The sequence below is a fragment of the Litoribacter ruber genome (genome assembly GCF_018500185.1).
Taxonomy (GTDB): domain Bacteria; phylum Bacteroidota; class Bacteroidia; order Cytophagales; family Cyclobacteriaceae; genus Litoribacter; species Litoribacter ruber.
Genome location: NZ_JAHBGI010000008.1, coordinates 1 through 57671 on the forward strand (window position 1 = coordinate 1; position 57671 = coordinate 57671).

36 protein-coding genes and 5 tRNA genes (1 of these 41 running past the window's edge) are annotated in these 57671 nt (G+C 45.7%); 13 read left to right on the plus strand and 28 right to left on the minus strand.

Going from position 1 to position 57671, the window contains the following annotated elements:
• Positions 1-50: 50 nt before the first annotated feature.
• Complete coding sequence (rfbC, locus tag KIH41_RS11930; protein ID WP_213944494.1) at positions 51-608, minus strand: dTDP-4-dehydrorhamnose 3,5-epimerase; 558 nt, start codon at positions 606-608, stop codon at positions 51-53.
• A gap of 868 nt (positions 609-1476) precedes the next feature.
• On the opposite strand from rfbC, the gene KIH41_RS11935 reads away from it, so the two are divergent.
• Positions 1477-2526, plus strand: coding sequence for a linear amide C-N hydrolase (locus KIH41_RS11935; protein ID WP_214162527.1), 1050 nt, complete (start codon positions 1477-1479; stop codon positions 2524-2526).
• A gap of 22 nt (positions 2527-2548) precedes the next feature.
• Here KIH41_RS11935 and KIH41_RS18320 read toward each other — a convergent pair whose 3' ends face one another.
• The 5 genes from KIH41_RS18320 to KIH41_RS11960 form a co-directional block, all read right to left on the minus strand.
• Positions 2549-2860, minus strand: a complete 312-nt coding sequence (locus KIH41_RS18320) for a type II toxin-antitoxin system RelE/ParE family toxin (RefSeq protein WP_214162528.1) — start codon at positions 2858-2860, stop codon at positions 2549-2551.
• A complete protein-coding gene (locus KIH41_RS11945) occupies positions 2857-3072 on the minus strand; it encodes an addiction module protein (protein WP_213944491.1) in 216 nt (71 codons plus the stop codon). The genes KIH41_RS18320 and KIH41_RS11945 overlap by 4 nt, the downstream gene beginning before the upstream one ends.
• A gap of 385 nt (positions 3073-3457) precedes the next feature.
• The gene (locus KIH41_RS11950) at positions 3458-4183 is read right to left on the minus strand and encodes a hypothetical protein (RefSeq protein WP_214162529.1); all 726 of its coding nucleotides are present in this window, start codon (positions 4181-4183) and stop codon (positions 3458-3460) included.
• 189 nt (positions 4184-4372) lie between these two features.
• The gene (locus KIH41_RS11955; RefSeq protein ID WP_214162530.1) at positions 4373-7636 is read right to left on the minus strand and encodes a TonB-dependent receptor; all 3264 of its coding nucleotides are present in this window, start codon (positions 7634-7636) and stop codon (positions 4373-4375) included.
• 663 nt (positions 7637-8299) lie between these two features.
• Entirely contained in the window at positions 8300-11551 is a 3252-nt protein-coding gene (locus KIH41_RS11960; protein ID WP_214162531.1) for a TonB-dependent receptor, read from the minus strand.
• Positions 11552-11903: 352 nt separating this feature from the next.
• Between KIH41_RS11960 and KIH41_RS11965 the strand changes: the two genes are divergently transcribed.
• A complete protein-coding gene (locus tag KIH41_RS11965; RefSeq protein ID WP_317194949.1) occupies positions 11904-12560 on the plus strand; it encodes a lysoplasmalogenase in 657 nt (218 codons plus the stop codon).
• A 343-nt stretch (positions 12561-12903) separates the two neighbouring features.
• Here the strand turns inward: KIH41_RS11965 and KIH41_RS11970 are convergent, their stop codons facing one another.
• Entirely contained in the window at positions 12904-13101 is a 198-nt protein-coding gene (locus KIH41_RS11970) for a hypothetical protein (RefSeq protein ID WP_214162533.1), read from the minus strand.
• A gap of 170 nt (positions 13102-13271) precedes the next feature.
• Complete coding sequence (gene aspS, locus KIH41_RS11975) at positions 13272-15029, minus strand: aspartate--tRNA ligase (RefSeq protein WP_214162534.1); 1758 nt, start codon at positions 15027-15029, stop codon at positions 13272-13274.
• 510 nt (positions 15030-15539) lie between these two features.
• On the opposite strand from aspS, the gene KIH41_RS11980 reads away from it, so the two are divergent.
• Complete coding sequence (locus KIH41_RS11980) at positions 15540-16823, plus strand: peptidoglycan DD-metalloendopeptidase family protein (protein WP_214162535.1); 1284 nt, start codon at positions 15540-15542, stop codon at positions 16821-16823.
• A 167-nt stretch (positions 16824-16990) separates the two neighbouring features.
• Here KIH41_RS11980 and KIH41_RS11985 read toward each other — a convergent pair whose 3' ends face one another.
• From KIH41_RS11985 to KIH41_RS11995, 3 genes are read right to left on the minus strand one after another with little or no spacing between them, the layout of a single operon-like run.
• Positions 16991-19378 (minus strand): OmpA family protein, encoded by a 2388-nt coding sequence (locus KIH41_RS11985; protein WP_214162536.1) that lies wholly within the window; start codon positions 19376-19378, stop codon positions 16991-16993.
• A gap of 2 nt (positions 19379-19380) precedes the next feature.
• Positions 19381-20358 (minus strand): PorP/SprF family type IX secretion system membrane protein, encoded by a 978-nt coding sequence (locus tag KIH41_RS11990; protein ID WP_214162537.1) that lies wholly within the window; start codon positions 20356-20358, stop codon positions 19381-19383.
• Complete coding sequence (locus tag KIH41_RS11995) at positions 20342-24178, minus strand: DUF7507 domain-containing protein (RefSeq protein WP_214162538.1); 3837 nt, start codon at positions 24176-24178, stop codon at positions 20342-20344. The genes KIH41_RS11990 and KIH41_RS11995 overlap by 17 nt, the downstream gene beginning before the upstream one ends.
• Before the next feature lie 683 nt (positions 24179-24861).
• Between KIH41_RS11995 and KIH41_RS12000 the strand changes: the two genes are divergently transcribed.
• Entirely contained in the window at positions 24862-26298 is a 1437-nt protein-coding gene (locus KIH41_RS12000; RefSeq protein WP_214162539.1) for an aldehyde dehydrogenase family protein, read from the plus strand.
• Positions 26299-27420, plus strand: coding sequence for a DmpA family aminopeptidase (locus tag KIH41_RS12005; RefSeq protein ID WP_214162540.1), 1122 nt, complete (start codon positions 26299-26301; stop codon positions 27418-27420).
• Between the two features lie 371 nt (positions 27421-27791).
• Here the strand turns inward: KIH41_RS12005 and KIH41_RS12010 are convergent, their stop codons facing one another.
• Positions 27792-28736, minus strand: coding sequence for a pyridoxal-phosphate dependent enzyme (locus KIH41_RS12010; RefSeq protein ID WP_214162541.1), 945 nt, complete (start codon positions 28734-28736; stop codon positions 27792-27794).
• Positions 28737-28815: 79 nt separating this feature from the next.
• On the opposite strand from KIH41_RS12010, the gene KIH41_RS12015 reads away from it, so the two are divergent.
• From KIH41_RS12015 to alr, 3 genes are read left to right on the plus strand one after another with little or no spacing between them, the layout of a single operon-like run.
• On the plus strand, positions 28816-29529 hold the full coding sequence (locus tag KIH41_RS12015; RefSeq protein WP_214162542.1) for a peptidoglycan DD-metalloendopeptidase family protein: 714 nt from the start codon (positions 28816-28818) through the stop codon (positions 29527-29529).
• 14 nt (positions 29530-29543) lie between these two features.
• Entirely contained in the window at positions 29544-30677 is a 1134-nt protein-coding gene (locus KIH41_RS12020) for an amidohydrolase (protein ID WP_214162543.1), read from the plus strand.
• Positions 30678-30681: 4 nt separating this feature from the next.
• Complete coding sequence (gene alr, locus KIH41_RS12025; protein ID WP_214162544.1) at positions 30682-31839, plus strand: alanine racemase; 1158 nt, start codon at positions 30682-30684, stop codon at positions 31837-31839.
• On the opposite strand, the gene KIH41_RS12030 is transcribed toward alr, so the two are convergent.
• From KIH41_RS12030 to rbfA, 3 genes are all read right to left on the minus strand, one after another.
• A complete protein-coding gene (locus KIH41_RS12030; protein ID WP_214162545.1) occupies positions 31836-34772 on the minus strand; it encodes a DEAD/DEAH box helicase in 2937 nt (978 codons plus the stop codon). The two genes, alr and KIH41_RS12030, sit on opposite strands and share 4 nt — an antisense overlap.
• A 125-nt stretch (positions 34773-34897) precedes the next feature.
• Positions 34898-36121 (minus strand): FtsX-like permease family protein, encoded by a 1224-nt coding sequence (locus tag KIH41_RS12035; RefSeq protein ID WP_214162546.1) that lies wholly within the window; start codon positions 36119-36121, stop codon positions 34898-34900.
• Positions 36122-36139: 18 nt separating this feature from the next.
• A complete protein-coding gene (gene rbfA, locus KIH41_RS12040; protein WP_213944459.1) occupies positions 36140-36523 on the minus strand; it encodes a 30S ribosome-binding factor RbfA in 384 nt (127 codons plus the stop codon).
• Between the two features lie 92 nt (positions 36524-36615).
• Between rbfA and KIH41_RS12045 the strand changes: the two genes are divergently transcribed.
• A complete protein-coding gene (locus tag KIH41_RS12045) occupies positions 36616-38025 on the plus strand; it encodes a hypothetical protein (protein WP_214162547.1) in 1410 nt (469 codons plus the stop codon).
• A gap of 50 nt (positions 38026-38075) precedes the next feature.
• Positions 38076-38561, plus strand: a complete 486-nt coding sequence (locus KIH41_RS12050) for a hypothetical protein (protein ID WP_214162548.1) — start codon at positions 38076-38078, stop codon at positions 38559-38561.
• A gap of 14 nt (positions 38562-38575) precedes the next feature.
• Here KIH41_RS12050 and KIH41_RS12055 read toward each other — a convergent pair whose 3' ends face one another.
• The 4 genes from KIH41_RS12055 to dapF all read right to left on the minus strand — a co-directional run bounded on the left by KIH41_RS12055 (position 38576) and on the right by dapF (position 44543).
• On the minus strand, positions 38576-39766 hold the full coding sequence (locus KIH41_RS12055) for a M20 metallopeptidase family protein (protein WP_214162549.1): 1191 nt from the start codon (positions 39764-39766) through the stop codon (positions 38576-38578).
• On the minus strand, positions 39753-40295 hold the full coding sequence (locus KIH41_RS12060) for a hypothetical protein (protein WP_213944455.1): 543 nt from the start codon (positions 40293-40295) through the stop codon (positions 39753-39755). The genes KIH41_RS12055 and KIH41_RS12060 overlap by 14 nt, the downstream gene beginning before the upstream one ends.
• A 9-nt stretch (positions 40296-40304) precedes the next feature.
• Positions 40305-43673, minus strand: a complete 3369-nt coding sequence (secA, locus tag KIH41_RS12065; protein WP_214162550.1) for a preprotein translocase subunit SecA — start codon at positions 43671-43673, stop codon at positions 40305-40307.
• 93 nt (positions 43674-43766) lie between these two features.
• The gene (dapF, locus tag KIH41_RS12070; RefSeq protein WP_213944453.1) at positions 43767-44543 is read right to left on the minus strand and encodes a diaminopimelate epimerase; all 777 of its coding nucleotides are present in this window, start codon (positions 44541-44543) and stop codon (positions 43767-43769) included.
• A 210-nt stretch (positions 44544-44753) separates the two neighbouring features.
• Here dapF and KIH41_RS12075 point away from each other — a divergent pair, with 210 nt between their 5' ends.
• Both KIH41_RS12075 and KIH41_RS12080 read left to right on the plus strand, forming a co-directional pair.
• A complete protein-coding gene (locus KIH41_RS12075; RefSeq protein ID WP_246539107.1) occupies positions 44754-45512 on the plus strand; it encodes a superoxide dismutase in 759 nt (252 codons plus the stop codon).
• Positions 45513-45748: 236 nt separating this feature from the next.
• Positions 45749-46513: a hypothetical protein gene (locus tag KIH41_RS12080; protein WP_214162551.1), complete on the plus strand. Its 765-nt coding sequence runs from the start codon at positions 45749-45751 to the stop codon at positions 46511-46513.
• A gap of 200 nt (positions 46514-46713) precedes the next feature.
• Here the strand turns inward: KIH41_RS12080 and KIH41_RS12085 are convergent.
• The 7 genes from KIH41_RS12085 to mutS all read right to left on the minus strand — a co-directional run bounded on the left by KIH41_RS12085 (position 46714) and on the right by mutS (position 51204).
• Positions 46714-46785: transfer RNA gene (locus tag KIH41_RS12085), tRNA-Gly, on the minus strand.
• A gap of 99 nt (positions 46786-46884) precedes the next feature.
• A tRNA-Gly gene (locus KIH41_RS12090) sits at positions 46885-46956 on the minus strand.
• A 101-nt stretch (positions 46957-47057) separates the two neighbouring features.
• A tRNA-Gly gene (locus tag KIH41_RS12095) sits at positions 47058-47133 on the minus strand.
• A 254-nt stretch (positions 47134-47387) separates the two neighbouring features.
• Positions 47388-47471 (minus strand) — tRNA-Leu (locus tag KIH41_RS12100).
• A 56-nt stretch (positions 47472-47527) separates the two neighbouring features.
• A tRNA-Gly gene (locus KIH41_RS12105) sits at positions 47528-47600 on the minus strand.
• A gap of 150 nt (positions 47601-47750) precedes the next feature.
• Positions 47751-48545 carry a helix-turn-helix domain-containing protein gene (locus KIH41_RS12110; RefSeq protein WP_213944451.1) on the minus strand — a complete coding sequence of 265 codons (795 nt, stop codon included), beginning with the start codon at positions 48543-48545 and terminating at the stop codon, positions 47751-47753.
• Between the two features lie 58 nt (positions 48546-48603).
• The gene (mutS, locus tag KIH41_RS12115) at positions 48604-51204 is read right to left on the minus strand and encodes a DNA mismatch repair protein MutS (protein WP_213944450.1); all 2601 of its coding nucleotides are present in this window, start codon (positions 51202-51204) and stop codon (positions 48604-48606) included.
• 81 nt (positions 51205-51285) lie between these two features.
• On the opposite strand from mutS, the gene KIH41_RS12120 reads away from it, so the two are divergent.
• Positions 51286-51825 carry an RNA methyltransferase gene (locus tag KIH41_RS12120; RefSeq protein WP_214162552.1) on the plus strand — a complete coding sequence of 180 codons (540 nt, stop codon included), beginning with the start codon at positions 51286-51288 and terminating at the stop codon, positions 51823-51825.
• A 96-nt stretch (positions 51826-51921) separates the two neighbouring features.
• Here the strand turns inward: KIH41_RS12120 and KIH41_RS12125 are convergent, their stop codons facing one another.
• Together KIH41_RS12125 and KIH41_RS12130 are read right to left on the minus strand one after the other, a co-directional pair.
• A complete protein-coding gene (locus KIH41_RS12125) occupies positions 51922-52947 on the minus strand; it encodes a PorP/SprF family type IX secretion system membrane protein (protein ID WP_213944448.1) in 1026 nt (341 codons plus the stop codon).
• 553 nt (positions 52948-53500) lie between these two features.
• Positions 53501-57671, minus strand: partial view of a T9SS type B sorting domain-containing protein gene (locus tag KIH41_RS12130; protein WP_214162553.1) — the 3' portion only. 3461 nt of this gene lie beyond the right edge of the window; only the last 4171 of its 7632 coding nucleotides appear in the window; its start codon lies off the right edge, out of view; its stop codon occupies positions 53501-53503.

Here is a 57671-nt window from a genome sequence, read left to right on the forward strand (position 1 = left end):
GACACTAAGTTTTTTCTTTTGCGTCTCCGCGCCTTAGTGGCCATCTTTTTTTAATACTCAAAGGGCGACTCAAAATCCCCGAGCATGGGCAGGTTCCTATCCTTCTCCGAAAGCAGAATCTCCGATTCATCCATTTGCCAGTCAATCTTCAGACTCGGGTCATTATAATAGATCCCCCCATCTGAAGGTTGATTATAGTAGTTATCACATTTGTAGAAAAACTCGGCAGACTCAGAAAGCACCAAAAAACCATGGGCAAACCCTCTTGGCAGGTAAAACTGCTTCTTGTTTTCCGCACTGAGAACTACCGCGTGGTGCTGACCAAAAGTGGGGGAGCCCTTACGGATATCCACAGCCACATCCAACACCTCACCACTTATTACCCTTACAAGTTTGGCCTGGGCGAACGGAGGAGCCTGAAAATGCAACCCACGGAAAACCCCTTTCTTGGATTTGGATTGGTTGTCCTGCACAAACTCCGGCTTGATACCGGTTACTTTTTCAAAGGTTTTGACATTGAATGACTCATAAAAATAGCCCCTCTCATCCCCGATCACATCCGGATCAATCTCAAAACAGCCCTCTAAGTTGGTTTTAATGATTTTCATCCTGCAAAATTAAGGAAGTTTCTGTACTTAAGGTATTCGCAAGTGCGAAATTAGAAGGACGAAGGACGAAGTGCTTCTTCGCGGAAAGAAAAGGGTCACAGAGTTCCGCAGAGTTTAAATGGAGTTTCACTGAGTTCCTTCATCGCGGCAGAATTATTTGATCAAAATCGTCACTTAGTATTAGGACTGACAACGAAGGCCTTTTCGAGATTGCTTCGGTTCACTAATACCCAATCCGAAGAGCGCAGCTCGAAGGGAGGGCCACGAGAGTAAAAACACAGGATTGCTTCACAAGAGTAAAATGGCCACCAGCCAACATCTGCTGCTCGAATACTTGGTACCTGGTACGTGGTACTTGGTACCCACTCGTAAGCACGAAATTAGAAGTACGAAGTGAAGACACGGAATGTCGCACACCGCTCCCATCTTAGTACCTAGCACCAAGGGCGAAGTGGGATAAAAGGGACACGGACCTGCCTGCGCAGGCAGGGTTTCGCAGAGGATTAATGGAGTTTCACAGAGCTTCTTCGCGGAGGATTGTGTAAAAAGTTCAAGAAAAATTAGCTGATACCCCATCCGAAGAGCGCAGCTCGAAGGGAGGGCCACTAGAATAAAGACGCAGGATTGCTTCATCAGGGCAAAATGGCCAACAGCCAGCCTCTGATGCTCGAATACTTGGTACGTGGTACTTGGTACCCACTCGTATGCACGAAATTAGAAGTACGAAATGAAGACACGGAATATCGCACCACCGCTCCCATCCTAGTACATAGTACTTAGTACCTAGTACAATATTTAACCTCCTGACTCAAAACATTTTACCCCTTTTTCACTTTACACTTTTAGCTAATTCCCAATTGCTAAAATTATGAAAAAGGTTTCCACTTTATTGCTCCTCATCGGGATTTTCTGGACCGCACTTCAGGAAAGTATGGCCTGCACCCGAGTGGTCTATCAGGGACCAAATGGCAACATCATTACCGCCAGAAGTATGGACTGGAAGACGGAAATTCCGGCAAACTTGTGGATTTTCCCGCGGGGAATGCAGCGCAATGGGCAGGTTGGCGATAACTCCATTTCTTGGAGCTCCAAACATGGAAGCATTATCACCAGCTCTTGGGATATTGCCTCTTCCGACGGCATGAACGAAAAAGGGCTGGCCGGAAACCTACTGTGGCTGGTAGAATCCCAGTACCCGGAGTTCGAAAAAGACAGCAATCAACCAGGGCTTTCTATTTCAATGTGGCTGCAATATGTACTGGACAACTTCGAAACAGTGAAAGAAGCAGTTGGCGAACTCTCCAAGGAGGAGTTTGTGGTGGTCAGCTCCCATATTCCAGGCACGGAAACCTTTGCCACCGTACACCTTTCCTTATCCGACAAACATGGCGACAACGCTATATTTGAATACATAGATGGAAAGCTTGTCATTCACCATGATAAATCTCATGTGGTGATGACCAACTCACCTATTTTTGAGGAGCAGTTGGCCATCAACGCCTACTGGAAAAGCATCCCCGGCACGATCATGCTGCCAGGCACAAATAGAGCCGCCGACAGGTATGTCAGGGCCAGTTATTACATAGACGCAATTCCTAAATCAGAGGACAGGAGGGTTGCAGTCGCCAGCGTGTTCAGCGTGATCCGTAACTGTTCAGTTCCTCTTGGGATCTCCACCCCTGATCAGCCCAACATATCCTCCACCCGGTGGAGAACTGTGGCCGACCACAAGAACCTGGTCTACTATTTCGAGAATGTGTTAAACCCTAATGCGATATGGGTAGCCTTCGAAAACATAGATTTCAGCGAAAATGCCGAAGTCAAAAAAATATCCCTAAGCGACAATGAAAACTATTCTGGCGAATCCTCCGCGGAATTCGAGGCGGCGAGTCCGTTTGATTTTGCGGGGTTGGAGTGAAAAGAAAACATGATTGGAATATCTAATCTCGCATTCTCTTTACCCTCTTAACCCATGCTTCAGGAGCTCTGCTAGTATGAAACACACCGATTATTAATATGAGGCTATCTCTTAAAATATAAACTATATGAAAAGGAAATCTTTTCACCAGCTTTCTTCTCACATCTTTAAATTGTGGAGAACAGTGCATTGGATCTCGTAAGATTTGATTAATCGCTGATTCAATGCATAGCACGAAATCATTTCCCAAACCAGCCTTTCTCAGATTGTACCAATTGAAAAAATCTTGAATATCTAGCCTTGCCTCCCCGGTAAATTCAAGCCGAAAATTCATTTATGTTCTTTTAAGCTATCCTTAACCTCGGACCATGAATAAGTTGTTGATTCTCCTCTGTCGTATTTATCTATACGCCTCTTGATCTCATCTTTTTGCTCTGTAGTAAACTCAGGTTCGGACTCCTCAGGTAGTGAATCCCAAATAGCTTCTGCTATTAATATTCTTTCAGCCTCACTGAGTTGCAATATATCTTTCAGAATCTTTTCCATATATGAATATAACGATAAATCTTCATTTTTGGCTAAATGTTTGACCTACAGTTCTCGCATTAAAGCCTCCTCAAACCATTATTAAAACATACCAGCGTGGAACCAGATCCTCCTCAGGAGGATCTGTGGTAAAACCTCAGTTCTCAGGAATTAATAGCTGCTTCTGGCTATTTATATTCCTCCACTGTTTCAAATTCCTACGATTTTGAGTCTAATGAGGGGGAATTCAATGTTGCTACAGGCAAAAGATCCACCATCTCATCTATTACCTATATAAGATGGTGGACTAAAAATATTATCCTTATGACGGTCTCCACAAGATTGCGGAAATCTCATTATTGAGTTAACAATGCGCGATTCAAGGCAATTCAGCCAAAAAGCTAAATTACTGCCCCAAAAACGGGAACACCTGCTTGATGACCTTGTTGTTGGCGTCTTTGGTGGTGACTTCTTCGATTCTTTTTCCATCCAACACGACCAATTCGTAGTTTTCAATCACTTTATCAGGTACGATTATACGGGCAAGGATGATTTGATGGTCTGTGATTCTTACAACTCTGTAGGGCCGCTTTAAACCGGTTAAGTTAACGTCAATGAATACAAATCCATTTTCCTCATAAGGCTCATCTAGGGTCATCGGCTGCTGGGCATGCAGCATGGAATCCGTAGTGGGACCAAATTTGTTGCGGTTGTAGCGCGTCTTCGTTCGGGGCTGGAAAGTATTCCCTTGGGCCATTTCTTTGGCTTTATTGACGGTAACGGGCTCCTTCACGTATGGTGTAGCCGTGTAGGCCACTTGCACAGGAGAGTAAAATTGAACCCCTTTTTGATAATTGTTTGAAATGTAAACTAAATCAGCGCCAAGCATGGCAGCCTCCAACTTGAGTTTCCGCATGGCACGCTGGTTCACATTGTTGATGGCAGCAAAAATCGTCACCCCGCGGGCCTTGCTGTAAATCTGCGGCATTGCCTGCAACCCATCCAGCTGGGATTCAAAATCGGCAACGCCAATCTCTGTCCACCTCTTATAGGCATTTTGATTGAGACCCTGGGAAAAGGCAGAAAAACTCACCGCCATAAAAGCCAAAATGGCAAAAACTACTTTATACATATATTTAGAAATTGGTTTTCTTTTAATCAAATTGGGTTGGCTTGCTTCGGTCTTCCGTCTTCCGTCTTCAGTCTTCCGTCTTCTCTCTCCCTCCCATACGTCAAAACTAAAACAATTGTTCATAAAAAAAGCGCTTCCAAGTGGAAGCGCTTTAATATTTTCAGTTATCGTCTGATAATGATACTGTTATTAGTTGAACAGATATCTTACACCAACCTGCATTCTCCAAACGTTAGCTAGAGAGTTTGACAATCTGAAGGTTTCAGTTGGGAAGTCAGTAGTAGAAGGATTAGGGTTCATTCTGTAAACTGGCTGTCCTGCATCGTTAACACCTCTGTAGTTCAAGAGGTTGTTCTGCCACTGGAATTGAGGGATACCCCACTCAGAGTTGAACATGTTACCTATGTTAGTGAAGTCCATAGAAAGCTGAAGTCTATGCTGACCATCTTTCGCTACGTGGATATCCTGAAGGATTCTCAAGTCAAATCTGTGAACGAAAGGAGAAACAGCTCCATTTCTTTCAGCCAACTGGCCTCTTCTACCGCTCAAATATTCAGACTGATCGATGTAAGCATCAAGCACTTGTCTTTGCTCCGCTACAGTCACCGCTCTACCATCAAGTGTGAATTCTTCAAAATTTAATTCATTAGCTGAGTTAGGAACGTACATCAATCTGTTAGAACCGTCACCAAAGTTGCCAGAATAAGTGTAGCTATATCTACCTGCGTTTCCACCTTCGTAGAATACCCCGATTGTGGTATTGTTAGTCTGATAAGAGAAGCTTGCAATCAATCTATGAGGCTGATCGAAGGCTGCATATCCAAGCTCAGGAGCATTTCTGTCTACCTGTACCGTGTTTGGCCATAGAGAGATCGCCTGGCTTCCACCTGATGCATCCAAATCTCTAGATCTAGATCTTGTATAAGCAATGCTAGTGAAGAATCCACCGTCAAATTGCTTAGACAACTGAGCAGTCAAAGAGTAATAATCTGCTTTCTGAGAAGCGTTAGTCAAATAGAATACGTTTCTGAAATCAGGGTCATTTGAATAGTTAGTACCATTCCAGAAAGGTCTGTTATCAGGACCAGCTAATGTACCATCAGGAGATCTAAGAATTGCGTTATAGGCAATTGGAGTAGTTACATCCTGAGAGTAGATGAAGTCAAACGTACCGATGATTCCGAAAGGAAGCACTTGGTCAACACCAAGGTTGGTTCTCCAAACCTGTGGAAGTCTGAAGTTTCTATCTGTCAAGTTAAGCTCGTTAGATAGAGTAGCTGCAGGATTTTCTGGAGTATAAGCTGTTACGTCTGGGTTGAAAATGATACCAGCATCGATTACATCCTGTCCTTCAAGACCGTAACCACCTCTGATCACACCTGAACCGTTCACTTGGTTAGACATCCATACGAAAGGTATACGTCCGGAGAATACACCTGTACCACCTCTTACTTGAGTAGTTCTGTCACCTGTTACATCCCAGTTGAAACCAACTCTCGGAGAGAACAATGGGTTAACTTTAGGGAACTGGCTAACATCAGGAACGAATGTGTTGCCGTCAGGACCAGTGAAAGTTTTGTTCAAATCATCCAACAATTGGTTATTAGGAATATTTACTGGGTAGAAAGGAAGATCAACTCTCAAACCACCTGTTACTTTCAATTGAGGAGTAACTTGGAATTCATCCTGAACATAGATACCAAGCTGTGCAAATCTTGTCTCATCAGTTGGAGGAGTTGTAGATCCGTCCAAAGCAAATCCTTTAGAGAATGCAATTGGATGAACGTTCGGGTTTCTGTTGATAACACCTTCCACGAAATCGTCATAAGAACCATATCTGTAGAATCCGTTGAACACAGGGTTAAACGCGTTGTCAAACGTCATGTATTCGAAGTTACCACCGATAGTGTAAGTATGTCTTCCTTTGTAAATTGAGAAGTTGTTGGTGATGTTCAATACATTGTTTTCAAGCAGGTTACCTACTGTAAACAATTCGTTACCCATTGACATGTAGTAAAGTGGGTTTCCAGAAGCATCTGGCTGCATTACTTCGATGAATGGGAAATCCTGTCCACCTGGAACACCTCTTTTAGGGTCAGTGATTGAAGTATAACCAATGTTCAACTGGTTAGACATGTTGTTGCTGATTCTAGAAGTCAATTCAGCTACCATGGACTGTACTCTTCTGTCGTTGGTATAGTTGGCATTTCTGAAGTTGATACCTTCTACACCAATTCTACTAGTGTTGAAATATCTAGTCTGGTTGTAACGTATAGAGTTTACGTTAGTAGGTATATCCGTGAAGGCAGTATAGTTATTGTATCTCAACGTCAACTTGTTGTTGTTGTTGATGTTGTAATCCAATCTCAAGTTGAATCTTTCTTGCTCAGATGCAAATGGATAGGAGTCAGGAGCACCAGTATCATATCCGTAAATGTTCATCATCTGCTCTCTAACGAAGTTAGCTTGAGACAACGGAACTCTAGAAATAAACTGACCATCTGGAGTTTCTCCTTCTCTAGCAGCTCTTCTCAAAATTGCTGGAGTTGATTCAGTTTCCTTTTCGTAGTTGACGAAGAAGAACAATTTATCTTTAATGATTGGACCCCCAAGTCTGAAACCCATTGTTTCATTCTTAGAATCACCAGGATTCAAGAAAGTTTCTCCAATTTTTGTACCGATCATTTGATCGTTTCTTAAGAAATAATAAGCAGAACCCGTGAATTGGTTAGTACCTGATCTAGTTACGGCGTTTACACCTGCACCAGTAAAACCACCCTGACGAACGTCATATGGAGCAAGGTTTACCTGAACTTCTTCAATCGCATCAAGTGATACTGGGTTGCCACCGGCAAACTGGCCAGAACCAAGACCGAAGTTGTTGTTGTAGATGTTACCATCAATGGTAAAGTTGTTGAATCTAGAGCTTGTACCAGCGAAAGAGTTACCGTTAGACTGAGGAGTCAATCTGGTAAAGTCGTTGATACTTCTAGAAATAGTAGGAAGAGAGTTGATAGTCTCGTTAGAAAGGTTCAAAGCAGCACCAGTTCTGTCAGAGTTCATCACCTTATCCTTTGAAGCACTTACTTCAATCACATCAAGGTCCATACCGTCGCTCATTCTGGCGTTGATGGTATAATTTTGACCTAGGGCAAGCTGAATGCCTTCGTAGATTCTGTCTTCGAAGCCAATGTAAGTGATAGCGACACGGTAAGGACCGCCCACTCTTACGTTAGCCAATACAAATCTACCTTCGATGTTTGTCACCGCGCCATAGCGGGTTCCAGAAGGCTCGTGAATGGCAACTACGTTAGCGCCAGGAAGCGACTCTCCTGTCTCGTCGGTCACTATACCCTGCATACTTGCAGTAGTAACCCCTTGTGCAAACAATGTCCCTGAAGCAGAGATAAACATTGCAAGCGCAATCACACATTTAAGTAAGGAATTCCTCATAATATTTTGTTTTGTCGGAAAATGGATTTTAGTTAGGTTATATAATTTTCTTTTCCGGCAGCAAAGATAGATTTGATTTGCTAAGTGATTGACATGCCAATGTTTACAAAACATTAAGAATTAAGGTTTTTTAACAGGCTTTCTTAACATTGGCTTAACATTGCAAAACTTAAAAACCTCTTATTTCACTATTCTAATTTTTAGTGATTTTATTCCAACACCCAGCCCCAATAATGATAAAATTCCAGTTTATTTAGCCAAGGTAACACCAAGGTTGGGGGAATGTTAAAATCGGTTGTACAAAGAACTATGTACTAGATACTAAGTAAAAAGCCTGCCTGGTTCTCGCGACCAGGCAGGCTTTATGTATGACTGTTAAAATTTAACCGCTAAGAACTCAAAGAAACGCTTAGTTAGCAGATAGTAGATGTCCCCCTTACTTCCAACTCCTCCTTTGCGCCACTCAGCGCCCTTTGCGGTGAGTTATTAACCTCTGATCCTCCGCGCCTCCGCGGTTGTCACGTCCTAAATTTACTTGACACTTTTTTCTCAAACTTTTAAATTTTTCTCCGCGAAGTGGCCTTTGTGAAACTTCGTGAAAACTTTGTGGCCTTTGTGGCCATTTTTTTCCAACATCCGACATCCGACATCGGACATCCAACTTTAAAATGTATACCTCACACCCAATTGCGCTCGCCATCTTGAGAAAAAGTCATTGGGGAGCCAGGCCTCATCGCCACGGACATCAGCTTTAAAGGCCGGGATATTCGGATCCACAGCCACAGGCACCCCATTGATCGTTTGTGGCTCAGCCCCGGCCACCGGATTGGTACCAAATTGTGCTACAGTCATAAACTGGGCGTTTTGGATCGCATAGGACCTTCCCCATTCGTTGTTGAGCAAGTTGCCCGCATTCAGCACATCAAAGGTCACTTCCAGCCTGCCGGCATTTCTCACAATGATCTCCTGGGCCACCCTCACATCAAATCGATGCTCAAACGGCGTCCTGCCTCCGTTTCGCTCGGCATAATCTCCCCTTCTACCATTCAAATAGGAATTGTTGCTGATGAAGTTGTTGATGGCATTATATTGCTGATCGGCAGTTTCCACCAACACCCATTGATCATTCTCCACCACATATCGATCATAGAGCACGATTTCGTTTCTACTGGCAGGAATGTAAATTAGGTCATTTCCAAATACACCATCACGGTTCATATCCCCCTGATAAGTGAATGAAATCGGCACACCGGATTGACCGTTGTAAAATATCCCCACTGAGGTAGCCAGAAATCCGGCATATTCCTTTCTATAATTAATGGCTGCCACGATTCTATGGGGCACCATAAACTGGGAGAAAGAAAGCTCTGGGTTATTGGGATTTCCCACTGTCGGCACGTTTCTCCAGTTGGAGATAGCCTGGGAAGAGTTGCCCGGGTTGATATCCTTGGCCACACCATAAGTATACCCAATGTTGGCCATCAGCCCGTTTTCAAATTGTTTACTCAATTGCCCTGTCAAATTATAAGTATACCCTTCATTGGTGTTGGTCAGGTAGACAATATCGGTGAAGTTTGGATTGATGAATGCTCCATCAAATCGCCTTCTGTTATCTGCACCTTCAAAGAAGGTAAACTGATTATCTTCCAAACCAGCAATATTCAGGTTTTGATAAAGGATGTTGTTGAAATTCTGCGTATAAATACCGTCAAAGGTAAATACATATCCATCGCCAATCATATAATCAGCACCCAGGTTCAGCCTCAACACCTGTGGATATCTAAACCTTCTGTCGGTCACGTTAATCTCTGATGTGAAAGTAGGCAGCCCCAAGTCCGCAGCATTGGGCTGGTTGTTGGGGTCAGGGTTGAAAGTGAACCCTTCCGGAAAGTCACCCCGCTGCCGCTGGGCCTGGAGTCTGGCGATTTCTACACCTGTGTTGGAAAACTGGTTGGAAAGCCAAACAAAGGGAAGCCTTCCCGAGAAAATTCCCACCCCACCGCGAAGCTGGAAGGTGGCGTCACCGTTGACGTCCCAGTTAAACCCAAACCTTGGGGACCAAAGCAGATTCGATCCAGGCATCCTGTTAGTAGCCACATCAAACCTGTTGGCAATAGGAGAATTGTTAAATTCTGGATTAGCTGATGGGTCATCCGGGAAAATTGGCACATCCACCCTCACTCCAAAGGTCAGCTTCAGATCATCGGTAGCCTGGTATTCATCCTGCGCATAGAATCCTAACTGCACAGCACGGAATTCCGCCCCCCAGTTGGGTTCATTGGGCACATTCGAAAAGGATAGGTCATATGTCAAAGGAAAAACCTCCCCTGGAGTACCCACCGTCAACCAATCATCCAAGCTGGCATAACGATAGGACCCGAATGCCTGCCTGATGAACAGGTTATAAATATTATAAAACTCATTGTGCGTACCCAAAGTGAAAGTATGCTTTCCTTTGAAGACGCTGAAGTTATTGGTCAGCGTAAACACATCCTGGTTTAGGGTGTTGGCGGTACCAAATTGCTCGGAACCCAGCTGAATATTTCTACCCCCACCCAGGTCGACCTGCACATAAGGGAATGGGGTACCCACAAAGCCCCGGTCATCTCTTACCGTAGTATACCCAATTCTCAATTCGTTGGACGCACTGTTTCCAAAACGGGAATTCAGTTCTGCCACAGTAGTATTGGTAGTACTTGGAAAAAACTGCGCCCCTCCGGACAATACAAATGTATTCGCATTTCTAAACACACTCAGCGCTTCCGCATTCACGTAATTGTGGCGGATGGAAAAAGTATTATTGTTGTTGATATTCCAATCCAAACGCACAAAGATCTTTTCGGTATCGGTAGTCTGGTTAAACGGCCCTGCATCACCAATATCGGCATTTGGAGAAATCCGGTTAATGACGCTGGTTACCTGATTGATTTCATCCTGCGTGATGTTGGAGCCCTCACCGATCCCAAACAGCTGCGGCTGGGTTCTTTCGGTCAACTCCCCATTGAGGAAGAAAAACAGTTTGTCCTTGATTATGGGACCGCCGACTCTAAACCCATATTGCCTTTCAGTATAGTCTGGAACCCTTTCTCCTTCAGTAGCCGGAAGCACCCCGGTACCGGTTAGGTTTTGGTTGTTGACAAAATAATAGGCAGACCCTCTAAAGGTATTGGTTCCGCTACGGGTCACGGCATTGATACCGCCTCCTGTAAACCCGCCCATCCTGACATCAAAAGGCGCAAGCTCCACATTGATTTCCTCAATGGCATCCAAGGAAATAGGCTGGGTGCCCGTTTGTCCACCATTGGTACCATCGGCAGCCAGACCAAACACATCATTGTTTACTGTTCCGTCAATGGCAAACTGGTTATACCGGTTATTTGTCCCAGCGAAGGAAATCCCGTTTCCTCGGGTGTTGGCCTGAGGGGTAAGTCTGGCAAAGTCCTGGATTCCCCGCTCAATTGATGGCAAACTGTTGATTCTTTCTGAGCCTATGTTGGTAGAGGCCCCGGTTCGGTTACCGTCAAAGACCTGGTCCCGCCTGGCGGAAATAACTACTTCATCAAGTTCAGAGGCGTCATCCAGTAGGGTGATATTGAGGTTTTGGGTTTGGCCCAGGGAGAGGTTGACATTTTCGTAGATGGATGATTCAAAGCCAATGTAGGAAATGGTGACGGTATAGGGCCCGCCCACGCGCATATTTGGTATAGAAAACCGCCCTTCCATATTGGTGGTGGTACCGTATCTTGTTCCGGATGGCTCATGCACTGCCACCACGTTTGCCCCTGGTAAGGTTTCCCCAGAAGATTCAGCTACCCGACCCGAGAGCCCCGAAGTGGTGACCCCCTGTCCCATTACCTGCCCACTGCCCACCAGGACAAGCGCAAGTATTACTACACACTGTAGGAAATGCTTCATAATTGTAGAATTTTGCTTCAAATGACATTCGTTAAATAGTTCGTAGGTGATAGTTAGCGGCCCACGGTCCACGGTCGACTGTTGACCGTGGACTGCCGGCCACGCTATACAAAATTAATGTAGTTATTATTCAAAAACGTAATCCCAAGATTAATTTTTTAACACTTTTTCACGTTTTCAAAACATTTTACTAACATTGGATCGGGCTAAAAGTTTTTGATTTCTAGGGTTTTACAATTAAATCACGTGAGAAGGGCAATTATTAGGCTCTAAATAAGATTTTCCTATCTTTATTGGCTCAAATAAAAAATGGATGGCTCGCAAAGGAATAGTTTGGTTATATGTATATTTAATGGCAGGAATCGCAGATTTGGCATTCGTCGCCAACAGTGCTGATACTTATAGATATGTGAGCAAACCCCTGCTTTTACTCTCTCTATACCTCTATTTCATCACGCAGACTTCCCTGATCAAGGGCAGCCTGCTGCGCAAAAGCATGGGTGCGGCCCTGCTGTTTTCTTTGGCTGGCGACATCTTCCTGCTTTTTCCAAATCTGTTTCTATATGGCTTGGGGGCTTTTCTGATGGCCCATCTATGTTACATTGTAGCTTTCAAGCTGACCCAGCATTTTCAGTTTAGCTTCTACACAGTTAATTTTGTAAAGCTGTTTTTCTACAACCTCCCCATCTACATCCCCGGGGCAATCATATATTTCCTGATTCAACCCAACCTCAATGATCTAAAAATCCCCGTTGTAGTTTACCTGATCGTGATACTGATGATGGCTTCCCTGGCTCGGGAAAGATTTGGCCGGACCAATGCGTCCAGCTTTTGGCAGGTTTTCATCGGGGCCATGCTCTTCATGGTTTCCGATGGCATCTTGGCCCTCAACATGTTTGGCTACCCCATGGTGGATGGCGACACCCTGGTGATGGGGACCTATATTTTAGCTCAGCTGCTGATCGTAATGGGGATCCGCAGTCATATTGTGTCGCATCCTACGGAGTAGGTTTATAAGTTTATGTTTCGCGGCCGCGAAAGGATTAAAGGTTTAAGAGTTTCTTTTAACCCACTTGTCCGGATTCTTTGATGTATCAATACCGCTCGAACAATCACCTTTCGATAATTTTCATCAATTGTAAAATGGATCATGTAGGGAAATTGACTTAATGGAACACAGTGAACATTATCATACCGAAACCTGATAATATGGATTAATTTCTAATGCTGAAAAATGGTGATCTAAATTACTTAAAAATCGATTCCCCAAATCTATTTGAACCTCTTCAAAGTAATCATATGCCTCTTGGATATCTCCGAGAGCAAGCGGCTCAACAAATACGGTAAACTCCTTATTTCAGTTTAAGCTGTTTTCTCCCCTCCTTCCAAGTCAACAGCTTGTCCTCTTCAGAGTTTTTAATCCTCTCTCTAACCAGGGAATTATGGGCTTCAGGAATCTCTGTTTCCTCTTGATCGAACCCCAAGCTCTCAATTAGCTCTAAAAAAAAGAGATATTTATCATCCGGAACATTAATAGTAACTTTTTTCATAGCGGTTCTTTAATTCCATTAATATGGCTATAAGTTCTATTTTAACCAAAAATATCCCGCAAGAGTTGAAACCCCTTTCTAACAATAAAACCCACGAAGCCATTAGCCTCGCGGGTTTGTATTAGGTGCATCAAGATTCAAAACTTTGCGCTCCTTTAAATTCTCTGCGGTTAAATCCCCTTGCTTTCCAGCTTGATATGTAACTCCTTCAACTGATCCTCAGCAATACTGCTCGGCGAATCAATCATCACGTCGCGGCCTGAGTTGTTTTTAGGGAAGGCAATGTAATCCCTGATGGAATCGGATCCACCGAAGATGGCACACAATCTGTCAAATCCAAAAGCAATCCCACCATGTGGCGGGGCACCGTACTCAAAAGCCTCCATAAGGAATCCAAACTGCTTTTGTGCTTCCTCGTCGGTAAAACCAAGGTGCTTAAACATTAGCTGCTGGGTAGCGCGGTCGTGGATTCTGATCGAACCTCCACCTATCTCTACACCGTTGATCACCAAATCATAGGCATTGGCACGTACAGCTCCCGGGTCCGTTTCGAGAAGCGGGATATCTTCGGCTTTTGGTGATGTGAAAGGGTGGTGCATGGCGTGGAACCTTGCCGTCTCCTCATCCCACTCCAGCAATGGAAAATCCATCACCCACAGTGGCCTGAATACTTCACGATCACGTAGCCCCAAATCTTCACCCATCTTGAGCCTAAGCTCTGACATCTGCTTCCTTGCTGTGTTTTTGTCTCCAGACAATACCAAAATCAAATCTCCCGCCTCGGCACCGCACTTATCGGCCCAAGCCTTCAAGTCATCCTGGTTGAAAAACTTATCCACAGAGGATTTGAAGCTTCCATCCGCATTGCACTTCACATATATCAAACCTTTGGCGCCGATTTGTGGTCGCTTCACCCAATTGGTCAACTCATCCAGCTGCTTTCTGGTATACTCACCGGCTCCTTTGGCGCAGATTCCCAATACCAGTTCAGCAGAATCAAACACGGCAAAGCCTTTGTTTTGGGCCACGTCATTCAATTCCACAAACTTCATATCAAACCTCAAATCAGGTTTGTCGTTGCCATAATATTTCATGGCATCGGCGAAAGTCATCCGCTCCACTTCACCAAGTTCCACCCCTTTCACATGGGTGAAAAGGTGGCGTACCAATTCCTCAAAAGTATTGAGCACATCCTCTTGCTCCACAAATGACATCTCGCAGTCAATCTGGGTGAATTCAGGCTGCCTATCTGCCCTCAAGTCCTCATCCCTGAAGCATTTCACAATCTGAAAATAGCGGTCAAATCCACTTACCATCAAAAGTTGCTTGAAGGTCTGAGGGGACTGCGGCAAAGCGTAAAACTCCCCCGGATTCACCCTGCTAGGTACCACAAAGTCCCTTGCACCCTCTGGTGTGGACTTTATCAACACGGGCGTTTCTACCTCGATAAAGTCCTGCCCGTCCATAAATTTACGGGTTTCCTGCATCATGCGGTGGCGGAGCTGAAGCTTGTTGCGCACCACATTGCGGCGAAGGTCCAGGTATCGGTATTTCATCCTCAATTCCTCGCCACCGTCCGTTTCATCTTCGATGATAAAGGGAGGAACCTTGGCCTTGTTCAGCACCTCTAGGGAAGTCGCTTTGATTTCGATATCCCCGGTTGGAATTTTATCGTTTTTGGAGGTCCTTTCGATCACGGTTCCCTGCACTTGGATCACAAACTCGCGTCCAAGGGAGGCCGCCTTTTTAAGCAGGGCCTCATCGGTGCTGCCTTCCTCAAGTATCAATTGCGTCACGCCATATCGGTCGCGAAGATCCACCCAAATGAGTCCGCCTTTGTTTCTGACACGCTGCACCCATCCGGCCAACGTCACTTCTGTATTTATATCTTCCGCGCGGAGTTCTCCACAGGTATGTGTTCTTAGCATAACTATCAATAGTTTCGGTCACAAAGGTGCAAAGATAAAGGTTCTGCCAGCAGATTGCAGTTTTTTGGGAGATGATTATTTGTTTACTGGAATATTTTTTCTTCGGTCTTCCGTCTTCCGTCTTCGGTGTCACGTCCCAAATTAACTTGACACTTTTTTCTCAAGCTTTTAAAATTTTCTCCGCGAAGTGGCCTTTGTGATACTTCGTGAAAACTTTGTGGCCTTTGTGGCCATTTTCTACTTCGGTCTTCCACCCCGCCAATCAAAGAAGATTTGGCATCCGACCTCAAGACTGAAACCCATAAAAGTTTTTTAACCAAGTCCTTTTTAGTATATTTAAAATAACCTTTTTGACTTTTCAATGAAAAAATACCTGTTTCCGGCTCTCAGCGTTATCTTTTTTAGTTGAGATTTATTGAGAAAAATATAAAAAAATAAAGACGAACGCTTAGTTTTTCAGCATTTTATGAACTTATTTTGTACTAAACGATACGCTCTAATTAAGTAGCCATGAAGAAAATTTGGATGACTGTAGGATTCGTCCTACTGGTAGCGGCGGGGTATAGCTATTTGAAATATAATAAGCAAGACAAAGAGCTCCTTGCCCATCAAGACCTTGAAAATGAGGTTGATTTAGAAGATGAAATCATTGAAGAAATAGAGGAAATCCTCTATGGGATCACTATCAACGACCTGGATATCACCGAGGGCCTTGTAGGGAAGAACCAAACCCTTTCCACCATCCTTTCCCCTTTCAATGTCCCTTATCAAATCATCGATGAGCTGGCCAAGAAATCCAAGGATATTTTTGACGTCAGAAAGATCGCTTTCAATAAAAAATACACCGTACTCACTCCAAAAGATTCCGCACAGGCGCAGTTTTTCATTTATGAGCCTAATCCCGCAGAATTTGTAGTATTCAGACTCGATTCCGTAGATATCTACAAAGAGGCCAAGCCTATGGAGCTTCGCAAAAGAGAAGTGGCCGGCACCATTACCAAATCCCTTTATGTCAACATGGTGGAGCAGGGCGTAACGCCTGACCTGATTGACCAGTTTGCCGATCTTTATGGCTGGACGGTAGATTTCCAGAGGGTTCACAAAGGAGACAAGTTCAAAGTAATTTACAACGAAAAAGTGGTAGATGACCACGTTGTTGGGGTTGAGGATATCGAAGTGGCGTATTTTGAGCATTTGGGCACTCCCTATCATGCCATTCCATTTGAGCAAAATGGGGAAATCGCCTATTTTGACCAAGAGGGCAACAGCTTGAAAAAAGCATTTTTGAGAGACCCTTTAAAATATACACGAATCAGTTCGAGGTATAACCTGAAGAGATTTCACCCTGTACAGAAAAGATACAAGCCGCACTTAGGCACGGATTATGCCGCTCCAACTGGCACAGAAATCCGCTCTGTAGGCGACGGAACAGTAGTGGAATCCAAGTTTACTAGTGCCAATGGCAACTATGTCAAAATCAAACATAACGGCACCTACACCACACAATACCTTCATATGTCCAAAAGAGCTGTCGCTGCAGGTACTCGCGTGAAGCAAGGCCAGGTAATCGGCTATGTGGGCAGCACAGGCTTGGCTACCGGACCGCATCTTTGCTTCCGATTCTGGAAAAACGGCAAGCAGGAAGACTGGTTGAAAGAAAAAATCCCACCTTCCGCTCCAATTGCCAAGGACAACCGCATGGCTTACGAAAGGCTTCTTATGGAAAAACTGGACCAACTGGCCAATATCCCATATGCAGGTGAAGAGCAACCTTTGCTGACAAGTGCGGAATAAAGGAAATAGCCACAAAGAAACGAAGGCGCAAAGTTTTATGGACTTTGCGCCTTCATTTTTTTAAAATTCTCTGTGGAAGAGAAAACCTGCTTTTGCCGGTAAGCAGACTCGGTGAAACTCTTTTGTTTAGAACTCTGTGGAACTCTGTGTCCCTTTTGCTTGGCGGTTTACTTATTAGCTTCAGTAAAAGCAGTTGCTTTCTCCTTGGGGAGTTCCTCTTGAGCCAAGTCAGAAGATGAAAATCTCACCTCAGTTCTTCTATTTGCCTGGTGCTGCTCTTCGGTGCACTGGCTGCATTCCACGACTGGACGGGTTTTGCCAAACCACTGGAAGGCCATCCTGTTTTCATCCACTCCACGCCCCTTAAGGTAATCAAACACCACTTGCGCCCTTCTCTCCGAAAGCCTCTTATTGTAATCTTCCGATCCACGGATATCCGTATGTCCCTGCAGATCCAACTGGAAATCCCTACGTTGCTGCATCCATAAGGCAAGTTTTTCCAGTTCCATCTTATGAGGAAGCCTCAAGGTATATTTATCAAAGTCAAAGTAAACCCGGGGAAGGGCCAGCAACCCATTTTCCTGCAGCCTATCCTGAATGGCTGCCAATAGGGTATTTTCATCGCAGTCGGCAGCGGCTAGATCAATGGGAAAATCGTAATCTTTGCCACTTTCAGGGAAAGCCCTCAGCACGAGCTCACTCCTCCTATTTAGCTGATGATCAGTTTCCGAACAAGGCTGACCCTCACCGCAATCCCTAACAGGCTTTTTCTTCCCATGCCACTCTGGTGTGATCCGGCTTTTCGAAACGCCTTTCTCTACCAGGTAATCCACCACCGACTCGGCTCTTTTTTGGCTAAGCTTCTCGTTGTATGCCTCTGATGCCCTCACGTCGGTGTGGGAATTCACCTGCAAATCCAAAAAATCATTTTCATTCATCATTTCAGCCAACTTGTCCAAGGCAGGCTTGGCCTCGGTTCTGATCTCAGATTTATCCAAATCATAATAGATCAGGTCCACAAAAACCGGCATCCTGTATGGTATGCGTATCATGGTGTAAAACCTTTCCAATATTTCATCCTCAATATCCTTGGTGAATATCGTGCTGTCAATTTTAGAAAAATAACCCTCACGGTGGATTTTAACCAGGTAATCTGAATCATGGTTGAGCTCGGCGGTGAATTTTGCTATCCGGTCACGGTCAGTATGTATATCCGACTTCAGCTTTCTATCCTGCAGGACGAAGAAAAACTCTTCCACCACCTCATTCCCATCGCAATCCAATAAATTCGCCAGAAAGCGCTTATACATTTCCTCCACTGTGTAAATATCGTCCAGCCCCTTACCGCCCAAGCGGTCAGATGAAAAATAGGCTTTGCCTTTCTCCTTATGGAAATATGCATAATCATCTTGGGGAGAATTATAGGGCAGGCCAAGGTTTTCGACCTCAGCAAAGCCATCATCCAGCATGGCAGCCTTTAAAATATCCAGCCCCCCAAGCCCCTCATGGCCTTCAGAGCTGAAATACAAATGCCCATCCTTTACAAAGGGGTTTCGCTCATTCTCAGCAGTATTGATAGCAGGGCCCAAGTTGACAGGTTCTCCAAATTTGAGGTCATCATCATATTCCACATAATATAAATCCAGGCCTCCATGCCCACCCTTCATGTTGGAGGCAAAATAAAGCATCTTGCTTTCCTCATCCACAAATGGAGTGATGATGGCATGCTCCAAAAATGAATTGTACGGAAAGGCCTCATAGCCCACCATTTCACCTTTGCTGTCGATTCGGCTGTAATAAAGCTCTGGATTGATGTCGTATTCCCTTTTCTTTACTCCTTTCACTTCCCTAGTGACCGTGTAAAACACAATCGGCTGTTCTTTTAAGAAAAATGGATCAGAAAAGTGGTAGGTATCGGGCACCGGGGACTGCACCTCAGAGACCTGAAAATTCTGATCAACTTTATACACCGTTAAAAAGTCCCTTCCAGTCCATCCATAGGCATCCCGACTAAACCTATTTCGCCCATCTATCCTGATTGGCCTCTTGCCCTTCCCGATTTCACCCCTGTCAGAGGTGATATAGATATTACCCCGGTAATCCTCTGCCCATCCAAAATCCGCAAATCCGGTATTCAGCGTATCCAAAGGCTTGGCCTCAACCAGGCGGTTGGGATTTTGGTTTTCCCAGGAGACCAGCGTTACATTTTTTTCCTCAAGCTCTTTTTTGAGTTCAAAATACCTGTCCATTTCCCCGGCCCGCTGGGCAGCCATGGCATAGGCTTTCCAATCCTCTGTACTGGCCTCTGGATGTCCGGCTGCGATTTGCCTCCACTTATAGGCAAGCCCATAATCCCGCATCTGCTCAAATGACTGGGCAGCACGCTGGGCGGTGCTGTATCTGGCCTTCTTTCGGTAGGCTTCACTGTAAACCTTGGCAGCTTCCCGGTAATTCAACTCTTCAAACTGCCTGTCGGCATATCTAAGCATGGAGTTTTGGGCAAACACCTGTACCCCCATGGCAAAAAAGACGATAATCAACAATAACTTCTTCATAATCAAAACCATCTAGGATTCTTCATTCTGACATTGCGCGGAGTGACATAATAGCCCACAGACAACTCGTGGGAGTTGTTCCGGTAGTTGTTCAGCACGTTGGTATTGTGGTCGTAAGCGTAACCTAACCTAAGGTTGCTCAGGGCAAAAACCTCCACGATAAAGGCTACCGCATTTCTACGGTTGAGATTGGCCTGCAACTGTTCGGAATCCAGGTCCACGTTGGACCTATAGCTGGCACCCAGCCACAGCCTCTCCATGAAAAGAAACATCCCATTCAAATCGTAGCTGGTAGGGGCCCCGCCGGTTTCTTCTTTTATCAAAAAGGAAGGCTTAAACTGCACTTGTTCAGATACCGGAAAAAGTGCCCCGGCCGTGAAGTAAAAATGGAAGTTGTGATAGGCAAGTGCCAAATCCTCCCTTTCCAAAGCCTGTCTGCCCACCAAATTAAAGGCGCTCAAGCCCGCATAGAATTTTGAATTGTGCCAAAACACCCCAGCATTCATATTGGGAGCAAACATGTTGTTTCTGCCCTCCGGAACATGGATATCCCCATGGTCATTGGGGTTAAATATAGATCCGTCAATCACGTACTCGGTCACCCCGGCGCTTACACCAAAACCCAAAAAGGAATCATACCCGGTTTGTAGCCGGTAGGCATAGGTGAGCAAGGCCCCAGAGGTCTGGGAAGGCCCAAGCCTGTCAGAAAGAATTGACGCCCCAAAACCCATCCTGCCCTCATTGGCACTGAGATCTGCTGTCACGGTAAACGTACGTGGCGCCCCCGGAAAATCCATCCATTGGCTCCTGTAGGTACTCTGTACATAGGGCTCACCCTTATAGCCGGCGTATCCCGGATTGATGTGGAGCCCATTGAAAATATACTGGCTAAACTGGGGCAACTGTTGCCCCTGGGTCTGCTGGGAAAAAATCAGCCCCAGCAAACCAAATACTGCTATTATTCTAAAAATCTTTTCCATTTCCGTCTTTGATTACTTGTATCCAACCCTTAAAAATTGTCTGCTGACCATTACTATCGGTGGATTTCATCACATAGTAATAGGTACCCGAATTCAGTCCCGGAGCCCCCCAGTTGTTTTGGTAATTGGTGGCTTCATAGATATGATCCCCATAGCGGTTGAAAATGGTCAGGTCATTTTGGACAAATTTGTCCAACCCTTTGATGACAAAGAAATCATTTTTCCCATCCCCTCCAGGAGTGATTACATTGGGGAAAAACACCTCTTTAATTTCATTTTCATCCCTAGCCTTGTTATTGGACAGGTCTACATCTTCCTCCCTGGAGCTTACCTCCACCTCGTTGATAATAGTCCCTTTATTGTGGGCCTTCACCTCCATGGTCAGGGTCAAAGTACCGCCGGCGGGGAAACGCTCCACCTGCCATTGAACCTGTTGACCACTGACCTGAACGCTGATCTCGGCATCAAAATCAGCCGTAAAGCTATAGCCCAGATAGGTTACTTTTGAAGGTAGCCGGTCTGTGATTATTACCGCATGAGCTGTTTCCGATCCGATGTTTTTCACCTCAATCTCATACTCAAAGGCATCCCCTTCCACTATATCCTGATTGAAGGAAGTTTTGGATATCGCCAGGTCAACTTGAGCATTTTTGACGATCACTGGTTCGGATTCTGCTTCTTTCTCAAAATCCCCAATAGTGAGCTGCGCTTTGTTTACCACTTCCCCTTCGGCAATGGCCATGGCTTCGATCACCAGCTCCACTGTTTCACCGGCAGCCAGTTCGGCTATGATAAACACCAAGGAATTCTCATCTTCCTTTTCAATATTTGAGGAGATATACATCAATTCTTCGGGAAGAAAATCTTCAATCCTGATATTCTCCAAAGTCTGATTCCCATTGTTGGTCAGGGAAATGGAATAGGTCACCATATCGCCTACCATCACTTCGGTGCGGTCCACTGATTTAGTGAAATCAACTTCAGGATCACCTGAAAGCAGTTGGAAGGTAACAATGGCCTTATCTCGATTTTGAGGATTGCCTAGTTCCCAAAGTTCATACTCCAAAGTATACGCTCTCGCCTCAGCCACGCCACCCATCAACCTCAACTTACCATCTTCCCCGATGATCAAGCCAAGGAGGCCGTCCAAATCCGTGAAAATGAAGTCAATTTGCTCAGGTTTCACTTTCTGGCCATTTAGGAGATCATTGTCCAGAATATTTCCCAAAAGCCCTCCAACCTTGGCCTCAAAATTACCGAAATGATCATCATTAGCTATGATGGTCGGGTTGTCGCCCGGAGGAGGGCCCTCACCCGCCCTGTAGGTTACCAAGGCGCTGGCTTCCAAGGCAAATTCCACCCCACCGGCATCCACGGTAACAGCAAAGGCCGTATTTCTCACCTTTCCGGCTTCAACATCGGCCGCAGTTACCGTGTAGGAGGTATAAACATGGTATTTGCTGAAAGGAGGAACCTCGGCCACGATGGTCTCTAGTCCCGTAAGGGGATCTTCCACCTTGACATTGTTTGCAGCAAAGTCACCGTCGTTGTCAATCTCAATCACATAATTGATCTCCTGACCCGCTTCGCTGAAAACCGCTCGGTCGGCTACCTTGGTCAGGGAAAGGGCGAAGTCAGCCAATACTTTGACCACCACTGGCACCTTTTCACTTTCACACCCAGCTTCATTTACCTGGCTTACATAGGCCGTATGGACACCTGGGAACCAGAGTTGCACCACTGGCTCCTCGTCCAGCTTATTGCCCCTGAAGTCATACCACACCAGGGTATGATTTGGAGAAGCCTCTACGATGTAAGTGGTGGTGCCATAATCGATGTCGACCACCCTGTTTTTCACCTTGGGAGGCGCCACTTCATTGAACTTGATTTCAAAGGCAAAGGCACACACCTCATGGTCCATTCCCACAGGCAGGGCAAAGTATGTCCCCGATTCTGAAGGGAAAGGATTATTGGCATCAAATTCCATCAACTCCACATTAGGACCTGGAATCTCCTTGTAAAACTTGATTCCTGCCGGGAAAGCGTCTTTGATCAGGTCGAAAGGAATCTCTTCCCCTTCAGCCAAGCAGAACTCAAACACCCTGTTCTGGGAGTAATCCTTGCATTGGGTTGCATCAAAGTTTTCAGTATTAACCCAAACGACCATAGGCCCGGTCATAATCTCACCCTTGCATTCTCCACCATCCTGGTAACCCTGGATTAGGGAAATTTCCTTAAACGGCGTACCGGAAACCTTACCTGTGCCCGAGATGGCGCCTTCTATAGATATGGACGGGTTACACTCCTCATTGGTAAGTATGAAACAATCCTCTGTGGCTTTGACGGTGTAGCTGAGCCTAGCCAGTACAAAATCGCTGGCCTCACCGATACTGGACGGCATGGGAAGGTCCCCTACTTTCCAAACGATCGAACCGTTAGGCCCCATAGTCGGCTCATAGGTAGCGCCAGACGAATTGTGCCCGCTAAAGAATAACTGCTCTTCTACCGTCGCATGGGAGGCGGTGAAAGGCAGGGGAATAACAATTTGGGCATCCTCAATAGGCTCGGTGCCTTTATTAAAGAGTTCAATGGTGAATTCAATCTCTTCCCCTGGCTCCACTTCGGCATTTTCCTCGGTCACTTCCTGCCCATTGATCCGACTCACCTTATTGATCCCCACAACTTCGGGCACATAGGCATCCACCGAAAACGTAAGGTTGAAAATAATGTAACGGTCACGCACGGATACATATCGGAACAGGGTTGAGGTTTGGCTATTTCCGATCACCTCATTATTTTCATTGGGAATTTCAAACATGGAAATATCCATCCCGGCATTATGCTTTAGGAATGGGTTTCGGGGATTGCCTCCTGTAAAAATGGAGGAATTGAAGAAGTTGTCAGGACTATTTCCCTCATGACTCAGACGGATAAATTCACCCGAGTTTAGGCCATTTTCGATTTCCAAATAGTTGCCATCAAGGTCCATATCGCCTTCACCGGCCATCACGCCTAACTTGATGTTGACTTCACCGTTTTGCGCGGTTTGGAAACCTTCAATCGGAATCTGATATTCCAGCACCTGGCTCCCGGTCACGTAGGCATGCCCATCAAACACGGTTACATCCCGCCAGTTCATTTTGGAGTTTTGGTACACCACTACCAGACCCCAGCCTCCGTAAAAGCCCACTTGCTCGTCGGAGCCTTCATTAAGAGCCATGTCGGCAACAAAGTACTCTCCACCGCCATGCTCCTTAACCAGATCAGTGACTTCAGCATAGGCTGAATACATCAGGCTTTCGGAGGTTTCTGGAAAATAAATGTTGTTTGGCGCAGCCGTAATGGTCTGGTAGCTTCCGTTGGCATGCTTAAACAAAACCTGTCTTTTATTCAAGGTCTTGGTAAGCCCGTCTTTGCTCACTTCAAAAGAAATGGGGCTTTCCGGACCTGCTGAGGCCCGACCCGTCCAATAAAGGCCGGCATACACCACTTCCGAGCAACTAGGGTCAGCACCGTTTTCCTGAGAAAACAACAGGGTGGCCGAGGAGGAATTGAGGGTAGTGGGATCACCGTCTATATCGACATAGACCATGGAGGTGTTGTTATTGGTAGCATCGGGGTCCTCGGTTTGGAGGTTGGTGTTTCCAATCATGGTAAAATCACCTTTGATGCTATAGATGGTTTTCTCCGGGCTCGCAGCGGCTGTGCGGGGAGAAAAAGGCACCTGAACCTGTGCCTGAGCGGGGGCAAGGCCTGCTATCATAAAGACCAGCAGCAACCAAGCGAAAATCACCCTTGGGGTACTACAGAAAGTATTCATAATCAAATAGTAACGCTAATAAAAAGTCGGTCAAGGAGACCGGAATCCTTAAAATTGAAGAAGGTAAAACCCGTTCTTACTATCTAAAATCAAAACCTGCCGAATTGGCTGCGGCAGTACCGGGAACTAAGTAAAGATTCTTTTCATAGGTAAAAAGTTTATCCGTGAATCTTACATCAAGCAACCAAAAAACCTTTTTAAAAACTAAAAAAGTACCCGAAACTATGTTTCATCACTCTTTTTGGGATTATTGAGACAGAAACTATCGTTAAATCCTTGTGACCAATATATAAATTAAAATGCAAAAAATGTCATTTATCTAGGTGATTATTTTCTATAAAATAAATTTAACCGCCAAAAAATGTGATGAAAGGCATGTAGAGGCATAAAAAAAGCAGGTGGCTTCACCTGCTTTTCAATTGTTTTCTACTTGTTTTTAGCCTTTTTATCTTTCACCAAGCGGCTGATGTACTTTTCTAAAACCTCACGTTTATAGGTTTCCAACAGTCTTGATTGCAGATTTAGCTTCTCTAAACTCCACACCATAACCTTGTTTATTTAATTTCTGTCCTAATTTTAAAACGAAATACCCCTATAAAGGGTTTTAACGACTTAAAACCATTTGGCATCCCCATTTTTGTTATTGGCCTATTTTGACTAAATTGAAAACAAACCACTGACTCATGGAAAACAGAAACTTATCGAAGTTGCAGGAAGAAATAAACGAAACTTTTGAATTACATAGGCAGCATGCCCTCAAGCTCAGGCTGAGCACCAAAGAGGAGCGTGCTCGCAAACTTTCCAAACTGCGGGAGTGGATCAAAAAGAACAAGGCGGAGATCCGAAAAGCTCTTTATGCCGATTTTAAAAAGCCGGCCACCGAGGTGGATTTGACGGAGACTTACCTGGTATTGTCAGAAATCAACTTGGCCTTAAAAAACCTCAGCAAATGGATGCAGCCCAAAAAGGTCAAAAACCCGATCACCCTTACCGGCAGTTCTGCCTATATCCAATATGAGCCAAAAGGCACCTCGCTGATCATTTCCCCTTGGAATTTCCCCTTTCAGCTGGCTGTTACCCCGCTGGTATCGGCCATTGCGGCGGGATGCACCGCTATCATGAAGCCTTCGGAAAGCTCGCCACACACCAGTGCCTTGCTGAGAAGAATGGTAATGGAAGTTTTTTCCAGAGATGACGTGGCGTTGTTTGAAGGGGAGGTGGAAGTGGCCACCATGCTTTTGGAAAAACCCTTTGACCATATATTTTTCACCGGTAGCCCAAAAGTAGGCCGGATAGTCATGAAAGCTGCAGCTGAAAACCTGAGCTCAGTTACTCTAGAACTGGGAGGAAAGAGTCCGGTAATTATTGATAAAAACGCCAACCTGGAGGATGCGGCCCAAAAGATCGTATGGGCGAAATTCATGAATGCCGGCCAAACCTGCATAGCCCCTGATTATTTGATGGTGCATTCCAGCATTGTGGATCCGTTTTTGGCTGAAGTCAAAAACCAGATCCATAAAATGTATGGCTCAAAGGGCAAAGCTATTGCTAAAAGTAAGGATTACGCCCGCATCATCAACGAAAGGCACCACAAGCAACTCTCCAGGTTACTAAGTGATGCTCGATTAAAAGGGGCTTCCATTTTCTTTGGCGGAGATACCGATGAAGAGGAAAACTACCTGGAACCAACCATCCTCACCCAGGTGACCGAAGCCATGGATATCATGCACGAGGAGATTTTTGGGCCAATTCTCCCAGTAGTGACCTACACCGACATCGAGGATATCGTCCATACCATCAACAGCAAGCCAAAACCACTTGCCCTTTACATTTTCTCCGACGAACAGTTTGTGATCGACTTTGTATTGAGCAACACTTCCTCAGGCGGTGTTTGCATCAACGATTGTATCGTCCACTACATGTCGCCCGATTTGCCTTTTGGCGGGGTGAATGAGAGCGGGATAGGAAAAGCCCATGGCCACTTTGGCTTTAAGGCCTTCAGCAATGAAAAAGCCGTGCTCAAACAGCGCGTTGGGATGACGCCTGCCAAAATGTTCTATCCTCCCTATGGCTTTGCCGAAAAGAGAATTTCCAAACTGTTTCTGAAGATATTTGGCTAAATGAAGAAAGCTTTTTTCGCCCTAGCCGCTCTATTGGTTATGGAAAATGCAAATGCCCAGCAAAGGGCAAGGGATTTCGGTTTTGAATTTGGGGTGATGTCTCCTGGTCCACTCAATGCCATCACGGATGTGGAAGGCGTGAAAGTGGGTCACATCACCCTGGCGGAAGACGATGATATCCGGACAGGCGTCACGGCCATTCTTCCCCACGATGAAAATATCTTCCAAAATAAGATTCCGGCTGCCATATATCTTGGCAACGGCTTCGGAAAATTGGCCGGCTATAGCCAAGTCAAGGAGCTGGGCAACCTGGAAGGCCCCATTATTTTAACCAACACCCTAAGCGTGGCGGCTGGCATTGAAGGTGTGGTTGACTATACTTTTTCCTTTGAGGAAAACAGCAACGTCTATTCCGTGAATGCGGTAGTAGGGGAAACCAATGATGGGTACCTAAATGCCATCAGGAAAAGAGCCGTCAAGCCCAGCCATGTGCTTCAGGCAATCGAGGATGCAAAAGGAGGCGAGGTGGAGGAAGGAAATGTGGGTGCCGGGACTGGCACTGTGGCTTTTGGTTTTAAAGGGGGAATTGGGACAGCTTCACGGAAGCTTCCAGAAAATCTGGGTGGCTATACGGTTGGCGTATTGGTCCAAAGCAATTTTGGTGGGGTCCTTACCGTGGACGGGCTGCCGGTAGGTAAGCATCTTGAACAATATTCTTTCAAAAACCAGCTGGAATCTGCCGACGGGTCAATAATGATTGTAATAGCTACCGATGCCCCGGTTGGGGAAAGGAACCTGGAAAGAATTGCCAAGCGCGGGATGATGGGACTGGCCAAAACCGGCGGGATTGCCTCCAACGGTTCGGGAGATTATGTGATTGCCTTTTCCACTGCCAAGGAACTGCGCATTTCTCACAGTGAAAAACCCCTCACCCTATCCCCAACCTCCACTTTACGAAACGACGACATGAGCGCCCTATTCCTGGCTGCTATTGAGGCCACTGAAGAAGCGATCATCAACTCCCTTTTTGCGGCCGAGGATATGAAAGGGCGAGATGGGCATGAAGTGAAGGCTTTGCCAATCAATGAAGCCATCAAGCTGAAAGAAAAGAAGGGAAGGTAGTTTCATTTCGCACCCTTATTGGGATGAGAGACCGAAGCCAGCCTAACTCGGGGCGGGTCTTACTCTTCTTCTATCCATATTCCCAGTAAACATGGTACGGATCAGGTATGGAGTAAGTATGGACAAGCTCTATATTTGGGTTTACCGGCTATGAGCGAAGACCTAACTCACCCCTAACTCAATATCCCTATAAGGTCCCTATATTGTCCCTATAAATTCCCTGTAAGGTCTCTAAAAGGTTTCTCATAACGACCGTAAAGTGAAGCGCAAAGCACCTAACGCTTAGCTTATTTTTTATCCAAATCCCTTTGTGAAATCTGTGTTTTTTTATGGTCACTCTGAAGCTGTATTCTTTTGGGCCTGACTGCTTTTCAAATTCCTAAATCAACATTTCCTCCTGTAAGGATAACCCCGACATTTTTCCCTGCAAAAGTCTCCTTTTTCTTTAAAATGGCAGCCAGAGGCACTGCACTGGAAGGCTCAATCACTATTTTCATCCTTTCCAAAATCAGCTTCATGGCAGCCTTGATTTCTTCATCCGAAACGGTAATTATCTCCTTAATTCTACCTTGGATAATCGCAAAATTTATCTCGCCCAATGAGGTAAGCAATCCATCAGCAATGGTATTGGGTTTCAAACTGGGTTGTCGCTCCCCAGTTTGAAGGGAACGAAAAGCATCATCGGCACCTTGGGGTTCGCCGGCATATACTTCAAGGCTGGGGTTCATATATCCGGCCGTAAGAAGGGTCCCCGCCAAAAGGCCTCCACCACCTACAGGCGTAATGATCACATCCAGCCCCTCCACATCTTCGATCAATTCCAAGGCAGCAGTGGCTTGCCCCTCGATGACGTCCATAAAGTCATAAGGATGGATAAAGGTCGCTCCGGTTTTTTCCACCACCTTTCCCAACATTTCTTCCCTGGCCTGCTGGGTAGGCTCACATTCAATAATTTCACCCCCATAAGAAGCAACGGCCGCCTTTTTGATCTCGGGGGCAGTTTTGGGCATCACGATGTAGGCGGGTATCCCCGCCACCTGCGCCGCCCTGGCCAATGCGGCAGCATGGTTGCCGCTACTGTGGGTGGCCACTCCCTTCAATTTTTGTGAATCCGAAAGTTTTCGCACGGCATTTGCAGCGCCTCTTGCTTTGAAGGCCCCTACCTTTTGGAGGTTCTCACATTTGAAGAAAATACTGCAACCCGCCATTATATTAATCGCAGAAGAAGACATCACCGGTGTGCGGTGGATGAATGGCTGGATGGCAGTGTGTGCTTCACGGATATTTTCTAAACTTGGCAGTGAGAAGGTCGGCATGGTTCGGCTTACTTATTTGCGGCAAATTAACATTTTCGAACCACATTGCTTATATTGAAAGGGTAAAATGACTATTTCTATGGATTACAAAGAGTTTTTTAAGCGCCAGCAAGCCCACCCTTTGATGGGGGAGGCCCTGAACAAAGACAACACGGAACTACTGGACCTCACGGCCAATAACAAAGGCTTGGAAGGGGTCAACCTACAGGACACAAGTGATTTTGATAAGTTTATAAAAAGACAGCTCAACGGCAAAAAGTACGGCTTAGGGGGCTATATGGAGAAGCGGGACATTTACCGGCGTTCCGATGTTTTTGCCCAGAATGATGCTTTCCGCAACATTCATTTGGGAGTAGATATATGGGCAGAGGCCTGCACCCCGGTGTATGCGCCCTTTGATGGCGTGGTGCACAGCTTCCGGGACAATGCCGGCTATGGCAATTATGGCCCTACCATTATCCTGCAGCATGAATTGGAGGGCCAAACCTTCTTCACCCTATATGGACACCTCAAATTAAGAGACCTTAACCCACTTCACAGGGGGTTGAAAATCAAAAAAGGCCAACTTCTCTGCCACCTAGGCATTCAGGAGGAAAACGGCAATTGGCCGCCCCACCTTCATTTCCAGATCATGACCAACATGCTGGACTTTGATGGGGACTTCCCGGGGGTAAGTGCAGAAGTGGACACCGAGCACTACCGCACCATCTGCCTTGATCCTGACATGATTCTCTGCTTTGAGGTGCAGCAGGAGGTTGGCAAACAGAAACCGACCCAGGGTGTTGTAATTTAAAAACCACATCTCGCATGACCCAAAAAGAACTTGAAAGCCTGACCGATTTTAGACAAAAACTTCACCAGCACCCCGAACTTTCCAATGAGGAAAAAGAGACTGCTATAATGGTGAAGGATTTTTTTGAACCGCTCAAACCCGACAAAGTCTACGACAAATTAGGCGGGCACGGGGTAGCTTTTAAGTTTGAGGGGCAAGAAGACGGCCCTACCACCATGATCCGATGTGAGCTTGACGGTCTTCCTATTGCTGACCTAAGTGAGACCAAGCATGCCTCCAAAAACCAGGGTAATTCCCATACTTGCGGCCACGATGGCCATATGGCTATCGTGGCCGGAGTGGGTAAGCATCTTTCGGCAAACCGTCCGTTGAAGGGCAATGTCGTTTTGTTATTTCAGCCGGCTGAGGAGACGGGTGAAGGAGCAGAGCGTGTGATTAAGGATAAGAAGTATAAGGAAATCCAGCCCGATTATGCCTTTGCCCTTCACAACCTGCCTGGCTATCCGGAAAAGCAGGTAGTCATCAAAAAAGGCCCGTTTGCCGCAGCGTCAACGGGCATGATCATCCAACTTACAGGCAAAACCTCTCATGCAGGACACCCAGAAGACGGCCTCAGCCCTGCGGTGGCCATGAGCACCTTGATGGTCGGCTTGCCCTTGCTACCCGAGAGCATGAATGACTTTGCCCTCATCACGGTAGTGCATGCCCAACTGGGCAAAAGGGCTTTTGGCACGTCCCCTGGAGAGGCAACCGTCATGGCCACGCTGCGGAGCTTCGACAATGACACCCTGGCAGCATTGACCGGGTACGCCGAAGCATTGGCCAAAAAAGTCGCCGAGGAAAACAAGTTGCAAATAGAGATCAGCTATACCGAATCTTTTGCCGCGACCGAAAACAGCCCCGAGGCGCACAAGCTGGTGAAGGACGCAGCCAAACGGCTCGGTTTAAAGACCAAAAACATCCGGATCCCCTTCCGCTGGTCGGAAGATTTCGGCCATTTTTCCCAAGCCACCCAAACAGTCCTTTTTGGATTGGGGGCAGGAAAAAAACAGCCCCAACTTCACGAGCCCACCTATGATTTTCCGGATGAAATCATCGGTACAGGGGTGGATATTTTTGTCGAAACCCTAAAAGAACTTCATTATTGATCCTATGCAGGGAACCAGCTATATCCAAATCAGCAAATCAGCCTATAAACGCAACCTCAGCTACATCAGGCAGGAAATCGGGGAGCACCCCATCATCTCGGCAGTGGTAAAAGGCAATGCTTATGGACACGGGATAGAAAACATGGTCAAAATAGCTGAAAGTGCCGGCGTAAGACATTTTAGCACCTTCAGTGTGGACGAGGCCTACAGGGTATTTCACGCCAGTAAGCATCGCAGCCATATCATGATCATGGGCATGGCCACCGAAGCACAGCTGGATTGGGTGGTGGAAAACGGGCTGAGCATTTTTGTATTTGGTATGGATAGGATGGAAAAAATCCTGTCTATCGCCAAGCAAAAGGGGAAAAAAGCCAAAATCCACATAGAAGTAGAAACGGGTTTTCACCGTACGGGCTTTGAGTGGTCGGAAAGGGAAAAGCTCAGCAAATTATTGATTGAAAACCTGGATCATTTGGTGCTCTGCGGACTTTGTACCCACTATGCTGGTGCGGAAAGTATCAGCAATTATGTGCGAGTTAAGGAGCAGATAGAAACCTTCCACAAGTTCAAAGAATATTTCAAGAGCAAAGGGCTTGCGTTTTCCCTATATCATACGGCCTGCTCAGCGGCAGCCCTGACCTACCCGGAAACGGTGATGGATATGGTGAGGATAGGCATACTACTGTACGGATTTTGGCCGAGCCAGGAGACTTATATGGCCAAATACAAACACCTGCTTACCCAAACGACCAAGAATCCGCTTAAAAGACTGCTAAGTTGGAAAAGTGAGATTATGAGTCTCAAGGAAGTGAAAATGGGGGATTTTATAGGATATGGCACCAGCTACATGGCCCCGCGAAATATGCGGATTGCCTTGGTGCCGGTAGGCTATGCCCACGGTTTTAGTCGGACCCTTAGCAATCTGGGCAAGGTGCTCATCCATGGGAAAATAGTCTCCGTAGTTGGCACGGTAACCATGAATAGCATTGCGGTGGACATCACCGAACTTAGAAATGTGAAACCAGGGGAAGAGGTGGTGATTATCGGCAAACAGAAATCACAGGAGCTAACTGTGGCCTCCTTTGGGGAGACATCCCAGCAAGTCAACTACGAGCTGCTTACCAGGCTGCCCCAAGATATTAAGCGGACCATTACCACTTAGTCCAACAACGCCTCAATATCCTCTTTGCTGAGGCTCTTCATAAAGCTTTCTTCCGTACTGATAAGTTCTCCAGCCAAAGCCATCTTTTTCTCCTGCAAAGCCATGATTTTCTCCTCTACCGTATTTCTGGTGATAAATTTATAGATCATGACCTTGTTCTGCTGACCTATCCTGTGCGCACGGTCAATAGCTTGTGCCTCTACGGCAGGATTCCACCAAGGATCAAGTAAAAACACATATTCAGCTTTGGTCAAGTTGAGTCCCACACCACCGGCTTTCAGGGAAATCAGGAAGATCTTAACCTCATCGTTTTCCTGAAACTCCTTCACTTGGGCCTGACGGTCCTTGGTAGTACCATCCAGATAAGCATATCGGATATTTTCAGCATCCAGGAATTCCTTAACTATTGCCAAGTGCCTCACAAACTGGCTAAACACCAAAACCTTGTGCCCTTCACTCGCAGTGGAATGAAGCATGTGCGTCACATCCTCCAACTTGCCTGAACCGCCTCCGTATGACTTGTCGGTCATTTTGGGGTGGTTGGCTATTTGTCTGAGCTGGGTAAGGCCTCTAAGCAGGGTAAATTGCTTCCTGGCCATCCCTGGCATGCTTAATTCATTGACAATTTGCTCCCTATAGTAGCTCTTTACCTCTTCGTAAGCCTTCTCCTGCTCGCTGGTCATGGAGGAATATTTCACATTGATCAGCTTCTCTGGAAGATCGGTGGCCACTTGGGTTTTGAGTCGGCGCAGGATGAAAGGCTTGATGGTGGCATGCAGCTTTTGGGCCTTGTCCATGTCGTTCTTTTTTTCTATAGGCAATAGAAATTGCTTCTTAAAAAGACTCTGGTTGCCCAATAAACCTGGGTTGATGAAATTCATCTGAGACCACAGGTCCATGGTGCCATTCTCCACAGGCGTACCCGTGAGGATGAGTTTATTCTTGCAGTGAAAATTATTGACAGCCTTCGAGATATTGCTTCCCGGGTTTTTGATTGCCTGGGATTCATCCAAAATCACATAGTTGAAGTAAAACTGTTTCAACACGTCAATATCCAGCCTGGTGATGCCGTAGGAAGTCAACACCAGGTCATATTTGTGAAATTGGGAAGTGTCCTTGACCCGGAATGAACCGGTATAGGTCAATATTTTGAGTTTTGGCGTAAATTTCCTTGCCTCCAGTTCCCAGTTGTAAATCAGGGAAGTCGGCATTACCAGCAGTGAAGTGCTATCTGGGTTCAGCTCTTTTTCATGGGCAAGCATCGCAAGGGTTTGGACCGTTTTACCAAGACCCATATCATCGGCAAGGCAACCGCCAAAGCTATAATCATTCAGAAATCTAAGCCAATTGTAACCAGCCTTTTGATAAGGTCTCAATTCTCCCTGGAAGCCAGCGGGAAGCTCATAATCCTCAATGTTGGAGAAGTCTTTCAGCTTTTCCAGTTTGCGGCTCAGTGTTAGGTTGATCAGCTGGCCTTTTTCAAGCTCCTGTGCAAGGGCTATATGGTGCTTTTTAAGTTTGAGATGCTGGTGGGTGGCATCATTATCTTCTAGGAAGGAGAAAATCTCCGAATAGTTAACAAACCAGCTATCGGGGATAACGGCAATCTCCCCATTAGGCAACTCCAGCTCGTTTTTACCCTGGATCAGCATTTTTCTGATCTTGTGAAAAGGGATTTCAAACTCGCCGAACTTGATGATGGCGTTTACATCAAACCAGTCGATGTTTTCCTTGATCTCAACCGAAATGGAAGCATGGCCAATGAAATATTTTTTGCCCTCCAGGTTGTTGTTCTGCAGGATTTTCACGCCCATGGACTCCAGCTGCTCGCGGTTGTGGTTGATCCAGTCAAATGCTTTGGTTTTTTCGAGGGAAAAACGGGAAGTTTTCACGGGAAGGCCCATTTCTTTCAGATAATCGCCGTAGCTTTTTTCCTTTTCAAGGTCCCTCATCACCTTATAAAAGATATAGTTGTCCCCTTGCTGCTCCAATTTCACATCATTGGGGCGCTTTTCATCCGAGCGGAAGGAGTAATTGCCGTATTGGAATTTGAGGTCAAAAATGATCTTGTCCTCTGACTCCCCCTCTCCGGCATTGGTATTGCCAAACAGATCCTGGGAGGGACCGTTTCCTGGGAGATCACTCAGACTCAAATAGGGCTCCGGCTGCTTACGCTCCACCTTGATGTCAAAGCCTTTGGCATACACATCAAATGAGCTGACCAGCTGGGTAACAAACTTTTCGTAATAAGACTGCTCTACCTTTTTGGGAATAACGATGAATTTCTTGTTGAGAAAAGGGTTAAGCTTTTTCCCGTCTACATTTTTCTCAAAGCTGTAAAGTTTTTGATCCACGACCAGCCAAGCCGGCTCTTTACAAATCAAATAACCGTTTTTATACTGCCACTCGAGCTTTTCTCCATCGTATTTGATGGTTGGGAAATAATGGGTGTTTTCCTCATTTCTTCTAAAATGAAATAGCACTGAGGCCTTATTGGGCATCACCTGGATCTCTTTCCATATGGGATTGCCGTCATTTCCCATTTCAAAAAGCCGCTTTCCCTGAAGCTTTTCCAGAACCTGCGCCCGCAAACTTTCCAGTTTCAATTCTATCTGATCCTGAATCGTCTTGTTACCTGTTTTCTCATCGTAAATCTTACGGATAAAATCCTTCGGTTTGAGGTTTTTGGTGTTGAATTTCTTGGAAATAGCATCGGTCTGCATGTTGTCCATAAGCTTGATCAGCTCATAGTCCGTATCATCCAGCCCAGAGGCAAAGTCCTTGGCGTTTTTGAAAGAAATGTTTTGATTGGCATAAGAAAGCCTACCCTTCTCATCCAGCTGCACCACAAAAGATTCAAAAAGAATCCCAAAGTATTCGTGGATAAATAGGGCGTAAACAATCTCAAAGGGCTTCTCCGAAGAAACTTTCATAATCAACCAAGTTACAAGCAACGAAGGAAAATGGGCGGCGATGGCTCAAAATCCATAATACAATAGCTCGCAAAATAACGAAAATTTAGGAAAAATGCCCCATAAATTAGCCGAAATATGGCTGCTTACAGTTGCTCAACTGTTTTGACCTTTGAAGCAATTTTGGCAGGTCGATAGGAGGCCATCAGGGTAATGGCGATCACGCTGATACAGGTATACAGGAAATCCGTCCACACCATTTTGACCGGATAATTGTCGATGATGGAGCTGGCCACTCCCAAACTCACCAGTCCAAAGGTGTCCTGAAGCCACACGATCAAAAACCCCAGCACCAGCCCAATGATTGCTCCAGAGAAGGCGATGATTGCCCCCTGTTTTAGATAAATGGCCTGAATGAGGCTGTTTTTGGCCCCCAAAGCTTTCAGTACGGCAATATCTTTCTTTTTCTCAATGGCCAACATACTCAAGGAGAAAAAGATGTTGAACGAGGCCACTGCAAGGATAAAAGTAAGGGTCAGATAAACGAATAGTTTTTCAATCTTGATGGCACGCAATAGAGAGGCATGCTGCTCGTCGGTATCCCTAACCAGAAAATCAGTACCCAAATGTTGTCTGAGGTTTCTTTTCACTTGGGAAATCCTGTAGCCCTCCAGCACTTTGATCTCCAGAGCGGTTCGCCTATTGCCATATTCAAGCAATTCCTCCACAAAGGAGATGGGCGCGATGATGTACTCATCGTCAAACTGCTTTTCAATGCTGAAATATCCAATTGGCCGGATGATCTCCCGGTTGTACATCTGCCGTGGATCAATGGAACCTGACCGGCTGGCTTTGGGATAATACACGGTCAAAAACTCCAGGTCATTGTTGATGTCCACACGTAAGGAGCTGGCCACTCCCATACCCAAGATAGCCTCCGGTTGCTTTTCTGTGCCCAGTGAAAGCTGCCCGCGAAAATAGCCTTGCTCAAACCTGCCCTGATCCAAAAAATTATCCGATACACCTTTCAGTTTGGCCACCTTCTGTACGCCTTTATAACCGAAGAGTGCATTATCCTCGATCACCTCTGTGACCACCTCAACGCCCTCCACAGCTTGAATGGTAGAGAGCCAGTCCTCCTCCACCCGAAAAGATTTCCCTACCGCTGCCTCCACTTTCAATTCAGCATCAAATGAAGCATACAGGCCTCGGATAAGGTCTTCCAGGCCATTAAACACCGAAAGCACTATGACTAGGGCCATAGTGCCTACCGCTACCCCGATCATGGAGATCCGGGAAAGAATGGTGATGAAATTACGCTTCTTTTTGCTTCTGAAATATCGGGAAGCTATGAAAAAGGATAGGTTCAAGATCGGTATTGGAGTTAATTATTTGTCATCCTCTTCATCTTCTTCCTCACCGGCTTCAGGAATATCCAAATCGGAAATCACCTTGTCCATGTGCTGGGCATAAGCGGCGGAATCATCCGGGAAGAAAATAAGCTCAGGAATCACCCTGACGCTTTTGCCGATTCGTCGGCCTAGATGTTTACGGATTTCTTTTTTGCTGTCGTCAATTTTTTCAAAGGTCTCCTTGTTGTTGGCCAGCAAAAAGCTGAGGTAAATTTTGGCCACACCCAGATCAGGGCTCATCAGCACGCGCGTCACGGTCACCATGGCACTTCCCACCAAATGTCGCCCCTCACGCTGGAATATTTCCCCAACCTCTTTCTGGATCAACTTTGAATATTTTTGCTGTCTTTTGCTTTCCATAATTGATAATTATCGTTACAAATGTAGTGAATTAAATGCGTAAGGTTTAATTTCGTGTTTGCTGATTGCTAAACATTCAACCCCAATCGCCCTTGTTAAGTTTTTTTAAAGTAAATGACCCGTTTCGGATTGCCGGCATCTTGGTAATCCTGCTTATCCTGCGGGTACCCTATCTGTTGATGGATATCCCATTGCTCACACCCGAGCTGATGTGGATGCTGACAGGGGAAAGGATGTCACAGGGCTATCACATGTATTTGGACATCATTGATGATAACGGCCCATTTTCGGCTGGGGTTTACTGGCTCATTGATCTGGCCTTTGGAAGATCGCTTTTGGCCTACCATATCATAGCCGGTCTGATCATTATTTTCCAGATCGTGTACATCAACCACCTTTTCATCAGGTATAGGGCATTTTCCGACACCACCTACCTCCCCGCTTTGGTAATGGGGGTACTATTTCACCTTTCCTTTGATTTCCTTACCCTCTCACCAGCTCTGCTAGGCACGATGTTTCTGGTTTTGGCGCTGGGAAAGGTTTTCAGCCTGACCCTGCTCAGTGAGGACAGTACCGAATCGGTCCTGATGGTGGGCGTATTTGGTGGGATAGCGGCTTGTTTCCATTTTCCCTTGGTATTCTTCCTACCCTTTTTGATCGTGGCAGGAATTGCCGTTTCGGGCTTTAGCTTCAATCAATTTATATTATCCATGGTTGGCTATTTTCAGCCAATTTTGCTTTGCAGTCTGTATTATTTTTGGCAGGACGGCCTACCGGAATTCCTCCTGGAGTTTGTGTTTGCCACCAGAATCATCGAGGCCTACATTCACGTCACCTACCTGGATATGTTGATCCTGTTTTTGGTGCCCTTTGGGTTTGCCGCCAGTGGTTTTCTATTCAGTTCCCTAATGCGGAGCCAGACGATCAACCAGCAAAAGCAAAAGCAGCTGATGATGCTCTATATGATGTTTGCACTGTTGACCTTGCTGATTTCCAATCGGAGGACACCTTACCAGATGCTGCCCTTATTGCCCGCCATGGCTTATTTTATCAACCAGATTTTTATGAATGTGGAAAGAAGGGTGGTGCTCAAGAGCTTCTTTTATGGTTTTATCGTGGCCGTGCCCCTGGTGGGATATGCCTGGACTTTCCAAAAGATCCAATCGGGAAGGATTACCGCTTACGGGGTGGCTTCTGATTCCAAGTATAACTTTACCCGCGATCGAAGGGTGGTCGTGTTAGGTACCGACATGGGCTTCTACCAACATGCCTATCCCTCCACGCCATTCTTGAATTACAACCTTTCCAAGAGGGTTTTGACTGATTTTGAGGATCTCAATGACATGGCCACTACTTTTAAGTATTTCAACAATGAGAAGCCTGAATTCATCATTGACGAAGAGGGGGTTTTTGAGGAGCTTTTAATCCAAATTCCTGCCTTGAGAGATTTGTACAGAAAGCAAAGGGATGGCGTTTATAAGCTAATTGCCGATAGAAATTAGGTTTTCCGGCATAAAAACGTAAATTTACGTTTCAATTAACCTGAAGCGTCATGAATTGGATTAAGACTTTTTCCCTGCTGGTAGTATCTTTTTTAGTATTTGCGTGTAGTGATGACCCTACTCCAGATGTCACAACCTTACATGGGAAATGGGAAAACCGAGAATATCAGTCCGGATGGGATATAGATTGGGTTGAAACCTACCATTTTGAGCCAAACGGTTCATTTCAACATTCCCTAATCGCAAAGGAGCCTGGTAGCGATGTGGAATTAGGCTATACTACTTACCGATACGGGAACTTCCATATTCAAAATCAAGCCCTGCAATTAACGGACTTAGTCCTATTTATTTCCCTAAGTGATATCCAAGAGGGCTGGTATTCTCCGAAAGAAGAATTAGTAAAGACAGATTTTGGTGTTAATACTCAAAGTATAAACTTCACTTTGCAAAATAACAACACCGAACTCGTATTAGAAGAATGCCCAACTTTTGAATGCGAAGAAATTACATATAAGGTTTTTCTCCGAGTTCAATAATTAGGCATCCTTTTTTAAGAATTGCTCAATTCATTGACAGCAATATAGGCCATCAAGCCAGATCCCACCTCAAGCGCATCTTCGTCGATGTCAAAAGTTGGTGAGTGCACACCTGAAGTGATTCCTTTGGCTTCGTTGCGGATTCCCAACCGGTAAAAACATCCCGGCATTTCTTGGGTATAGTAGGAAAAGTCTTCGGCAGCCATCCAAATGTCCAGCTCCTCCACATTCTCCTCCCCTAGGTATTGCTTGGCAGCCTCTTCGGCGCGTGAGGTCAATTCCGGCTCATTTACCAGAAAGGGATACCCTTTTCTAACCTCAAAATCAACCGAGCCGCCCATTCCCTCGGCAATGCCCTCCGCTATTTTGACCATAGCCTTGTGGGCCTCAGATCTCCATTTTTCATCCAGTGTTCTAAAAGTACCCTCAATCTCCACCTTTTCAGGGATAATGTTGGTGGCGCCATTGGCCTGCACTTTCCCAAAAGAAAGCACAGTTGGGGTCTTGGGACTAGCTTTTCTGCTCACAATCTGCTGTAGAGCTACAATGATATGGCTGGCAATAAGCACCGGGTCCACAAAGTTTTCAGGCATGGCTCCATGTCCGCCTTTTCCTTTGACCGTAAGGTAAAGCTCATCCGTGCTGGCCATATACATTCCTTTGCGGAAACCCACTTTCCCGACATCAATCAAGGGCATCACATGCTGCCCAACAATTCCGCTAGGCTTGGGGTTTTCCAAAGCCCCATCTTTGATCATCAAAGAAGCGCCACCGGGAAGCAGTTCCTCTCCAGGTTGGAAAACAAGCTTAATGGTTCCCTCAAACTCATCCCGAAGTTCCTGAAGGATCTTGGCAGCACCCAAAAGTGAAGCGGTGTGCACATCATGGCCACAGGCATGCATCACACCTTGGTTCTGGGATTTATAAGAGACATCGTTTTGCTCTTCTATGGGGAGGGCATCCATGTCTCCGCGCAGGGCAACCACTTTTTTATCAGGATTTTTCCCTTTAATCAAAGCTACCCAACCGGTATCAGCCTTTTTCTCTATCTCCGTAATGCCATACGAGCGCAATTGTGTTTCCACAAATGCGCTCGTATTGTATTCTTTGAAGGATAATTCAGGGTTGGCGTGTAAATGTCTTCTGTTATCTATCACCTCGCTTTTGTATTTCTGGGCGAGGGTTTTGATTTTATCTTTCAGCATCAAAATCGTCTTCTATATCATTTTCTTCTTCAAACCCATCCCGTTCAAACCTTTCCTGGATGATTCTCGCCGTGGGAAAATCATCCTTCAGTTTATGATAGAGCGATTGGGCCTCAATTCTGTTGATGTACTTCCCAACCTTGACCAAATAGCGGGGCTGCTGGTATTGCATATCCGCCTTCACGTCTGGGTGGGCCGTATAAATATCATTTCGGGTTTCAAAGGCTTTCTCCCTATCCACACCGCTATATACCAAAATGGTAAAGCCATTGTAATACTGTTTGTCTTCATTGTCCCGCTTGAAATAGCTGATCGCTTCTTCCAAGTCCTTGTCTACCGGAGCGCCGGAGCCTTTTGACACGGAGGACTCTTTTTCCATCTCATCAGGATCTGGAAGTTCAGGGAAGGTTACGCGAGTTTCGGATAGGTCTTCTGAATAATCCCTATAGGCATCAGCCGGCCCCCTTTTGATGGCGGCACAGCTGAAAGCAAACATGGAAACCAATATTACAATTAAAGCATTTTTCATATCACAGGATTAGTTCTCGATGATTACGCATCGACCGTTTTGCAGGTCATCTTCCACGCTTTTGAATTTCACGTTCTTTTTCACGCTGCCATTCGGATACTGGACAGAAACCTTGTCGTTTCTTCCATAAGCCTTATCAGATTTCCTTGGTTCTACCACTTGCTGCCTGCTTGATGGGGCGGTAGCAGCCGGTGTACGGTTGCCTGCAATTGAGCTGCCAACTTCTTCTTTGGAAGCCTGAACTTTTGGTTCTGGCGCTCTTTGTGGCTGGGCGGTATTTACCTGATCAGGATTTTGCTTAGGCAGTTCGGCCTTGGAGATAAAGGAAATGATATCTTCATTCAACTTGCCGACAAAACGCTTGAACATTTCAAATGCCTCAAACTTGTAAATAAGCAATGGGTCCTTCTGCTCATACACCGCATTTTGCACGGATTGCTTGAGGTCATCCATATCTCTTAGATGCTCTTTCCAGTTTTGGTCAATGATTGCCAATGTAACATTCTTCTCAATGGCCCTGATCAAATCTCTACCCTCATTTTCAATAGTAGACTCCAAGTTTACCACTACGCCAATCTGCTTGATACCATCAGAGATAGGCACCATAATATCCCGGACTGTTCCGCCCCTTTGCTCATGCACATCCTTGATGATCGGAAGCGCCCTGTTAAGGATTCTCTCGTTTTTGGCTCTATAATTCTGATAAGCTGCTTCAAAAAGCTCCTGAGTGAGGGTATGGGCATCCTTCGATTTAACCTGCTCCTCGGTAAACTTATGGTCAATACCCAAAGAGCTGTATATGTTCATTCTCAGGTTTTCCATATCATCGGAAGCTTTGGCCATATCGATGATATCCGAACATACATCATACATGATGTTGAGAATGTCCAACTCAAGCCTTTCACCCATCAAGGCATTTTTCCTCCGCTTGTAGACTACTTCTCTTTGGGAGTTCATCACATCATCGTATTCAAGCAAACGCTTACGAACACCGAAGTTGTTTTCCTCTACCTTCTTCTGGGCTCTTTCGATGGATTTGGTAATCATGGAGTGTTGGATCACCTCGCCTTCCTCGAGCCCCATTCTATCCATAAGTTTTGCGATTCTTTCGGAACCGAACAACCTCATCAGGTTATCTTCTAGGGAAACAAAGAACTGGGAAGAACCCACGTCCCCTTGACGGCCGGCACGACCTCTAAGCTGTCTATCGACCCTCCTGGATTCGTGTCTTTCCGTACCGATGATGGCCAAACCACCAGCCTGCTTGGATTCCGGGGTCAATTTAATATCGGTACCCCTACCGGCCATGTTGGTGGCGATAGTCACTGTGCCCGGCTTACCTGCCTCAGCCACCACTTCCGCTTCCTTGGCGTGCTGCTTGGCATTCAATACCTGGTGCTTGATTTTGCGCAGGGTCAACATACGGCTGAGAACTTCCGAAATCTCCACTGATGTGGTCCCCACAAGTACCGGCCTTCCAGCGGTGGTCAATTCGTTGATTTCGTCCACTACGGCATTGAATTTCTCCCTTACGGTCTTATAAACTTTATCCTGCCTGTCATCCCTTGAAATAGGACGGTTGGTGGGGATTACGACTACATCCAATTTATAGATTTCCCAAAATTCACCCGCTTCCGTTTCGGCTGTACCGGTCATACCGGAAAGCTTGTGGTACATTCTGAAATAATTCTGAAGGGTTACCGTGGCATAAGTTTGCGTGGCATCTTCTACCTTCACATTCTCCTTGGCTTCAATCGCCTGGTGAAGACCGTCAGAATAACGCCTTCCTTCCATCACACGACCGGTTTGCTCATCGACAATCTTCACCTTGCCGTCCACCAGGATATACTCGGTATCTTTTTCAAACATACAGTAAGCTTTCAACAGCTGGTTTACTGTATGGATACGCTGGGCTTTTACGCCGTAATCCTTGATGATTTCTTCCTTGCGAATAAGCTTTTCCTTCTCATCAATCTCCTCATTTTTCTCCATTTCGGCAATTTCCATCCCAATATCAGGAAGAATGAAGAAATCCACCGTTTCGTTTTTCTTGGTCAACACCTCGATACCGTTGTCGGTAAGGTCTACAGTGTTGGACTTCTCGTCAATGGTAAACAAAAGAGGTTCATCCGCCTCTGGCATCATCCTTTTGTTATCCTGGAGATAATAGTTTTCCGTTTTCTGTAGAACCACTCGGATACCAGGCTCAGAAAGATACTTGATCAATGGTTTGTATTTAGGCATCCCACGGAAGGCTCTAAACAAGGATAAACCACCTTCTTTTTGGTTTCCTTCTTTGATCAGGCGTTTGGCTTCTGTAAGATAGCCCTGCACCAGTTTTCGCTGCTCTTCCACAAGTGTGGATACTCTTGGCTTGAGCTCATAAAATTCATGCTCATCCCCTCTTGGCACTGGGCCGGAGATGATCAAAGGTGTTCTTGCATCATCAATCAATACAGAATCGACCTCATCAATCATGGCAAAATGGTGCTTGCCCTGAACCAGGTCATTGGAATCCCTGGCCATGTTGTCCCTGAGGTAATCAAAGCCGAATTCGTTGTTGGTTCCGTATACGATGTCAGCGTTGTATGCTTTTCTTCTTCCTGCGGAATTAGGGGGGTATTTGTCGATACAGTCTACTTTGAGACCGTGGAATTCAAAAAGTGGAGCGTTCCATTCGGAGTCACGTTTGGCAAGGTAGTCGTTGACTGTTACCACGTGTACGCCTCTGCCGGAAAGCGCATTGAGGAAAGAAGGAAGGGTTGAAACCAGGGTTTTACCTTCACCAGTGGCCATCTCGGCGATTTTACCCTTGTGAAGGGTGATACCCCCGATCAGCTGCACATCGTAGTGAAGCATGTCCCAGGTGATTTCGGTCCCGGCAGCCAGCCACTTGTTGTGCCAGATTGCCTTGTCCCCGTCAATTTCCACGTTGGGTTTGTTGGCGGCCATTACCTGATCCTCAGGATTGGCGATCACTACAAGTTTGCCGTTTTCCTTAAACCTTTTGGCCGTTTCCTTTACCACTGCAAAAGCCCTTGGAAGTATTTTCTCCAAAGATTTTTCCAACTCCTGATCACGGTCTTTTTCGATTTTGTCGATCTCGTTGAAAAGGGCATCTTTTTCATGGACCTTGTCGGCCTCCATCGCGTTGATTTTTTCCTTAATGGATTTGATCTGGTCGTCAAATGAAGCCAAGTCCTTGTTGATGATGCTTTTCAGCTCAATTGTTTGGGCTCTGAGCTCATCATCGGTAAGCTGGTGAAGCTTGCCAAACTCTTGGTTGATCTGGTCAACGATGGGCAAAACCTCCTTTATATCCCTATCTGACTTGGTCCCGAAAACCTTTGCCAGTCCTTTCGCTATAATATCTAACATATATTTTGATCAAATTAAAATGGCTTTAAAATTACTTTCTTTTTGGCAGAATAGTAAATTATTGTCCTCTTTTGATGGTTTTATCTTGTATTCTTAATCGATTGCAATGCTTCCTTGGAATACCTGGCGGGCAGGACCGGATAGCACCACCTCTGTAAAGCGGTCCTCATCCTCCTTCTTAAATTTAACTTCCAAGGCACCCCCTAAGGTTTTGATCCGGATGTGATTTTGTCCAGAAAGGCTGCCATGTACCAAAGCGCAGGCCGTCACACCGGTACCGCAGGAAAGCGTCTCATTTTCCACCCCCCGCTCATAGGTCCTCACGTTAAGATCCTGGTCATCCAGCACTTCCACAAAATTGACATTGGTGCCCCGTGGGGAGTATTTGGAGCTGTACCTGATGTTGGCACCTTCTTCCACCACGGGGTAATGTGCCACGTCGGCGACAAACTTCACATGGTGGGGGGAACCGGTATTGAGAAAATATTCCTCGCCGTCCTTGGCGATGCCCGGCACATCGTTCATTTCCAGATGGACGATATCATCTTTGTAGACTGCCTTATGCGGGCCGTCGATGGCCAAGAAATGGGTTTCTTCACTGATTATCCCCAAAAAATGAGAAAAGGCAACCGCGCATCTCGCACCGTTGCCGCACATGCTCTGAGTTCCGTCAGAGTTGAAGTACACCATTTCAAAATCATATTCCGGATGATTTCTGATCAGAATCAGGCCATCTGCCCCTACTCCAAACTTTCGGTCACAGATGCTGTTGATCAAGGGCAAGTTTTGTAGACCGAAGGCATTCTGGCGATCGTCCACCATAACAAAATCATTGCCCGTACCCTGATATTTATAGAACTCCAAATTCATTCAAATCCTTTGATTATTAAGCGAAGAATATATTTTCAAAAACCAAACCAAGTCGGATGAGTTATAAAATACGGCCAAACTTGTCAGAAATTCGGACTTAATGGCCGACCTCTTTTTTGTATTGGGCAATTATGGCTACCTTAGTGTGAGAGCCCCGTTGGTTTTGGATCACAATTTTATGCAATAATATGAACATAAATAAATTATAATATGAGCAATTTTTCGAGAAGGAGTTTTCTTTCCCGCACCACCAAAGCTACCCTGGCCATAGGAATCGGGTCTAGTGCGATGGGATCTGCGCTGATGGCCTGCAGCACCGGCCCGCAAAAGGACACAGTCCTGGACAACCTCCGAACTGGCTTCACCCAAACAGACCTGCCATATGGCTTTGCTGCCCTTGAGCCGCATATCGATGCCAAGACAATGGAAATCCATTATACCAAACATGCCAAAAGCTACGCCGACAAGCTGCAGGAAGCCGCCGAAGAGGAGGATGTGGACACCGGCAAACCTTTGGAAGAGGTGATGATGAACATCTCTCGCTACTCTGACAAGATGAGAAACAACGGCGGTGGACATTATAACCATGAGCTCTTTTGGAAAATCATGTCTCCCGACGGAGGTGGGCAACCCCAAGGGGACCTGGCCCAGGCAATCAATGATTCATTTGGTAGCTATGATGAGTTTGTGAGCAAATTCGAGGAAGAAGCCAAGGACAGGTTTGGTTCTGGATGGGCCTGGCTGGTACTGGACAGGGATAAAAACCTCGCTGTAGGCTCCACGCCAAACCAGGATAACCCACTGATGAACGATGTGGATTTCCAGGGCATTCCCCTGATGGGCATTGATGTATGGGAACACGCTTATTACTTGAAGTATCAAAATGAGAGAGGCGAATACATTTCCAACTGGTGGAATGTGGTCGATTGGGCTAAAATCTCCGAAAGATATGAGCGCCTAAAAGGCTAACCCAACTCTAAAATCCAAGCATACTTAGCCTGGGGTTTTGCGTAAAAGCAAATTCCCAGGCTATTTTTTTGTACTTAAACGCTGTACAATTGAGACTTTGAAGCAATTTTTTACCACCATATAAAACACTAATAAATAGACACTTAGCAAACACCCAGTTTGACCAACTAAAAATAATTGTACTATAGTGGCATAGCATTTGTAAAAATCGGGGAGATAAACCAACAAATACATTTATGAAAAAATCATTTTTGAACATCGCAAAAGTAATGATGCCATTTGGCTTGGCCTTTGGCATGATTGCCTGTACGACTACCGAGGACGGCACACCTGTGGAATCAGAGAGCCGTGTGGCCCTGAGGGCTACCGCTGACCAGAATGTGGGTGGGGAAAACAGCCGTGTGGATGTAGGAGCCATGTCCGTGACAGAGTTTCAGGTGGGCACCCAAGATGTGGAAATGCGCTATGCCGCAAAAAGTGAGATTGGCGCCGGCATCAACTTGGGCAACATCAGCCTGTCCACCAATCTGAATGCTGAACTGGGCACATCCGCTTCCCAGCCAAAGTCTAATCTTTTGATCCAAAACGGCGAACATCAAACAGCCGTGATCGGAGAAGGCCGCACACCCGACGGAACCTACACAGAAATTACCTTTGATCTGTATCAGAACACCAATGTGGAGCAGGACCATTTTGCCTATGGCAAGTCCCTTTACATCATTGGAGAAGTGAACAACACGCCGACCCGAATCTGGTTTGAAACCGAAGAGGAGCTAAGAGCCACCTCCAGAGATACCGGAGGCTATGCCATCGACGGAGATGCCGACTTGTGGTTGTATTTCGATCTGCAGAGCATGTTTAATGGAGTGGATTTCTCCGCTGCCACAGATGCTGATGCTGATGGATTTATTGATATTGGACCGAATGACGTGGACGGGAATGGAGACATTCACGCCGCCATCAGAGCCAACCTAGACTCTTCTGTGGAGTTTGTAAAGTAACATTTTTTTTATCCTAATCACCCCTAAAGGCCGGCGAAAGTCGGCCTTTTTGTTTTTACAGTCAATGGGATGAAAATTATAAAAAAACCACTGAGCAGCAGAGGCACCAGAGAAGATCTAGAGATTAAGTAGTAAAATTGGATAATTTACGGCTATGGACAAAAAAAAATAGGCCGGTAAAACCAGCCTATTTTTTATTGAGCGAAAGGCAAGATTTGAACTTACGACCCCAGCCTTGGAAAGGCTGTGCTCTGCCACTGAGCTACTTTCGCATTTGTACGTTAAAAAATATCCCTAAAAATCCCAGATTGCCAAAAAGGCATCAAAAAATCAGTTCTAAAAAATTACAGCTTCCGTATGAAGTTGTATTGAGCGAAAGGCAAGAATTGAACTTACGACCCCAGTCTTGGAAAGACTGTGCTCTGCCACTGAGCTACTTTCGCTTTTGTACACTAAAAACTCATTCAAAAAAGTTTCCCTATGCCATTAAATATGGCTGAAAAAATAGTTGAAAAAGCAGCTTGCATCCTTATAAGGCAAGCTATGGAGCGAAAGGCAAGATTCGAACTCACGACCCCAACCTTGGAAAGGTTGTGCTCTTCCACCTGAGCTACTTTCGCATTGTTATTGAGCATTTATGCAATTACGGTTCCAAAAACTGGCACAACCCTAACTTTTTCGACTCCAATCCAACAACCTACTGATATACAGTCGGAAAAAATATTAAATATTTGAATAGTGCAAAAATGGTGATTCATCGAGGGATTTGGACTGTTTTAAATTGGGATTGGTATTTACGAGACGGGAAACGGAAGACCGGAGACGGAAGACGGGAGGGCATAAAAAAAAGCCGCTCAGATCTGAGCGGCTTTTGTACCAGGAGCGGGAATCGAACCCGCACGGCCTTACGGCCACAAGATTTTAAGTCTTGCGTGTCTACCTATTCCACCATCCCGGCAGCATTTCTTTTTACAGAAAGGCTAAAACAACAAAGCCCTTTTTCAAGGGCTTTAGAGCGAAAGACGAGATTCGAACTCGCGACCCCGACCTTGGCAAGGTCGTGCTCTACCAGCTGAGCTACTTTCGCTTATTTGTTTTTTTGTTTGCTTTCAATCTCGTGCGATTGTGGATACAAAGGTATAGCACTTTTCCTGATTTGCAAACTCCCCGCTGAAAAAAAATCAATAATTTTCGCCTTTTAAGCCCTATTTACTGATTTTCAGAAGCTTATTTTTTATCAGCTTTTATGCATCATTATTCTCACAAGCTCCAAGGAAGAATTGATCTTCAATTTCTTCATGATATTCTTTCGGTGCGTCACCAGTGTATTTGGGCTAATCCCCAATTCCTTGGCAATGTCACTCGCCTGAACCCCATTAACGATGAGCTGCGCCACTTCATATTCCCGTTTGGAAAGCTTGTTTTTGGCCACATCTTCAAATTGTTTGGCCATTTTGATCAGCGCACCGTTATCGGCTGTATAGTGGAATTCCCAATGGAACTTTGCCGGATCTGGCGGAGCATTCAATCTCATGCAAATCTGAAGGTCCAAAATGATATTCCCATTTTCATCCGTCATAAAGGGAACAATACTGGTCTGCTGCCAGATCTCCTCACCGGTAAGCCTGTGGATCCACCTGTAGGTATAACTCGCCCCAAAGGTCTTTTTTTCATTAAGACTTAATGAATCATAGGTATCGATATTCATCTTCTGGAATTTGAGCACTTCCTCTCTATCCTCATGATGAAACATCGACATGGTGGCCTCCAAGCCATACCGCTTGAAGTATTCTGCCGGCAAGCCCGACACATCAAATATATTGTCCGTAAAGAAAGCGAGGCTAAAATCCCTGTAATCAAAACTTCCCACAATCAGGTTGTCTTTGACTCCTACTTTCTCACTGAATTCTCGAAGCTCCTGAATGAATTTCTCTTCCTTTTCCTGGCGCCCAAACTCTCTATTTGACCAAGCATGGAATAGCTTCCTATACTTGTCTTGAGTCTTTAGCGCTTCCAATAACTCTACACCCATATTCTTATTCGTTCTTCCTATAGCGCTATAATAGCTAAAATCGTTCAATTATATAAGATTACTCCAGCTTTTTTTTGATTTCATTGAGTTTTATAAGGGCCTCCACTGGGGATATAGTATTAATATCAAGTTTTTCGATCGTTTCCTGAATTTCCTTAAACTTTGGATCTATTTCGAAAAGGCTCAATTGATAGTTGTTTTTCGGAACATCCTTCAGTTTTTCCTGCTGCTGGTGCAGGCTTTTATCTTTTTCCAAGTGGGACATGATCTCAGACGCTCTCAATACCACCGGATTGGGCATACCGGCCATCTGCGCCACATGGATACCAAAACTGTGTTCACTGCCCCCTTCCTTGAGTTTACGCATGAAGACCACCTTATTGCCCACTTCCTTCACTGAAACGTTGAAATTCTTGACCCTCCCAAAGTCTTCAGCTAATTGGTTAAGCTCATGGTAGTGGGTGGCAAAAAGCGTCTTGGCCCTGAATTTTGGATGGTTGTGAAGAAACTCCACAATCGACCAAGCTATGGATATACCATCATAAGTAGAAGTACCCCGGCCGATCTCATCCATGAGCACGAGCGACCTGTCGGAAAGGTTGTTTAGGATGCTGGCCGTTTCGGTCATTTCGACCATAAATGTAGATTCCCCTTTACTCAGGTTATCAGATGCCCCCACACGGGTAAACACCTTATCAATTAGCCCAATCCTGGCATAGCTGGCAGGTACAAAACTACCCATCTGGGCCATCAACACGATTAAGGCGGTCTGCCTCAAAAGGGCCGATTTACCGGCCATGTTGGGTCCGGTGATAATGATGATCTGCTGGCTGGAGTGATCAAGGTATATATCATTGGGAACATACTCCTCCCCGATCCCCAGCTGTCTTTCGATCACCGGATGCCTACCATCTTTTATTTCGATCACATCTGTATCGCTGCATTTGGGTCTACAATAATTGTTGGCTTGGGCCACCTGGGCAAAAGACAACAAGCAATCCACCATGGCCAGCATCCTGGCGTTTTGCTGGATACTGGCCACATATTCGGCCGCATCCTGCACCAACAGCATGAAGTATTTTTGCTCTAAGGAAATCAGCCTTTCTTCGGCATTCAGGATTTTTTCCTCATAAACTTTCAGTTCCTCGGTGATATATCGCTCCGCATTTACCAGCGTCTGCTTTCTGATCCACTCTGCGGGAACTTTGGCTTTATGGGTATTGGAGACTTCCAGGTAGTATCCAAACACTTTATTATAGGCTACTTTAAGAGAAGAAATACCGGTTTTTTGTATTTCCCTCTGCTGCATCTGAAGCAGGTAATCCTTACCGGAATTGGCCAGCCTCCTGTATTCATCCAAATCGGGATCCACACCGTTTTTGATCACGCCGCCCTGGTGGGTGAGCATAGGGGCATCCTCGAGAAGTTCATTTTCTATCTTTTCCAGCAAAAACTCGCAGGAATTGATCTGGTCAGCTATTTTCTTGAGGGATGGGTTCTTTTGCTTTTTGAGCAACTCCTTAATGGGCAGCGTGCTTTTGAGCGCTCTTTTCAGCTGATTCATTTCCCGCGGGTTGATCCTACCCACGGCTACTTTGGAAATCAGCCTTTCCAAATCCCCAATGTGCTTCAAATGCCCCAGGATCTCTTCACTCATTTCGCTTTCCTTGGAGAAATACTCCACGACATTTAACCGTTCCTCAATCTGCTCTTTTTCCTTTAGCGGCAGCACCATCCACTTTTTCATCAACCTCGAACCCATTGGGGTGACCGATTGGTCCAAAATCTGAATTAATGGAACCCCACCTTCCTGCTGCGAATAAACCAACTCCAGGTTGCGGATGGTAAACTTATCCAGCCAAACGAATTTTTCCTCAGCGATCCTGGAGATGGAGGCGATATGCTTGACCTCTTTGTGTTCGGTTTCTTCCAAATAATACAGAATGGCTCCGGCGGCCACTATGCCTTCATCCAAGTTTTCAATACCAAAACCTTTTAGACTGCTGGTCTGAAAGTGTTCAGTCAGTTTTTCATAGGCATAATCATACTGATAGACCCAGTCTTCGCAGTGAAAAGTGTTGAATTGGTCTTTTAAAATCTCAGCAGCACTGCTTTTTTGGGCCTTGGAATAAATTACCTCAGAAGGGGCAAAGCTCTGAAGCAGCTTTTCTATATAGGAAGTACTTCCCTGACTGGTCATAAACTCCCCGGTGGAAAGGTCCAAGAAAGCCAGCCCATGCTCGGTTTTGCCGAATTTTATGGAAGCCAAATAATTGTTTCGGCGCTTATCCAGCACATTATCGTTGAAGGAAAGACCGGGGGTCACTAATTCCGTGACACCTCTTTTGACGATCCCTTTTACCTCTTTCGGGTCCTCCAATTGATCGCAAATCGCCACTCTATTTCCCGCTCGAACCAACTTGGGCAAGTAAGAATCGAGAGAATGGTGGGGGAAACCTGCCAGTTCGATATGGGAGGCTGAGCCGTTTGCCCTCTTGGTGAGCACAATGTCCAGAATCTTGCTAGCCTTGATGGCATCCTCCCCAAAGGTTTCATAAAAGTCACCCACCCTAAACAATAACAATGCGCCAGGGTGCTTGGCTTTTATGGCATTATATTGCTTCATCAAAGGGGTTTCTTTGGATTTGGTTTTGGCCATTTTAAGGGGGATTTAATTCTTTGTGCTAATTTTGAGGTTCAATTTAAACCTTGAAATTAAAGGTTTTTAATCAAAAAGCAGATGAAAAAATTAAGTATGGACGAATTAAACCGTCTGTCTGTCGAAGAATACAAGCAAAAGGACAAAACGCCCCTGGTATTGGTACTAGATAATGTGAGGAGCCTAAATAATGTGGGGTCGTCATTCCGTACCGCGGATGCTTTTCGCTTGGAAAAAATCATGCTTTGTGGCATTACAGGTACTCCCCCGCACAGGGAAATCCAGAAAACCGCTTTGGGCGCCACCGAATCGGTAGATTGGGAGCATTTGCCATCTACCCTGGAGGCTGTGGAAAAGCTCAAGCAGGAGGGCTATCAAATCCTGGCCATTGAGCAGGTGGACAAAAGCCAAATGCTTCATGAATTTCAGCCTGAAGAGGGACAAAAATACGCCATGGTATTTGGCAATGAGGTGTTTGGGGTAGAGCAGGAGGTGATCCAAGCTTCCGACAAGGTCATCGAAATCCCCCAGCTGGGAACCAAGCATTCCCTGAATATTTCGGTTACCATGGGGATTGTGATTTGGGATTTGGTCAGTAAAATGGGGGTTTTGGGGAAATAGAAAAACCCGGACCTTTCGGCCCGGGCATCCAATTGTCCGAGGATTAATTCAGGACAATTTGTTCACCTAGATAAAAAAGTTAACCACACACTGTTTTTAATATCTGAAACATGGGATGATCCTGCTTCGGCGGTCCCTTTGGTTAGGGTCTCCGAAAAGGAAGCTATATCGGATGGAAATCTCATGTGCTCCTCCGGCATTGATAAGACCAAGCTTTGAAGTGGTAAAGTCAAAGCTGTATCCGATATCGACTCCACTATCAAGCGAAAAGCCGAAAAGCGCCACGATGGATTCATTGTTAGGCAGAGAATATTTGGAGGGCAAACCTCTATACCACAGCCCCATTACCATAGGTTGCAGATAAATCTGGGTACCGATATCCAATTGGTTGAAAGGATCCTGATGTTTTACATTGAAAGCAAAGGAAATCTCCCTTTCCTGCCTGGAATTGCTAAAGAAGTTGTTGATACTGCCGTTTCCCAAATCAAAGCGAATTCCGCCGTGTGCGGAAAGTTTCATGGGCAGACGGCTGATGTTGTCATCCAAAAAACTCTGGTTGGGCTGGGTGACATGGTGACCGGAGATCCCCACCCAGTAGGTTTCCCCGTTGAGCAGCATCCCAAAATTGAAATCTGCAAACCTGTGCCTACTGTCCGTTCCCAGCAGTTCACCGCTAAAATCATCAATAGCACCGCGGTGAATGTCCAGCTGGGAACCGAAAACCAGATTGTTGAAGTTTACATCCCTGCCAACATAACTCACCTGGCCGCCAAAACGCAGGAAGGTATTCATGTTAAGCCTTACCCTATAGGAATAAATGGCTCCCACCTCCATGGTGCTTAAATGGGCCATGCTCTCTCTGTTGCCATTGAAAATCAAGCCTATCCCACTGTTGATATCAAACATGTAGTGGTCTATATAGGCGGTGTAGGAATTGAAGGAATGGTCCAGCCCTGGCCATTGGTTACGGTAATTTACCCCCACGCGGGTCACCTCCGAAGATCCCGCAAAGGCAGGATTTAGGTACATAGGATTGGCATAAAACTGTGAGTATTGCACATCCTGGGCCGCTGCCTGAAAGGCGGTGCCTAAAAGTAAAATGAGTAATAGAATTTTTTTCATCTTCACGGTGGTTAAGTAATCCTTCCAGTAAGCGGTGAACAAACTAGAAGTCTTTAAAAAAATACTCTTTACCAACACTCTCTGCCGGCCTACTTTTACTCTTGCAATTCTTAATTATTCAAGGTTTAAATTATGTACTATAAATCGGAATATTTGCATTTCATCTTTAGGAATAAAATTTTATGTTTTTCATATACCCCTAAATGATATTTCTATAATCATCTGATTCATAGTAAATAATGAAAGATTATTGGTTTTTGCAAAATATTAATTGATTTATTTTCCAGCGAAACAGAACATCGAAAAACATAATTTTTCTAAAAATTATGCAATAAACAATTATCTGGAGATGAGGTGCTTTTTTTGGGGTTTTATTGAAAGTGGGAAGGATGGAAAAAACTTTTGTTTTACGAAGAAAAGGGACGCGGAGTTTCGCGGAGTTTAATAGGAGTTTCGGGGAGTTTTCCTCTTCGTAGAGAAATGTTAGTAAAGCCACAATAAGGATAAAAAAACCCTAGCCCTGTCTCACTTGGAGGAGACAGGGCTGGTTTTGTTAATTGATAAGCAAGAATACGCCGGAGCGGCTGGAGCGTTTGCCTTCGCGGGTGGTGTAGTAGATTTTGTAGACGTAGTTCCCGTTTGGACTTGGCTTTCCTTGGTGGAAACCATTCCATCCCGGATCTTCCATGGAGGTGGTGGTGTATAGCAACTCGCCCCAGGTGTTGAAAATATGCATCTCGAAATCCGACAAGCCCCTAAATTTCGGCATGAAGGTATCATTCAGGCCATCCCCATTTGGTGTAAAGGCATTTGGAATGAGTATTCTGTAAGAGTCGGTCACCTCCACCTCAATGCGGCTCAATGTACTGCAACCATATTCATCATATACCCGCAGCGCAATTTCATAAGTACCAGGGCCAGAATAGGTGTGTTTCGGGTTTTGCTCACTGCTCTTGTTGCCATCTCCAAAATCCCAATCCCAGGCGATAATGTGGCCCTCACTTTCGTCATTAAACTGAATCGGATCATTGACCAAAATTTCTCCCTCCATATCCAAACTGATCACAGAATAAGTGAAATCAGCATCGGCAAACACAGGCGGGAAATCGATCACCCTCGACAGGTCAATGTTGCAACCTCTCTTGTCTCTTACAAAAACGGAGATGTCATCCGGGCTATTGAAAGTCACTTCGCGGACATTTTTCTCCCCACTGCTCCACTGGATTTCATATTCACCGGTACCTCCGGCGATGGTCACCCAAGCCGTACCAACCACTTCCCGCGTCTCACAATCCACATCAATCCTGGTGAACAAATCAGCCACCAATGGCTCAGGCTCATCGATGATGTAGGTTTTGCTGATGGTACAACCGTTTTTATCAGTCACAAGAAGCGTATATTCTCCCTTTTCCAGATCCACCCTATTCCAGGTTTTTATGTTGGAAGCATCTGACCATTCAATCGTATAATCCTGCACCCCGCCGCTGATGACATTATTGATGACACCATTTTTAGCCCCGTTACAAGCCAGCATTTCCGTATGGGAAGAAGTAATCGTTAATTCCTCAGGGGCTTGGATCTGTATGATCTCGCTGATGGAGCAGCTACCGTCCTCAACCCTTACACGGTACCGGCCCGTCTCCAAACCAGATATGCCAGAAGTTGTACGGTCCTTGATCCAATGATCCGGGTTGTCAAGATTTTCCCAACGGTAGGTGTAAGCCCCGCTTCCACCCGTGACTTCCAAATTTATCGAACCATTTTCGCTATCGTTACAGGTTGGGTTTTGATGAGAAGGCACAATGTTTAATGGGGCACGATCAGTCACCGTGTACACACGTGAAGTTCTACAGCCACCCTCTCCTTCAACATCCAATATGTAATTACCCGGCTTAAGGTTGGTCAACTCAGTAGCACCGTCAAATTCATATAAAGGTGACTGGACGCCAGTTTGCGGATCGCCAAACCTCCAGGAAAGTAGCAGGTCTCCCAATCCACCTGATACATTGACGGATATCCTACCGTCCCGCATACCGTAACAGGAAATCGGCTCCAATTCCACGGTTTCAACGATTATTGGATCGGCAATGACAATCTCTACGGTGTGCTCGGCTTCACATCCGGTCTCGGTGTCTTTCACTATTACAGTATAATCTCCAGCAGGAAGATTGATCAGGTTGGAGGCCTGAGAGCCATTTGACCATTTGTAGGTATAATTGCCTGTGCCACCATTTACCGTAAGCTGAACATTCCCCCTTTCTTGGGGACTGCAGAGAATAAGCTTGCCGTCAGATTCAATTTCAAGAGATGGGGCAGGATTTGGCAAATCTACGGTGATGGTTTCCGTACATCCTTTATCATCTGTTACGGTCACCTCATACATGCCCGGCTCGATTCCAAAAATATCCTTGGTGGTGGCGCCATTTGACCACTCATAAGTGTAATCAGGTGTGCCGCCGCTCACTTCGAGAGTGATGGAGAGTTCGCCATCTTCATTACAAAGAATGTAATTAGGGGTCGCCACCACCAAAAGTTCCTCCTCGGGCTGACCAACATAGAAGCTTAGATAATTGCTTCTACATTCTCTAAAATCCTCAACTTCAACCCGATAAAGCCCAGCTGTAAGACCTTCCAAAAACGGCGTATCTTCATCTGTATGATCCCAATGGTATCGGTATGGAGAGTCTCCCTCAAATGGGGTTCCGCCTGTAACTTCTAAAAGAATGGAACCATCATCTCCCCCACGGCAGGAAACGTCAATGATTTCTTCCTTAACCAGAATAGGATCGGTCACCCCTACCACTACCTCAATAGACTCTGACTCACAATATCCCACGGTTGAGTTTCCAATACCTGCTTTTATGGTATATCTACCCGCCCGCACATTCAATTCATTTTCAAAAATCTGCTGACCATTGACAAAATAAGAGTAATTGAGTTGACCATCTCGCTTGCTGCCACTAGCTTTTATGATTAGTTTTCCATCCATATTGTTCCTACAAGAAACAGGAATTATATCAGCCTCCACTTCAATCTTCTCTCCATCCTCAAGCTCAAAACTATCCTTCAATACTAAGCAATTTTCCCCATCGGTCACCTCATAGTCATATCGACCATAAGGAAGGTTGAAAATGGTATTGATTCTTTGGTTAAATGTATAGGTTTCAAAAGCTTCTCCATTTCTGGTCAGTTCCATAATGAAGGGGGCTGTGCCGCCTTCAAAATTCACTTGGGCGGTAGTTTCTCCACCGATACAGATGATGGTACCGGGATTCACCGCAACGGTAAAGCCATCGGGTTGGCCAAGTTCAAACTCCCGTTCAATGCCACAGAGTTTTTCATCCACAAGTGTAAACAGGTATTCCCCTTGACGAAGGTTTTCAAATTCATGCGTGGCACTGGCAGATAAGCCGGAAAGCGTTAGTTCCTCACCGGAATCTTTGTGAAGGAGCTTGGCTTCATAATTTCCATTTCCGCCAGAGACTCTAAACTTCAACCAGCCCTCGTCACCCTCAAAACAGGTTGGATCTTCAAAGTCGAAGCGTTCCAGCTCCAAATCTTCTGGCTGGCTAATGGTGAAGCTTTTCGACTGCTGCCCACAACCTTCCGAATCAACCAGCGCTACATTGTACTGCCCCGGTGCAAGCCCAGTGAATACCGTTTGACCCGCTGGCATTGCCTGCCCGTTGATCCGAACCGTGAAGTTTCGGCCACTTTCAACTTGAGGGTCAAGCACGCGGATAACGCCATCGTGGGCACCACGGCAGGTAATGTCATCAAATTCCACATCGGCAAAAGTAGGCTCCAAAACCTCGTGGATGGTAAATACATGGGCCGTTTGGCCACAACCTTCATCCGTCAATAAAAGCTCATAATCACCTGGTGCCAAATCCCTGAAAGTGAAGTTACCTTCAAAAAGATTTTCCTTGATATCGATTACCTCTGAGCCCGAAATTAGCTGTAAGGATTTCCCGGATTTCCCTCCGGAAACCGTAAAGGTGACCCTGCCCAAGTCATCATAGCAGACTAACTGGGTTGCCAACAAGGATGCCTGAATGACGTTTGGCTGCTGAATGATGATATCATTGGTCCTTTCGGTACAGTTTTCAGCAAAAGTCACCTCCATAAAGTAGGTACCTGCCTCCAACTCATCCAATTGATTATCGGCAATCGGCTGTGGATTTTGGCCAGGAAGCCTTTTATACCATTGATGCGAAGCGCCGGTCACCGAAAAATCGATTACTCCATCATTCCCCCCGTAGCAGGAGACATCCTGCACCTTACTGGCCGAAAATGACGGGGCATTTGGCTGGGTGATGGTCAGGGTACTGTCATCTTCGCAACCTTTTGCATCTTTTACCATGACAAGATAATCACCCGCATCAAGTGAAGTCAATACTGACCCACTCAATGGTGACCAGTTATCGCTTTCATTTATTTTATAAAAATAGTCATACGGGGCAAACCCTCCGGAAGCATTCAAGTAAATAGCTCCCTCTTGTTCAGGGCAGGTTGGATCCACCTGAGAAGTCAAAATGGTAAGTGGAGATTCCGGCCCTTCAATTCTGAGCACCCGGTCAACCACACAGTCTTCCCCAGCCGACACAAAAACCTGATAGAATCCCACATTTAGGCCCTCAACTGTAGTCTGGTTCTGGCCAAACTGCTCATTGGTCTGCAGGTTTAGCCAATGAATATTGAAATCAGCGGCATCAAGCCCATTG

Bases quoted from the DNA above. Each gene is read 5' to 3' on its own strand.
- rfbC (WP_213944494.1), bottom strand. From the start codon at position 608: ATGAAAATCATTAAAACCAACTTAGAGGGCTGTTTTGAGATTGATCCG.
- KIH41_RS11935 (WP_214162527.1), top strand. From the start codon at position 1,477: ATGAAAAAGGTTTCCACTTTATTGCTCCTCATCGGGATTTTCTGGACC.
- KIH41_RS18320 (WP_214162528.1), bottom strand. From the start codon at position 2,860: ATGAATTTTCGGCTTGAATTTACCGGGGAGGCAAGGCTAGATATTCAA.
- KIH41_RS11945 (WP_213944491.1), bottom strand. From the start codon at position 3,072: ATGGAAAAGATTCTGAAAGATATATTGCAACTCAGTGAGGCTGAAAGA.
- KIH41_RS11950 (WP_214162529.1), bottom strand. From the start codon at position 4,183: ATGTATAAAGTAGTTTTTGCCATTTTGGCTTTTATGGCGGTGAGTTTT.
- KIH41_RS11955 (WP_214162530.1), bottom strand. From the start codon at position 7,636: ATGAGGAATTCCTTACTTAAATGTGTGATTGCGCTTGCAATGTTTATC.
- KIH41_RS11960 (WP_214162531.1), bottom strand. From the start codon at position 11,551: ATGAAGCATTTCCTACAGTGTGTAGTAATACTTGCGCTTGTCCTGGTG.
- KIH41_RS11965 (WP_317194949.1), top strand. From the start codon at position 11,904: ATGGCAGGAATCGCAGATTTGGCATTCGTCGCCAACAGTGCTGATACT.
- KIH41_RS11970 (WP_214162533.1), bottom strand. From the start codon at position 13,101: ATGAAAAAAGTTACTATTAATGTTCCGGATGATAAATATCTCTTTTTT.
- aspS (WP_214162534.1), bottom strand. From the start codon at position 15,029: ATGCTAAGAACACATACCTGTGGAGAACTCCGCGCGGAAGATATAAAT.
- KIH41_RS11980 (WP_214162535.1), top strand. From the start codon at position 15,540: ATGAAGAAAATTTGGATGACTGTAGGATTCGTCCTACTGGTAGCGGCG.
- KIH41_RS11985 (WP_214162536.1), bottom strand. From the start codon at position 19,378: ATGAAGAAGTTATTGTTGATTATCGTCTTTTTTGCCATGGGGGTACAG.
- KIH41_RS11990 (WP_214162537.1), bottom strand. From the start codon at position 20,358: ATGGAAAAGATTTTTAGAATAATAGCAGTATTTGGTTTGCTGGGGCTG.
- KIH41_RS11995 (WP_214162538.1), bottom strand. From the start codon at position 24,178: ATGAATACTTTCTGTAGTACCCCAAGGGTGATTTTCGCTTGGTTGCTG.
- KIH41_RS12000 (WP_214162539.1), top strand. From the start codon at position 24,862: ATGGAAAACAGAAACTTATCGAAGTTGCAGGAAGAAATAAACGAAACT.
- KIH41_RS12005 (WP_214162540.1), top strand. From the start codon at position 26,299: ATGAAGAAAGCTTTTTTCGCCCTAGCCGCTCTATTGGTTATGGAAAAT.
- KIH41_RS12010 (WP_214162541.1), bottom strand. From the start codon at position 28,736: ATGCCGACCTTCTCACTGCCAAGTTTAGAAAATATCCGTGAAGCACAC.
- KIH41_RS12015 (WP_214162542.1), top strand. From the start codon at position 28,816: ATGGATTACAAAGAGTTTTTTAAGCGCCAGCAAGCCCACCCTTTGATG.
- KIH41_RS12020 (WP_214162543.1), top strand. From the start codon at position 29,544: ATGACCCAAAAAGAACTTGAAAGCCTGACCGATTTTAGACAAAAACTT.
- alr (WP_214162544.1), top strand. From the start codon at position 30,682: ATGCAGGGAACCAGCTATATCCAAATCAGCAAATCAGCCTATAAACGC.
- KIH41_RS12030 (WP_214162545.1), bottom strand. From the start codon at position 34,772: ATGAAAGTTTCTTCGGAGAAGCCCTTTGAGATTGTTTACGCCCTATTT.
- rbfA (WP_213944459.1), bottom strand. From the start codon at position 36,523: ATGGAAAGCAAAAGACAGCAAAAATATTCAAAGTTGATCCAGAAAGAG.
- KIH41_RS12050 (WP_214162548.1), top strand. From the start codon at position 38,076: ATGAATTGGATTAAGACTTTTTCCCTGCTGGTAGTATCTTTTTTAGTA.
- KIH41_RS12055 (WP_214162549.1), bottom strand. From the start codon at position 39,766: ATGCTGAAAGATAAAATCAAAACCCTCGCCCAGAAATACAAAAGCGAG.
- KIH41_RS12060 (WP_213944455.1), bottom strand. From the start codon at position 40,295: ATGAAAAATGCTTTAATTGTAATATTGGTTTCCATGTTTGCTTTCAGC.
- secA (WP_214162550.1), bottom strand. From the start codon at position 43,673: ATGTTAGATATTATAGCGAAAGGACTGGCAAAGGTTTTCGGGACCAAG.
- dapF (WP_213944453.1), bottom strand. From the start codon at position 44,543: ATGAATTTGGAGTTCTATAAATATCAGGGTACGGGCAATGATTTTGTT.
- KIH41_RS12075 (WP_246539107.1), top strand. From the start codon at position 44,754: ATGAGCAATTTTTCGAGAAGGAGTTTTCTTTCCCGCACCACCAAAGCT.
- KIH41_RS12080 (WP_214162551.1), top strand. From the start codon at position 45,749: ATGAAAAAATCATTTTTGAACATCGCAAAAGTAATGATGCCATTTGGC.
- KIH41_RS12110 (WP_213944451.1), bottom strand. From the start codon at position 48,545: ATGGGTGTAGAGTTATTGGAAGCGCTAAAGACTCAAGACAAGTATAGG.
- mutS (WP_213944450.1), bottom strand. From the start codon at position 51,204: ATGGCCAAAACCAAATCCAAAGAAACCCCTTTGATGAAGCAATATAAT.
- KIH41_RS12120 (WP_214162552.1), top strand. From the start codon at position 51,286: ATGAAAAAATTAAGTATGGACGAATTAAACCGTCTGTCTGTCGAAGAA.
- KIH41_RS12125 (WP_213944448.1), bottom strand. From the start codon at position 52,947: ATGAAAAAAATTCTATTACTCATTTTACTTTTAGGCACCGCCTTTCAG.